The sequence below is a fragment of the Thiomicrospira cyclica ALM1 genome (assembly GCF_000214825.1).
Taxonomy (GTDB): domain Bacteria; phylum Pseudomonadota; class Gammaproteobacteria; order Thiomicrospirales; family Thiomicrospiraceae; genus Thiomicrospira; species Thiomicrospira cyclica.
In genome coordinates this window covers 1,842,639-1,900,309 of sequence record NC_015581.1, presented here as the reverse complement: position 1 = coordinate 1,900,309, position 57,671 = coordinate 1,842,639, and the positions used below count along the sequence as shown (strand labels likewise).

Below are 57,671 nucleotides of genomic sequence, written 5' to 3'. Positions count from 1 at the left end.
GACGATGAATAGAATAAATACTTCATATAATGAGCTGACAGGGATATGACCATAGTCGATATTGATTAGGTAAGATTCATACCAGCGAACCATCAGGCCTACAAAGCCCATAGTAGCAGCAGTCCAGGCTAGAAAAGTTGACAAACGATAAATGAAGTCAGAATTCCTGAAGAAAGCCACAAAATAAGTAACTGTAGATACAAGCACTAAAAAGCTCATCCACATAATTGCAGCTTGGCTAGAGATTAAATATTTTAAAAAGAAATTAGTCTCTTGTGCGGCATATTCGTTTCCATTGAGTTGGTACATCCACAAAGCCATCAAGGTAATAGCAGTTACGGTGTAGAAATGTGTTTGGAAGCTACGCCAATACCACCCCATCCAAATCGTGGCAAGCGCTGTTCCGAATAGTATGGCTTCCTCATAGACATCCATAAAATCGCTGTAAACAAGCCATGATACGATGCATGCTGCAGCTATAAATGCGGCCCAGAGGTAGTCACGTGGTAAAAATAGATTCCAAAAACTCTCTTTTTTCGGCATTCTATTAGTGGGTGTTTGATTAATTGTAGTTTCCATTTGGTGTCCGTCCTATGCTTTGAACTTGTTAACCATTGCTTCAAATTCAGCGTCTGTTTCGGGTAGTTTTCGATTATCTTTGGACGCTAGTGTTACTTCAGTATGACCCTCGTGAGGTCTAATATGTACCCAAAATCGTCTTTGGCGAACATAAAACATAAAGAATATTCCAATTATAAGCAAGAAGCTGCCAATATAAACCACATTTTTTCCCGGTGATTTAGTGATTTGCAAACCACTTGACTGAATTAAAGTAAAGTCAGTTAATTGTAAAAATACTGGTGGACCAAAGCGATGTAATGCTCCAACGGCTGTGAGTGCATCTTCAAACCAAACTTGATGGGCATCGCTAATATCTTGATTAGCGTTCATTGTCACACCTTCTTGTTCTAATAGGTGAATGTAGAGGCTTTGTAACGCATTAGCCAGTTGACCAAAGTAAAAAGAGGCTACCGCTTCTTGATCATCGAATGGTACATTTTCTTCTATAAATCGGCTAATACCGTCAAATCCTCCTCGACGATAAAGCTGGGTTAACTGCTGCATAAGTTGAATATGCATGCTGTAATCACGTTCATCCATTTCCAAAGGTTTTGGGAAGGCTTCCCGCCAAATAACAGCGGCATTGTTTGGGTTATTAATGAGCGCAAGCATGTTAAAGAAACGTTCCATTGAACGTTTGTCATCTGCAGGAACGAATAGGTATCTAAAATCATCACGCACGTCGCTTCTAACACCTGTCATGTAGAACCAGCGACCTTCTTGTTCGTTCGGAATCATATAGTGCTCGTATTCCATCGCAATACCCTGTTCATTTCGAACTCGGTAAAGAACAGTAGGACCATTATTTTTCATCTTCCGGCCTGTAATAGCAGCTTCTTCTTCATCACGAGGTACGATGTTATAAAGCTGGAAGTCATCAAACTCGATTCGGAAGCGTCCCTCGGGAGTGTTAATGTATTCCTGACGGTTTATAGCTGACTCTAGTACTGTTTTAGATGGAATCGGCGCATTTAAGGCATGAATGTTGAAGTTTACCAGTGAACCGCCATCACCATATGAGGCTTGATAAATTGCAAAGTTTTTATAATAAAGTGGATAATTAACGGCAATCGTTTCACGAATTGGTTCTTCGTGATCCTGTGAATAGAGAACGATGTCACTTTCATAGGATTTTGGCATGCCATTATCGTAATAATCAACCCTAAAGGCTTCTACTTCAATTCTGAAGGGCAACTGTTGAACAAGATAGCCTTGACGGTGGGGTAGAAATAACACATCAGCACTCCGCCCTTCACGAATATTCACATTACCACGATAAGAAAAGTTAACCGGTGTGAGCCAGGCATTAGTTTTTACTTCATCTAAGGGCACACTTCGCGTTTCAGCTTCAAGGTCACCAAATATTTCATTGAACCGCAAATAGGCGTTACTGTCCATGAGTGCGCCAATGACAATAATAATGATTGATACGTGTGAGAAAAAATAGCCAACTCTATTCCAGTGACCTTTTAAACCCGCGACGGTTACACTGCCGTCACTACGTTGATTAATACGGGTTTTATAACCCTCTGCTTTAAGCATGGCTTCGGCAAAAGATTGTTGTTCTGCAATAGAATATGCCGCTGTATAAGTTGTGTTGTTAGGTTGATGTTTCAAAGCGGTGAGTGATAATTTTTCACTATATTGCTTCATTTCTTTAACAAAAACCGGTGTGTTTCGTGTAACACAAACGCTTGTAGATACTAATAAAAATAATAAAACCAACATGAACCATCCAGCTAGATAAACTTCATATAGGTTAAGGCTCAAATAGACTTCATACCAAAAAGGACCAAATTTCAAAATATAGTCTTGAACGACTTGATCTTGTTGTAACACTGTACCTATGACGGATGCAATAGCAAGCATAACCAAAAGTGTAATGGCAAGGTTCATTGAACCTAAAAATTCAACCCACAAGCCGGGCTTTTTGACCAGTTTCTGGTTGGACTTCGGTTGAGCAGTGGCATTTACATTTGACATATCAAAACCCTAGCTTATTAGTTGGTTTTTATTTCGGAGATTGAGTATATACTTCTACGCAACAATATAAAAGGTAAAAAATTAACAAATGAATCAACACCCGCTCTATCAAAAAGCACAATACTTAAAAAGTGCTCCGAACTTATCACATTGTCCTGAAGATCAGGGTTATGAAGTAGCTTTTGCCGGTCGCTCTAATGCTGGAAAATCAAGCGCTTTAAATGTTATTTGCAGTCAAAAAAGTTTGGCGCGCACCAGCAAAACGCCCGGTCGCACCCAAATGATTAACTATTTTCAGTTAGACGAACAACGTTCTCTGATTGACTTACCGGGTTATGGTTTTGCGAAGGTTAATGTCAAAGTGAAGCGTGTTTGGGAGGCGGGCCTTAGTGATTATATTGAGCAACGTCAGGCGTTGAAGGGATTGATTTTGATGATGGATGTGCGCCATCCACTACAACCATTAGATGTGTTGATGCTCGATTGGTGTGCTGAGTTAAAACTGCCTATTCATATTTTGCTAACCAAAGCAGACAAGTTAAGTCGCAATCAGGCTAACCAGGCCTGGTTACAACTTAATAAACATTTACAAGATAAGTACCCCTTAGCCAGTGTCCAACTTTTTTCGTCGCTTAATAAGCAAGGATTGGAGCAGGCCTGGCAACAGCTCGATAGTTGGTTTGACTACTCTCTGGAAGATAGGCCTTGATATTTAATTTGCCTTACGTTCAGCCAACGCTTGCTGATAAATCGGTTGTAAACGAGCCGAATAGCGGGTTAAGTCCGATATACGTGAATCATACGAAGGATGGGTACTTAAAAACTCTGGTGGCGCACCACCTTGTGACAATTTTGCCATCCTTTCCCAAATCCCAATAGCCGCCGCAGGATCGTAACCACTGCGGGCGGCCAATTCGATCCCAATGCGATCCGCTTCTACTTCATGAACCCGACTAAAGGGTAACAAAATCCCAACATTCATGACGGCGTCGGCTAAATCCAGTACCCCACCTTGAACACCGGTGAGTTGACCCACTACACTTAAGCCCACTGAGCCAACTTGCGCTTGTGAAATACGTTCACGAGCATGTTCACGTAATTCATGCGCCATTTCATGGCCCATAATCGCTGCGATTTCATCATCATTAAGCGATAGTTGCTCAATCAAGCCGCTATAAAACATAATTTTGCCGCCTGGCATCACCCAAGCGTTGATAGTGTCATCTTGAATGAGGTTAACTTCCCAATTCCAGTTAACCGCATCAGGACGAAAGTGAGCCGTGTAGGGAATCATTTCATCAAGAATACGGGTTAATCGCGCTAGCATCACGGGGTCTTGATTTAGCGTACCGGCCTCACGTGCTTCATTTTTTACTGTTTGATAGGCTTCTCTGCCGGCTTTGACTAATTCGGCTTGTGAAATTAAAAAGAACTGGGAACGATTGATATCAACCAGGCCTGGTGACGTTGAGGTTGTAGTACAACCCATTAACAATAAGCCAATGAGCAGTGGTGTAAGTGTCGAAGTTTGGAATCGAATTTTCATGCCAGGTCTCGTTTAATAAAAGTATGCAGTAAGTTTAAACGTTTTTGTTTAATTTTAAACAACTCCATCACTGGTTATAATGACGAGTAAAAGTAAACCCAATATTAAATCTTATGATAGTTAAGGAAGCCTTATGTCCGATCACCGCCAAATTGATGTTGCTGCCGTAAAAGCCTATTTATTAAATTTGCAAGATGATATTTGCCAACAATTGGGTGCGGAAGAAACCGCACCGGTTGAATTTATAACCGATAGTTGGGAGCGAGATGGAGAAGAAGGTCACATGGGTTTAACTGGTGGTGGTCGTTCGCGGGTACTGGAACAGGGTGAGGTGATTGAGAAAGGTGGCGTAAACTTTTCGCACGTGCGTGGCAAAACCCTGCCTGTATCGGCTACCGCGCATAGACCTGAGTTAGCCGGGCGTTCTTTTCAAGCGCTTGGGGTGTCCTTAGTGATTCATCCGCGCAATCCTTATGCCCCAACCTCCCATGCCAATGTGCGGATGTTTCTTGCTGAAAAAGAGGGTGAGGCACCAGTTTGGTGGTTTGGTGGTGGTTTTGATTTAACGCCGTTTTATCCGTTTGATGACGATGTGGTGCATTGGCATCAGCAAGCTAAGGCAGCTTGTGATCCGTTTGGTGACCAGGTGTATGCCGACTATAAAAAATGGTGTGATGAGTATTTTTATTTAAAGCACCGCCAAGAAACCCGCGGCGTTGGCGGTTTGTTTTTTGATGACTTAAATGCGTCAGGATTTGAACAAAGTTTTGCGTTCATGCGCTCAATTGGGGATCATTATATTAAAGCCTATCGACCGATTTTAGCACGTCGTAAGGATACAGCTTATGGTGAGCGGGAGCGCGACTTCCAGCTTTATCGCCGTGGCCGTTATGCGGAATTTAACTTGGTGTTTGATCGTGGCACCTTATTCGGTTTACAAACCGGTGGACGCACCGAATCAATCTTAATGTCGATGCCACCGTTGGTAACTTGGAAATACAATTATCAGCCCGAGCCAGGCAGTGCCGAAGCGAAGTTGTTTGGTTATTTAACCCCGCGTGATTGGTTAGGTGTTGCCGGTTAAAACTATGACTGAACTCGACAAGGTCGATAAGATTAGACTAGATAAGTGGCTTTGGTCTGCGCGTTTTTTTAAAACCCGTGGGCTGGCATCTGAAGCGCTAAAAGGCGGTAAAGTGACTTTAAATGACACTAAGCCTAAGTCAAGTAAAACGGTGAATCTGGGTGATAGATTGGCGATTACTCAGGCGCATCGCAAAGTTCTTATAACAGTTATTGCTTTGAGTGATAAACGGGGCAATGCTGAGCAAGCACAAGCCCTCTATCACTTAGAGTCAGAAACCTTGATTCAAAATAAAAATCCACAAGACCAAGCTTTAGCTGGCTATAGAGAGAAGGGAGCGGGTCGTCCTACGAAGCGTGAGCGTCGTCAGTTATCCGATTGGTTGGACAATTAAAGCGCAAAATAAAACAAGACCCTTTGCCAAGCTCTGAAATTATCGCCAGCTCAGCGTCATATAAATCAACAATATTTTTGACAATCGCCAACCCAATGCCAACACCTTCGGCTTCGGATTTGGTCGTATAAAAAGGCGTTAGGCATTGCGACTGCTGTTCCTTTGTCATGCCCATACCATTATCAGCCACGGTCAAAACCATTTGATTTGATTCCATATACGAGTGGATTTTGATCCAGGGCTGGTAATCAGTCACTGGGATGGTGGTGATTTTTTCTTCAATAGTATCTTTTGCGTTTGCAATTAAGTTAACTATGATTTGTTCTAATTTGTGGTACTCGATAAAAAGTAACGGTGCGGCGTAATCGAGATTTTCAATGAGCTTAATATTGTCTAATCGATACGCTTGTTTAACAAACCTGACCGCAGAACCAATAACATCTGGCACTTTTACCCATTGTGCTGGTGCTTGCTCTAAACGAGCAAATGATCGAATATTACGAATGATGCGATCAGCTCGATCAACTTGTTCAATAATCGTTTGGTCTAGCTCCTCTACAAATTGATGATTGTCATATGAGCTGTCACGCTGATGAAAATGATTTAAGCTTTCCGCAGCCAATCGAATGACTGCTAGGGGTTGTTTAACTTCATGGGCGATACCCGAAGCCATTTCACCAAGGGTACGTAAACGACTTAAATGAGCCAGCTCCGTTTGGTGTTTTAACTCCGCTTGAGCTGAACGCAATGCCTGAATATTTTTTATTAATACTATGAATTGATCGTGTTTATCTAAGCTAACTTGTTGCATTTTGCTGATAGTCATTAAGCCGATTTCATCGCGTTGAGCACCCTGTTTGAAACGCACCTCAATCGGATGATTAAGCTTACCTGCAAGAATATGTTCGATAGACTCATTGTGAAGGGTTTCAATAAAGTCACATAGAAAGTTATTTCTTGTATTATCTGATGCATTAATAATCGAGCTCTGCTTCACAATTTGACCAGCCGCGTTGACCATTAATAAGCTATCTTCTAGGCTGTTTAGGATGGCTTGATTATGTTGCTGGGTATTTATAAGTTGCTGCAATAAGCGTTTTAAAAGGATCCAAAAACCACTGAGTAGCACTAGCATTAAAGCTAAGGTTATGAACAGTTTTTCCTTCAAGTCATTAATGAGTCGTTGATGATTATAGGGGTTAACCCAAAACTCCCCATCAGCCAAAAGTTCAGCGCTTTTGGAGTCAAAAATAGCTAGTGAAACGCGAAAACAGTCATCACATATTTGGCCTTCAAGCAGCGGTGGACGTTTAATTACCGCGGGATTAAATCTTAGCGAAATAGCATTAATAAATGGTTGTTGATTGTCATCGTTATAAAGCAGTAATAGGCTCGTTGCCAATTTAGTCTGATGTTCATCAGCTAATACCCTATAATGTGCTAGCGGTTGCGAAAGCGTGTTAACTAATAACGTTGCTTGATCTTGTGCTTCTTGTTCAAGGCGTGGCTGCAACATATGAAAGAAGTAAATGAAGGACGCAGTGACAATTAATAGGATGATGGCGCCAAACCCTAGTCCCAGTTTTGCCTGTGTCAGTGATTTGGTATTTTTTAGCCAGGTTTTCATGGCTGTTCCTGTGGTGGGTATTGGTCGGCAATCGTATTAAAAAAGGGCCTAAATGCCCAGTTTTTATTGGTTATTTGATTGCGATTGAGTTGAGGTCTAATAGTGGCTTTAACCACTAAACCAACATCTAAACCTAAGGGTACGCTACCAATAAAAGGTGAAAAGCTTAAGGTGCTAGGTTGGTTAATTATTTCAATTAGCGCCGAGTTTATTAGCGCTGGATCGGTAATAAAAATTAAATGTAGTTGACTTGCATCAAATATAAGTTGATAAGGTTCAAGGCCTGACACGAGGGTGTAAGGTAAATTTAATTGGGCACTTAGGTTTTTAGCAATGGGTTTGGCTAGTTGTTTATTGTTTTGGGTAGAATAAAGCACAATCAATTGATAGGTTGCTTTCTCATTCGGTGCAATCGCTTGAACAATGCGAGGGAAAAACTCACCACCAACCAATAAAAGTCTTGAATCGCGTGCATCTAGTGCCAACACGGGCGAACAGATACTCAAGAGCAGTGTGAGCACTATTAATTGTAACCAATTGTGACAACATGCCTTATTTACAATCCACACGAAGGTCTCGAGTTCTAACTTTTCTTAAATAATTAATCATTGTAACAATATAATCAGCAAAACATCGCATGGCTGATGTGGGATAAAAAAACCCGCTCATAAAGCGGGTTTTAGTAATGGCCTTTTAACCAAGCTCGGTTTATGCTATTTTGCCAAAGCTGCACGTTTACGTTCAACCAAGTTATGGATGATGGGTGACATGAGTAAATCCATTGCTAGCACCATATGTTCGGAGTTATAAACCAAGGTTTCAGTTGTTTGTAACCAAGCGCCTGGGATTTTGTCCGCGATAGCTTGTAAATCAATATCTTGATGTCGAACGTGCGTTACCATTAATGAGTTTTTAGGCTCAGGGACTAGCGCCGCTTCATCTTTTAGAGTTGAAAACGGATCTGAGGTGTCGACTAACGGCACGCGGTGGAAGTTAATATGTGTACGATGGAATTGTGGCACGATATATTCTATATAATCTTCCATACGTTCTAAAATCACATCACGAACCTGACCAACTGAATAAGGACGCTCGGAGGTATCACGGTAGATTTTTTGCATCCATTCGATGTTTACGACAGGACAAACACCGATCCCTAAATCGACATACTGTGAAACATCATGCATGCCTTCTGCTGGACCATGGTCTTTACGTTTAACCATGCCATGTAAACCTTCATAGAACAGCACATCAGTGCCTTCTGGAATATCTTCCCAAGGTGTGAATTCACCCGGTTTTAAATTAGTACCTAAACGAGCATTGTGTTCGGCCGCTTCTTCGTCGCTATGAATATAGTAACGGCGCTTACCAGTGCCCGTTTCGCGGTATTGGGCAAACAATTCTTCCAGCTTTTCAAATTCGTTGGCATGCTCAGAGAAATGGGTTAATGGACGGCCACCATTTTCTTTACTATCAGCAACTTTAGCACGCATGCTCATACGGTCATATTTATGAAAACTGTCGCCTTCGATAATCGCGGCATTCAGGTTTTCACGTGCAAAAATTTGCTCAACAGCGCGTTTCACAAATGAGGTCCCGGCTCCAGAGGAACCAGTAACCGTTACGATAGGGTGAATTGCAGACATAAAAAGCCTCCTTCTAAACAATGAACAGAGTCATTGCGACCAAGATGGTCTGTTAATCAAAAAAATTAAACATCAATATTTTCCGCTTTAAGCGCGTTACTTTCGATAAAGTCGCGTCGCGGTTCAACGTGGTCGCCCATTAGCGTTGTAAAGACCTGATCGGCTTCTATAGCGTCTCGTACTTTGACTTGCAGCAAGCGGCGAGTTTCGGGATTCATGGTCGTTTCCCAAAGCTGTTCGGGGTTCATCTCCCCCAGACCTTTATAGCGTTGAACACTTTGACCACGTTTAGCTTCATTGAGCAACCAGTCTAGAGCATCGGTAAATGATTCCACGGGTTGTTGTTTTTCACCCCGTTGGACGTAAGCTGACTCAGTTAGTAAACCCTGAAGTGTTTCACTAAGTTTAGCCATGGCTGTATATTCTGGAGACATAAAGAACTCTTCACCGAAGACTTGGCTTGTTAAAGTGCCATGTTCACGTTGCGCTAGGCGAATTTGGAACTTTGCCTCACCATCGAGAGCCGGTTCAATATGAAGGTTATACGTCACTTTTTGAAGCTCACCGATTGCTTGTAAACGCGGTCCGAGTGTTTTAACCCATTCATCTAATGCATCATAGTCGTTGAGCAGCGCTAGGTCCAATGCCGGTGTGTCAGTTAATAATTGCAATAAGGTTTGACTATATCGACGCGATAAACGACCAATAATCCGTTTAACTTGTAGATATTGTTTAGCGAGCTGTTCTAATGCGACTTCTTTAATGCTGGGACCTTGCTCGTTGACCCAAAGTGCCGCTGTATCTAAGGCACTATTAAGAAGGTAGCCTTCTAGCTCGGCATCGTCTTTTAAATAGGTTTCTTGTTTGCCTTTTTTTACTTTGTAGAGTGGTGGCTGAGCAATATACACATAGCCATTTTCAATTAAATCGGGTAGTTGACGATAGAAAAAGGTTAATAGAAGCGTACGAATATGCGAACCGTCTACGTCAGCATCGGTCATAATAATGATGCGATGATAGCGTAGTTTTTCGAGATTATATTCGTCAGGCCCAATACCGCAACCTAGTGCGGTTATGAGCGTGCCTACTTCCGCTGATGAGATCATCTTGTCAAAACGAGCGCGTTCGACGTTAAGGATTTTACCTTTTAGTGGCAAAATAGCTTGGCGACGACGATCACGTCCTTGCTTAGCTGAACCTCCTGCGGAATCACCCTCCACTAGATAAAGTTCACTCAACGCGGGATCTTTTTCTTGGCAATCCGCCAATTTACCTGGCAGGCCTGCGATATCCAAAGCCCCTTTGCGGCGAGTCATTTCGCGCGCTTTTCGTGCCGCTTCACGCGCACGTGCCGCATCAACAATCTTGGCAAAAACCGCTTTGGCTTCGTTGGGGTTTTCTAACAAGTATTCAGCCAGTTTTTCATTCATCGCGGTTTCAACTGCTGACTTTACTTCAGAAGACACTAACTTGTCTTTGGTCTGTGAAGAGAATTTTGGATCTGGTACTTTCACCGAAATAACCGCAGCAAGTCCTTCACGCGCATCGTCGCCAGACACGTTGATTTTAAACTTTTTATTTAAGCCTTCTTTCTCAATATAACTGTTTAGCGTTCGAGTCAGTGCGGCGCGGAAGCCAGATAAATGAGTTCCGCCATCGTGCTGAGGAATATTATTGGTAAAGCAAACAATCGACTCTTGATAAGACTCAGACCATTGCATGGCAACTTCAACGGTAATGTCATCCTTTACCGTTGAGAAATGGAAGGCTTTTGCATTGATTGGGGTTTTATTGTGATTAATAAAATCGACAAACGCCAAAATACCGCCTTCATATTGGAAGACTTGTTTTCGATCGTCTCGTTTATCAATCAGCTCAATATGAACGCCTGAGTTTAGAAAAGACAACTCACGTAGTCTCTTTAGTAGGTAATCAAAATTGTATTCGGTGATGGTAAAAATTTCACTACTGGGTTTAAAGCGAATTTCAGTACCGGTTTTGTCGGAATCACCCATAGCCGCTAGAGGGGCTTGTGGCACACCTAAGTGGTAGGTTTGTTTCCATATTTTACCGTGGCGATGGATGGTTAGGTTCAGTTCTTCAGAAAGGGCGTTTACAACAGAAACACCAACTCCGTGCAAGCCACCAGACACTTTATAGGAGTTATCATCGAACTTACCACCGGCATGGAGTACAGTCATAATGACCTCGGCGGCTGAAACACCTTCTCCTTCATGTATATCGACAGGAATGCCTCGACCGTTATCGGTAACTGAGACGGATCCATCCGTGTGGATGGTAACTTTAATCGTGTCACAATGGCCAGCAAGCGCTTCGTCAATCGCGTTATCAACGACCTCAAACACCATATGATGTAGACCTGAGCCATCATCGGTGTCTCCAATATACATGCCTGGACGCTTACGAACAGCGTCAAGACCTTTTAAAACTTTAATCGAGGAAGAATCGTATTGCTTAGGTTCTATAGGCGTTGTAGACATAGGTTTCAGTACTTTTTAACAGGCTAAATAATCTTTTGATTCTACCACAAATTTAGAATAAATTGTGATGACTAGGTGGATGGTCGAAGTTGGCTGTTGTGTAAATAGAAAACATGCCGAGAATCCTTATGAGTAGCGGGGATGAGTTCGAGGGACGTTGTAGTCACAAGGTGTTGAATATGCATTTCTTGCAGTAAGTTCAGCAGTTTAAAGCGATGTGTCTCATCCAGTTCGGCAGGCAAGTCATCAATTAGCATGATAACGGATTCTCCGGATTGTTCGGCTAAATATTGCGCCTGAGCAAGTAGTAAAGAACAAACTAACAACTTTTGCTGACCACGAGATAGGCGCATTAGAGCATCCTGTTGGTCGACTTTAATGCGAATATCCATGCGATGAGGCCCATATTGAGTAAATCCCAATTGGCGATCTTTTGAAAGGTACTGCTGCAAGCTGTCCCCGAAATTTTGATAATGACTACTCCAGCCAGGATAAAAACTAAGGGTAAGGTTATGTTGTTCGTTAAAGCGCGGCATCAGGTATTCGGCAAAATCAAGCAGGATAGGTTCGAGTTTTTGAAGGTAGTCGCTACGGATGGCATTAACCGCTAAGCCAGCCCCAATAAGGTTTTTATCCCATAATGCGATCTCATCTAAAGGGCGTTGTTGCTTGAGTGCCATATTACGTTGTTTTAGAGCGCGCTGAAATTGGCGCCAGTGACCTATAAACTCAGCATAGTGAAAAAAACAACCCCAGTCTAAAAACCGGCGCCGAGCTTTTGGGCCCTCGGTTAACAGCTGGTGACTCTCTGGAGTTAATAGCTGTAAAGGTAAGCATTGACTGAGGTCAGATTGGGTGGCATTTTTTTGACCATCTAAATGGATAATGGTTTGAATGGCATCTCGACATAAGCCGAGTCTGTGAGTTCTATGTTGATGGGCAACCTCACAATATAATGTAAATTGGTTGTGGTCCTGTTGAATGAGTTGTTTGGGCTGATTGGCTCGAAATGAGCGACCGCTCGCTAAAAACCATAAAGCTTCAATTATGGCAGTTTTACCTGCTGCATTATCACCGACAATAATATTTTGTCCACTACCAAGAGTCCACTCAATCTGTGAGAGGTTGCGAAAATGCTGTAGCTTAAGGCAATCAATTTGAGCCATAGGGAAACTAATTTTGTTTAGGAAATAAAGATAACGCATTTTAGCATGCCTATTTAAAGCGAAATTTCAATTGTTTAGTTGATTTTGCTTGCATTTCCTGAGCGGCTTAACTAGAATTCACTGTTCAAATTTTTTGATCAAATTATTGCAATAGGATTTAGACATGAAACGTACTTTTCAACCTAGCGTTATCAAGCGCAAGCGCAACCACGGTTTCCGTGCTCGCATGGCAACTAAAAATGGCCGTAAAGTGCTTGCAGCACGTCGTGCCAAAGGCCGCGCGCGTTTGACTGTGTAAACAGCACAATGACCGTCCTTAGCGATAGTCAACCAGTCGCTGTGGCGGCAGCGCGCTTCGATGCGCTAGCCCGCCAAACACTTCCCAAAACTGTTCGTTTGCTCACCCCTAAAGATTACCAAGCTGCTTTCCAACAAGCTGAAAAGTTTGCTAATCGCCATTGGACGCTGATCGTTAAAGCCAATCAACAACCTTTACCTCGGTTAGGCCTCGCTGTATCAAAAAAACAATTATCCCGGGCTGTGTGGCGTAATCGTATAAAACGTATTGCTCGTGAGGCATTTCGTCAACATAAAATAGACTTATGCGGTTATGATATTGTGGTTTTAGGGCGCAAAGGAACCGAGTGTGTGACTTCAGCGCAATTGCACGCCAGTTTTGAGCATCTTATTAAAAAAATTAAACTCAGTGAGTTAAATAAGCTAAGCGTTAAGGAACAAGCATGAATATGAAAGCGTTTTGGTGGATTGCGTTAGCTTTCACCGCTATGTGGATTTGGTTTGAATGGATGAAGTTCAATGCACAGCCCTCAACGACGACCGCCACCGCCATCGAACAACAGACTGCTCGGGACTTTGATGTACCTGCGCCAAATATTAATCGTACCGCTGAGCAGCAGGCTGATGTTCCACGTGCTGCTGGTTCCAATATCATCCCTCAACAACAACGGATTCGCATAGAGACGGATGTACTGCAACTAGAAGTTGATACCTTGGGTGCAGATATTCGCGATGCGCGGATTATTCCGCATGGTATGCCTCGCGATCCAAATACGCCGTTCCACTTGATGAGCGATCAAGGGCCATTAATGTACTTTGCGCAAAATGGTTTAGTGGCGAATGCTGAAACCGGGTTGCCAGCACCGACGCATCGAGCCATTTTTGAAACACCAAAAACTGAATATATTATGACTGAAGATACCTTACGGGTGCCATTTACCTGGCGTGAAGGGGGTGTTGAGGTAACCAAGTATTATGTGTTTACCCGGGGTTCATATTTAATTGGTTTGGAGTTCGAAGTCACCAACTTAACAGAGCAGTCTTGGTCGGGTAGCTTATATTCGCAATTTGTTCGTACCGCGTTTGATCCCTATTCACAGGCATTGATGTATACTTATACCGGTCCGGTGTTTTATGATCATTTTAGTGATGATAAAAAATACAACAAAATTTCATTTAGCGATTTAAACACCCAGCCACTAGAAAACAAGCTTATTCAAGGTGGCTGGGCCGCGATGATTCAGCATTATTTTGTGACCGCCGTGGTGCCCGATCAAAATGTAACCAATGTGTTTTATGCTAACCAAGTTGAACCAGGACGCTACCGAATTGGTGTCGTTGAGCCCGAGGTGCAAATTGCGCCTGGCGCAACAGCGACCATTCAATCACAAATTTACATTGGTCCTACAGAACAAAATGTCTTGCGTCAAATCGCACCAGGCCTGGAGCGCACCATTGACTATGGTATGTTTACGATTTTAGCTGAACCTTTGTTTTGGTTGCTGAACCATATCAACAATATCGTTGGAAACTGGGGTTGGTCGATTATCGTATTGACGATTTTGATTAAGTTGGCTTTCTATTGGTTATCGGCTAAGAGCTACTATTCAATGGCGCGGTTACGTAAGTTCCAGCCCAAGCTTAAGCAGTTGAAAGAAAACTATGGCGATGACAAGGTAATCTTCCAGCAAAAAATGATGAAGCTGTACAAAGAAGAGAAGATTAACCCCTTAGGCGGCTGTTTACCGATACTGGTGCAAATGCCGGTATTTATTGCGCTTTATTGGGTGCTCATCTACTCGGTGGAAATGCGTCAGGCGGAATGGATTTTGTGGATTAATGACTTGTCGGTAAAAGACCCTTATTTTGTCTTGCCGGTCTTGATGGGCTTGACCATGTGGGTTCAACAAAAGCTTAATCCAACCGCAATGATGGATGAGATGCAGCAAAAGGTGATGAAGTTTTTACCATTTATCTTTACCATCTTCTTTATGTGGTTCCCAGCAGGCCTGGTACTGTACTGGTTGATGAATAACATCCTATCGGTTTCGCAGCAGTGGTATATTACCCGCAAAATTGAACGCGGTGAGGCGGCAGAAGCCAACGCAAAAAAACGGTAGCTATTAACGTTTGAAAGGCTTTGTAAGGACCATGGCAATCCCATGGTCTTTTTGTTTAAAGGACTAAACCTTGATAATAGAATTAGCAATCTACTTGGCGGCAGGGGCGTTAGCAGGTTTATTAGCAGGCCTGCTAGGTATCGGTGGCGGACTGGTGTTGGTGCCGATTTTAAGTTCGGTATTTTTAATTTATCTTGATACACCTTATATTGTGCATATTGCGATAGCCACCTCGCTTGCGACTATCTTGGTAACCTCAATAGGCTCTGTTTGGAGTCATCACCGCCATGACGCTGTGAATTGGCGCTTAATAAGCGTTATGTTGCTAGGCGTTAGCGTTGGTGGCTTTTTGGGCGGCTGGATTGGCCAATTTTTTGCGACGGCCGTTTTGGCAATTATGTTTGGGCTGCTAGAGATTTTAGTGGCCTTGCAGTTGTTAATGGGCAAGCAACCGCCGCCACAACGCAATCTACCTGGCAAGTTAGGTTTGAATGGTTGGGGGGGAGGCATAGGTTGCTTATCCTCACTGCTTGGAGTGGGTGGTGGTTCCATGCTCACGCCTTATTTTGTGTTTCACAATATGACGATGCGCCAAGCAATTGCAACCTCGTCAGCATTAGCTTGGCCAATTGCCTTGATGGGTACGATAGCTTATATGATCTCTGGCTGGTGGGTGCCCGACTTACCAGACTATACGCTGGGCTTTATTTATTGGCCGGCATTATTGGCCATCGTTTCAGCCAGTACAGTGATGGCATTTTTTGGTGCCAAGCTGACCCACAATATGCCGATTAAGTTTTTGAAACAGGCGTTTGCTATTATGTTGTTGTTGTTAGGGATTAAAATGCTGTTTTTTTAGCAGCGCAGAGTTAATTAATCAAGCCATGCCCGCGATAAAACAGGGATCAATCGCTGTATTGGATGATGGAGCGAACACCATGTCCATTGTAATTAAAATTATTTAAATGAGTCAGATCAATCACGCAGGCAAGCCCTGCAATGTTATAGCCCACCTCTTCGCATAGCTTGCAGGTTGCTTGTAATGAACCACCCGTTGCAATAAGATCATCTAATATTAATATCCTAGAGCCATCTCCCTTTTGCATGTGGAGCGAATCTTTGCCATACTCTAGTCCGTATTCAATGGATGCATGTACATTCGGTAATTTACCGGGTTTGCGAACTTTTACAAAGCCCTTTTGATGCTTGTAAGCGAGTGCTGCGGCAAAGATAAAACCGCGTGATTCAATACCCGCCAAGGTATCAATATTTTTCCAATCTTCATCCGTGTAAAGAGCACTAAGCGCATCAATTGTGGCATTAAAGTGATTGCGCAATAAGGGAGAAATGTCGCGAAATAAAATACCGGGTTTCGGGAAGTTGGGCACCTCGTCAATAAATTGAGCCAGTTGAGAAGAGCTATTCGAAGCCATGCGAGTTCCTTATTATTGCGAATTGTGAGTACGTGACATTGTGGTCTTCTGTGTAGATTTAATCTTGCAGCAAACCACTCTCAAGTTTATTTAGCATAATTTAATCTAATAATTTAACATAAACTATAATTTTATTTTCAAGAGGATGGTCGGATGCCGCATTTAGTTTTAAAGCAGCCCAATTTTAGCGAGATGTCCTTTGATAAGATTGAATCCGATATCGATCAGTTATTAATTAGTAGCAGAAAAACGCTGGCCGAGTTGAGCAATGCCAGTGAAGCCCCTACCTGGGAAAACTTTGTTGCACCTTTAGAGCAGATTGATCATGATTTTGAAGCTACTTGGGGCCCAGTAGGGCATTTGGATGCCGTGTGTTATTCAGATGAATGGCACCAAGCCTATGAGACTGTCTTGGCGAAGATTACGCAATATTATTCAGAACTAGGCCAAAATAAAGCCTTGTTTACTCGGTTTGAAGCTTTGGCAGCAAGCGATGAATATCATCATCTTACGCTTGCGCAAAAAAAAGTTATCGATAACTCACTACGTGATTTCAGATTAGCGGGTGTAGACTTGAACGAGCAGGATCAAAATCGTTTTAAATCGATATTACAACGCTTATCACAGTTATCAAGTCAATTTAGTAGCCATGTTTTAAAGGCGACCCAGGCCTGGTCCTTGCATATCACTGATGAAAGTCAACTTGTTGGTTTGCCCGAATCCGCTAAAAACCTGCTAGCACAGTATGCCCAGCTAAAAGAGGCAACAGGCTGGCGAATTACCCTTGATTTTCCCAGTTATCATGCTGTTATGACCTATGCTGATGACGCTTCCTTACGTGAAAAAGTTTACAAGGCATACGCTACACGTGCGTCCGATCAAAGTGACTATCCAGCTTTTGATAATACGGACCTGATTCAAGAAATTGGCGAGTTACGCTATGAAAAGGCCAAGATATTAGGGTTTAGCAGTTATGCAGACTACTCAATCGCAACCAAAATGGTTAATTCAACAGAGCAAGTGTTGCAGTTTTTACGAGATCTTGCCCAGCGTGCCAAGCCACAAGCTCGCCAGGAGTTAGCAGAGCTACAAACATTCGCAACGCAATACCTAGGTATGGGCGAATTGAATCCGTGGGATATTGGCTATGTTAGCGAAAAGTTCAAAGAACAGCGTTTTGCGCTATCGCAAGAAATCCTAAAACCTTATTTTCCTGTAGAGCACACTCTGTTAGGTATGTTTAGCTTGGTCACGCGTTTGTTTAATGTTCATATAGAACAACAGCAGGATGTAGATGTGTGGCATTCTGATGTTCGTTTTTATGTCATCAAAAATTCAGCTGGCCAAGTTATTGCCGGCTTTTATTTAGATTTGTATGCACGTGAAAATAAACGCGGTGGCGCTTGGATGGACGTGGTGCATAGTCGCTGGCGTCAATCGTCTGGTGATACCATTGCGCCTATCGCTTACTTAGTTTGCAATTTTACGCCGCCGGTAGCCGGCCAGCAGGCCTGCTTAACTCATAATGAAGTGACCACGTTATTTCATGAGTTCGGTCACGGTCTTCATCATATGTTAACTGAAATGGAACATATCAATATTTCCGGTATTAGCGGCGTTCCTTGGGATGCCGTTGAGCTACCTTCTCAGTTTATGGAAAACTTCTGCTGGGAGCGCGAAAGTTTAGATCTGATATCAAGGCATATTGACACGAATCAACCGCTTCCAGATGAGTTGCTAACCGCATTGAAAAAGTCGCGGCATTTTCAATCGGCGATGATGCTACTCAGACAGCTAGAATTTTCGTTGTTTGATTTTATTTTGCACCTAGATTATGACCCATCTAAGCCAAATAACGTCATTGAATTAATCCAGCGTATTCGGGATGAAGTCGCCGTTATTCATCCACCGAGTTATCATCGCTTTCCTCAAAGCTTTAGTCATATTTTTGCGGGTGGCTACGCGGCAGGTTATTTTAGTTATAAGTGGGCAGAAGTGTTATCGGCAGATGCATTTAGCCTATTTGAAGAATCCGGGATTTTAAATACAGAAACTGGTTTAAAGTTTAAAAACACGATATTAGCGGCGGGCGGTTCAATAGATCCAATGTCACTATTTAAAGCATTCCGAGGGCGTTTACCGACCATTGATGCATTATTACGTCATTCTGGTATAAATTCTTCGGCTGCTTAGGTTTATTTATTTGATTCGCCACATTTTTAGCTGTTATTGCTAGGATAATAAGTTATGGCGGTTATTTCCCAGTCTAAGGGCAGTTCTCCGCTTACAATAACCTGTACGCTCTCGCCTACGGATTTTTGTAAGCATGCGCGCGCCATGGGCGCGTCTATCGAAATGTAATCGGAGTTATGAAAAATCTCATCAGGTCCCACAATTCGAAATGCTAAGCTTTGCCCGTTAAAGTTCTTTAAGTAGACTCGGGCGCCAAAATAAATTTTTCCTTCTTGAGAAGGATGATAATCGACAATTCTAAGTTGTTCTAATTGGCTTCTTAAGTAGCGTAAGCGCCGGTCAATTTCGCGTAATCTCTTCTTGTTATACTGATAATCGGCGTTTTCCGAACGATCACCTAAGCTCGCCGCCCAGGCAACAATTTTTGTGACTTTGGGACGTTCATTGCTCCAAAGCTCATTAAATTCATGCTGCAGCTTTGTATAGCCAGCGCGGGTAATTAAAAGTGTTGGCATTAATGTTTGTTAACAGTTTATATAAAGTTCTTGATACATAATAGTGAGTATTATAGTTTAATGGTATTAATTAACCAGCTATATGAGTCGTTATTAGCATTCAAAAAGGGTCCTAAAAAACCAGTTTGACCAGCTTGTTCAATCTTAAAATATAGTATAAGGTTTTTATAAAGGTGTAGCATGATCTATCACTATAGTTCTTCAGGCAAATGTGTTGATTTTGTAGCGGTCTGTGAAGACGTAATGCGTCATGAGGACGTGCAAGGCATATTAGCCTTAACCGCAGAAGCGAACCGCTATGACGTTAAAGAACTCAGTCAATCATTATCGAGACTGCAAAAACCTATCATGGGCGGCATTTTTCCTCAAATCGTCTATGACTCAAATGCAATAGAGCAGGGGTTTGTTTTGATAGCGTTAAAGACACCGATTGATATTAAGCGGTTTGAAGGACTTAGCAACCTTGAGCAGGATTTTGTGGCCGATATTGACCGCGCCTTTTGCGATCAGCCCCCTCCTAAGTCCTGTATTAGTTTGGTGGATGGTTTGGCAACGTGTATTTCAAGCTGGGTTGACGGGTTATTTGAAGTCTTAGGCTCGGATGTTAAGTTTGTGGGCGGTGGAGCTGGTTCTTTGAGCTTTGAGCAACGGCCCTGTTTGTTTTGTAATGATGGTGTTTTTAAAGATGCTGCTCTTATCGGTGTACTTGATAAAAGCTTTAATGTTGGTGTTGGTCATGGATGGCATACCATGCATAGTGGCCTGCAAGTAACCCAAGTAAAAAAAAATATTATCTACGAAATAGATAATCAAAATGCCTTTGAAGTTTATCAGCGATTAGTGGCCCCTCACCATAATATTGGTATTACTGCGGAAAACTTTTTTTCCGTTGCCCAAGCCTATCCATTTGGTATTCACCGACTCAATGATGAAAAAATTGTTCGTGACCCGATTGCAGTAACCCCAGAGGGGGGATTGATTTGTGTTGGTGAGCTGTCACAAGGTGACTTTGTGGACTTGTTGACAGCGGAGCCGGCACAATTAATTAATGCCGCAGCGGTTACATCGGCTTGTGCCAGTTCGAGTCAGCAAGCTAGCTTGCAACACCCCATCTTATTTGATTGTATTTCTAGGGCTTTGTACCTTAAAGAGCAGTTTTCTGACGAATTAGCGGCGATTAAAAGTGAACTGACAAGCCCAGATCCGCTTGTCGGGGCGTTGGTTTTAGGAGAAATTGCCAATTCTGGCAATGGTTACCTTGAGTTTTACAATAAAACTACTGTTGTGGCTTGCTTCGATGACTAGTTCGTTGCCAAGCCAAGACCTGCAAAACAATCGCCTCGCTATTTTGTATGAGATGGCGATGGCGATAGGTAATACGCTGGATGAGCAGCAACTAATAACGTCTGTTGCGAAGGTCATGTTAAGAAAACTAAATGGCATTCAAATAGCTTTTTTTATTAACAACCTAGATGCAATTGATGAAGTACAACAGCCTAGTTATTGCCTGCCGAGGCAATCTTTATCCGATGAGCACCTATTCCTCTGTCAGCAATGGTGGAGCCAGCAGAAGTCTCTAGAGAGTAACGGACTGAGTGGGGTTATATCGAGCAGCCAAACTGGTGATCACAAGCATATTTACGGCATTAACCTTGCAGGCGTCGGTATCGTCACGATTACAACGGTTCAACCGATAGATTCGGCTATGTTGCCAGCATTATCACCGGTCTGTGACAAACTTAGTAATGCCATAAAATCTTGCCGATCGAATCAACAGTTGGTGAGTCAGGAGCAAGCCTTGCAGACGATGTTATTTGAGCTTCGGCAAGCTCAAGCATCACGCGATGCATTTTTAGCCAATATGTCTCATGAAATACGTACGCCACTCCATGGCATTACGGGATTTATTGAGCAACTCGCTGCTACGCCTCTTAACCCCCAACAGCAACATTTTGTCGAAATGACCCGACAAAGCTCCGATATGTTGCTGGGCATTATCAATGATATTCTAGACTTTTCAAAAATTGATGCGGGTAAATTGGTCTTAGAGCGTCACCCATTTAATTTGCAACAGGCACTTGAACCGATTATTGAAATGTTCCAGCTTCGTGCTAAAGCTAAGTCTATTCGGTTTGAGGTATGTTATGACTTTGATGCCGCTGTGACCTATTTATCAGACCCATTACGTATCAAGCAAATTTTGACTAACTTAATTAGCAATGCTATCAAGTTTACTCATCAGGGCCAGGTTCGATTGCTTGTTAAAACAGTTGCAGAAAAAGACGATAAAGTTCGGTTAAAGTTTCGTGTAAGTGATACGGGTATCGGTATGAATGCCAAGCATATCGCGCGTATTGGAGAACCATTTTTACAGGGCGATGAATCCACGACACGATTGTATGGTGGTACAGGTTTGGGTTTAGTTATTTGTTCTCGGCTCTTAGCGTTTTTTGATAGCTGTCTTCGAGTGGAGTCTGTTTTGCAAAAAGGTAGTGTATTTGAGTTCGATTTAATCTTAGATAAAGTTGAGAAGGCGCAAGAACCTGTATCAGATTTCGTTTTTGATACGTCTCAGTGGATTGGAAGATCGGTACTAGTCGTAGAAGATAATCCGGTCAACCAGTTACTTATGGAAACCATCTTAAAGAAAATATCGATAGATGCTATCTTGGCTGAAAACGGCTTAGAAGCGCTTGAAATGTTTCGCTATCAAACCTTTGATCTTATCTTAATGGATATTAATATGCCGGTCATGGATGGGCTTGAGGCCATGCAGGAAATCCGTGACTGGGAAGCAGAAAAATCCTTATCCAGAACGCCTATCATCGCCTTAACAGCTAACGTACTGCAAGGTGATAAGGTCAAGTATTTAGATCAGGGCGCTGATGCGATTCTAGCCAAACCCCTTCAACTCAATCAACTTTATGAACAGTTGCATCATGTGTTTAAATAATCGATAGATTTATTAAACTAGAGCGACAAGCAATGCTTAATCGTGACTTTCGAGCCTTATTTGCTGTGCAGTTTTTGGGCGCTTTTAATGATAATTTAGTTAAAAATGCCGTTGCCATTTTGATTGGTTATCGTTTGGTTAGCGATGCGGAGGCCGGGTTTTGGCTCAGTGTCGCCGCGGGCTTATTTATTTTGCCGTTTATGTTGATTTCACCTTGGGCTGGCCGCCTTGCCGATCAGTTTGATAAGCTGCGGTTGATTCAACTTATCAAACTGGCAGAAGTGTTTTTGGCGATATTGGCGGCTTGGGCGTTGATCAGCCAAAGTCTGTTTTGGTTGTTAGTTGCCATAACTGCGCTGGGGATTCAATCGGCGTTTTTTGGACCGATCAAATATGCCATTATTCCAGAGCGGGTCGCTTCTACTGAGTGGATGTCGGCCAATGCCTGGTTTAGTGGCTCAACCTTTATTGCGATATTGTTAGGCACCTTGTTGGGTGGCTGGGGCGCTATCTCTGAAAGTCATTTATGGGTTTTAGCAACCGGCGTATTCCTCGTTGCGCTCTTAGGTGCCTGGGCGAGTTTTCAAGTGACCCCCGTTTGTGTACCGAAGCCAAAATTAGGCAAGGGTTCATTAGCTTATGGCGCGAGTTTTATGGCGGTATGGCAAAACTGGCATGATGGACGTGGTCGTTTGGTTATCGCTATTTCACTATTTTGGTTTATTGGCGCGACCTTATTAAGTCAGTTGCCGCACTGGGTACAAAGCTTGGGTGGCAATGAGCAGGTGGCTATTGTCTGGCTGGCTGGTTTTGCGGTCAGTTTTGGTTTGGGTGCGGCCTTGCGAACGCTGCTAAACACTTGGCTCAACTGGCATCACCAGGCCTGGTGGCTGGGTTTAATGGCGCTTGTATTAGGTGATGCGGCTTGGCTGAGCCAGCAAGTCTGGGCTGAGGCGTCAGTGCTGGTTGCGCCAGGCCTGTTTTTTAGTGATCCAACGGCTGTGCGGATTAGCTTGGATTTAGCACTGATTGCGATCTTGGGTGGGCTCTATACGGTGCCACTCTATACCCAATTACAACGGCAAGTTGCGGCCTCAGCCAGAGCACGGGCGTTTGCTCTTAATAATGTCATGAATGCACTTTGGATGGTGTTATCGGCACTGGCTTTGATGGCGGGTTACAGTTTGGGGTTAAGCTGGCCGCAATTAGCAGGCCTGCTGGTGATGGGGATAGGGATGATGGCGGTTTGGGTGGCTTGGCGCTTTAAACAAACTACTTGGTTAGTTGCGGCACAGGCGGCAAAGGAGAAGGCATGAGTCAGCAGAAGCAACAGCAGGCCTGGTGGGTCACTTTTGTGCGTGGTCTGATTAAATTTTGGGCAAAACGTTGGTATCGTATTGAGGTTCGAGGCTTGGAGCATTACCACCAGCGACCTCAAGACCGTCCGTTATTAATTGTTGCCAACCATGTCTCCTTATTGGATGGCCCCTTGATTGATGGTTTTATTCCGGGATCCACCACCTTTATGATTGATGCGGCTCATACCCAGGGCTGGTTCCGCTCAATTTTATTGCGACTAGGTCGGTACATTACCACCGATTTACATAGTCCGATGGCCGCGAAACATTTAATCAAAGCACTGGAGGCGGGTGAGCAGGTGATGATTTTCCCCGAAGGTCGAATTAGTACCCAAGGCGGATTAATGAAGATCTATTCGGGCGCAGGCCTGGTGGCCGATAAAACCGGCGCGGCGGTGCTTGCCGTGCATATTGAGGGCGCGCAATGGAGCCACGCATCCTATTTAGACGGACGGGTGCGTTGGTTACGCCGTTCGCGCCGTCCTAAGATAACCTTGACTTTAAGCCCCGCCGAGCCTTTAGCGATTGACCCGCAGCTGCGAGGACGAGCCCGTCACCAAGCCTATCAAAAAGCGATGTTGCAAAGATTGCAAGCGAGTCATTTTCAAGCGAGCTGGCAGCCAGGTAGTTTGTGGCAAGCCTTTGACCAAGCGGTGACCAACCAATGGTCAACCGGGCGCTGGCAAGGAGTTGATGATGCGTTAGGCACCAAACTTAGTTATAAAAAAGCCCGTTTAGGCGCTCGCGTGCTAGGTAGCAAGCTAGCCCAACTCTGTCCGGAATCGAATATTGGCGTGATGTTGCCCAACTCCGCAGGCGTTCTGGTGACTTTTTGGGCGTTGCAAAGTCAGGCCAAGTTACCAGCGATGTTGAACTTTACCGCGGGGGAGGCTGCGTTGATCTCGGCCTGTAAAACCGCCCAGTTGCAACGGGTTCTGACCTCTCGGCGTTTTATTAAATTAGCAGGCCTGCAAGCCATTGAACAGGCACTTGCTGCACATATTGAATGGATTTATTTAGAAGACGTGCGTGAAACGATTAGCCTAGTCGATAAGTTATCAGCACTGGCGCGACCCAGTCGGAGCTTGCCAGGTTATCAACAAGCCGCTGATCACCCGGCGGTTATTTTGTTTACTTCTGGATCCGAGGCTGCGCCAAAAGCCGTGCTGTTGTCGCACCAAAATCTGTTGGCGAATATTGCCCAAGTCGGCAGCCAATTTGCCTTATTGCCTGGCGATGGCGTATTTAATGCTTTGCCGACCTTCCATAGTTTTGGCTTAACAGCAGGCCTGCTGTGGCCCGTGTTGGCAGGAGCAAAACTGACGCTCTATCCTAGTCCGTTGCACTATCATCAAATCCCCGAAGCGGTATATCAGTCCAATGCGCGGGTGTTTTTTGCTACAGATACTTTTTATAAAGGCTATGCACGCAGAGCCGATCCTTATGATTTTAATCAAGTTGAAGTTCTGGTGGCGGGTGCGGAACCCCTAAGTGCACAAACCCGTGAACTCTATGCGCAAAAGTTTGGCAAAACGATTTTGGAAGGCTATGGGGTGACAGAGGCCTCTCCCGTGGTGGCGGTTAATACGCCGCAAGCGCGACAGGATGGCAGCGTGGGGCGTTTATTACCAGGTCTGGTTTATCGTCTTGAGCCGGTGGAAGGTTTGAGCGAGGGTGGACGTTTATGGATTAAAGGGCCGAACGTGATGCTCGGCTATTGGTTTGAGACCGCAGCGGGTGAGTTAGTGGCACCACCGGATGGTTGGTATGATACCGGCGATTTGGCGAGGATTGATGCGCAAGGGTTTATTTGGTTATTAGGTCGAGCCAAGCGTTTTGCCAAGATTGCCGGTGAAATGGTGTCGCTGGTGGCGATTGAGCAAGCCATAGCGCCTATTTTAGCGCCCGACAAACTGGGGGTCGCGGTGCGAGTCAGTGATAGTAAAAAAGGCGAAAAAATTGTGCTGGTATCGAATGATGCGCACTTAAGTTTAGGCCAGGTGCAACAGGTTTTAGCGCAAGCCGGAATGAACGAATTGGCTTGGCCAAAACTTATTTATTGGCGCGAACAGATTCCGCTATTAGGCTCAGGCAAAATTGCTTATCAACAACTTGATCAATGGGTAGCAGAGCAATGAAGCTTAGTGCGCTAATAGCCTTGTTTGCCGACTGGGGCTGGCGTCAGCTATTACTGGTAACGGTCATGTTCTTGTTATTTGCGATGATGCTATTTAGCCAGGATTTCACCCAAGTTGCTGCTGGTGTGGCGCTGTTTTTATTTGGGATGACGCTATTAGAAACCGGTTTTAAAGCGCTCAGTGGCGGCATCTTAGAGCGAATCTTAAGAGCATCTACGGCTCGTCAAAGTCACAGTGTGGCTTTCGGTTTGGCCAGCACCGCATTAATGCAATCCAGTAGCCTAGTCTCTTTAATTACGGTGTCATTTGTGGGCGCGCAAATGATTACTCTAGCGGCTGGGATTGGCATCATTATTGGCGCCAACCTAGGTACCACTACCGGGGCTTGGTTAATGGCCGGTTTTGGCTTAAAGGTTGATATTGCGGCCTATGCCTTGCCATTGCTGGTGCTGGGCGTCTTGTTACAACTGCAAAAGGGTCAAAAGATTCGTGGCCTCGGAGCGATCTTGCTCGGTATCGCATTTTTATTTTTGGGCATTCATTACATGAAGCTCGGATTTGAAAGTCTGCAAGGCACCTTTGATTTAACCGCCTATGCGATGACCGGCTTATTGGGCGTGTTGGTTTTTACCTTGATTGGCATGGTTATCACCACGATTATGCAGTCCAGCCATGCCAGTTTATTAATTATTATTTCTGCACTGGCAACCGGCCAAGTCAGCTATGAAAACGCCTTAGCTCTGGCGATTGGCGCCAATCTAGGTAGCACCATTACCATTGTGATTGGTGCGATGGCGGCTAATGCGTGGGGTAAACGGCTGGCGTGGTCGCACGTTATTTTTAATGTTGGCACCGCGCTGATTGCGATTGTGATGATTGATGGGTTCGTATGGCTGGTTGATGGCTTAGCAGGCCTGCTAGGTATAGCGGCTGATAATTATTTATTAAAGTTGGCTTTATTTCATACCCTTTTTAACCTTACTGGCGTTTTGCTGCTTTGGCCCTTTGTCACTAAAATGGCCGACCTACTCACAACTAGGGTGGCCGATAAGCCAGTAACCCGCGAACAACCCTTATATGTTATACCGGCGGCTTTAAGCAGTGGCGATACGGTGCGGCAAGCGGTGACGCTTGAAGTAGGCCATTTGTTTGATAACAGCTATGGCTTAATCGCACAGGGGATTGGTTTGCGTCGCTCGGTCATTGAGTCTGAGGAATCCCTAGCCCATGCGGTGCAAAATACCCGCCGGTTTATGCCGCTGGATTTAGAAGGTGATTATGAGCAAAAGGTGAAGAACCTGCATAATGCGATTGTGGAGTTTATTGGTCAAGCTCAGCAACGGGACTTGCCGCAAGCGGTTATCGAGCCGATGTATCAATTACGCCGCGCCAGTTTAAATGCGGTGCAAGCTGTGAAAGCGATCAAGCATATGCATAAAAATTTAGCGCGCTATGGTGTGAGTGAGCAAGCCGCCGTGCGGCAAAAATATGACATGATGCGGATCAGTTTAGCTAAATTGCTACGTGCTTTGCGTCGACAGATGCAAGCTGAAAAACCCTTACCGAGTGAACAGATGGACGCGTTTTTTAGTCATTGGCAACAACAAATTGACGAAACGAGTCGCCAACTCCAAGCCAGTTTAGATCAGGATATTCGTCAGCGTGCGATGAGTGCCCATATTGCGACATCGATTATGAATGATGAAGTTTATTGGCGCAGTCTTGCTAACCATTTGTTATTGGCGATGCAGCTGTTCAATCAGGCTCAAAATCTGCCGGATAAACAGACTGGTTCGGGCGAACTGGATGCGATCGCCCCGACCTTTTAACCGCGACGAGTTAGAAGTTTAAACGAGTTTTGGCTTGTGCCACTTGATGACGAACTTGCGCAGGTGCTGTGCCACCGAGATGGTTGCGGGCATTGACAGAACCTTCCAGAGTTAATACCTCAAAGACATCTTGATCAATGACATCACAAAAGCCTTGTAAGGTCGCCAAAGACATATCGGCTAAGTCCTGTTGCGTTTTTACCCCGTGAGCGACCGCTAAACCCACCGCTTCATGGGCGTCACGGAAGGCTAAGCCTTTACGCACCAAATAATCCGCTAGGTCAGTGGCCGTGGCAAAGCCATTGCGCGCCGCACGATAGGTATTATCACGCTTCACCTCTAATGCCGGCATCATGTCACCAAATGCGCGTAAACAGCCGCGAACGGTATCAATCGTGTCGAAAAGTGGTTCCTTATCTTCTTGGTTGTCTTTATTGTAAGCCAGCGGTTGAGATTTCATTAGCGTCAACAGACTCACCAGGTGACCATAAACTCGCCCTGATTTACCGCGTACCAGCTCGGGCACATCGGGGTTTTTCTTTTGCGGCATAATGGATGAGCCGGTACAAAAACGATCCGGCAAATCAATAAACTGAAATTGCGCCGAGGACCATAAAATCAGCTCCTCAGAAAAACGGGTTAAGTGCATCATAAAAATGGCCGCCCAACTGGTGAACTCAATCGCAAAATCGCGATCAGAAACGCCATCGAGGGAATTTTGACAAATTCGCTCAAAACCAAGCAATTGCGCGGTATATTCTCGGTCAATCGGATAGGTGGTACCCGCAAGCGCTGCCGAGCCTAATGGCAAACTATTGACCCGTTTACGACAATCTAGCAAGCGCTCTTCATCCCGTACCAGCATTTCATACCAAGCTAACATATGATGACCAAAAGTCACCGGTTGTGCTGTTTGTAAATGGGTAAAGCCCGGCATAATGGTATCCGCTTCGCGCTCGGCCAGTTCGACCAGTCCTTGTTGCAGTCGGTGCAAGTCTTGCTGAATAAGGTCAATTTGATCACGGACATATAACCGAATATCGGTCGCAACTTGGTCATTACGTGAACGGCCAGTGTGTAGTTTTTTGCCCGTCACGCCAATCATTTGAGTTAAGCGCGATTCGATATTCATGTGAATATCTTCTTGCTTAATCGACCAATGCATTTGCTCGTTTTCAATTTCACTAAGAATATGCTCAAGACCTTTAATAATGGCATCTTCTTCTTTGGCATTGAGTACACCAATCTTGTAAAGCATTCGCGCATGAGCAATCGAACCTTGGATATCTTGTTTGTACATCCGTTGGTCAAATTGGATCGAGGCGGTAAATTCTTCGACAAACGCATCGGTCGCTTCCGTGAAACGACCGCTCGATAGTTTTTCTTGGTTTATGTTTTGACTCATGACATCTCGTTTATAGATTTAAGGTAAAGGGCGACGCATTTGATCCGGGTTTACGGGTAGACGCATTGGATTGCCAATGCGTTCGTAGGCCACATTAAGGCGTTGATGAATCATGGCCGCATAGAGTTGCACATCCATACTGCCCACCAAAGGTTCAGCAACCGGAAGTCCGCGCCAATCGACAAAAATCACCGTAGGGGTAATGTCGGCGCGATACATACGAGCAAAATCGAATTTTGATAAGGTTTCGCTGGGTGAAAACACCAGTTGACGACTGTTGTCGGTACTTACTTTACGCATATACATGGCGTAACCATCATAAAGGCCGCCACGCATCATCGGGGTGAGTACAGCGGCATCAACCTGACTGCAAAACTCACAGTGATACGCGGTAAACATAATCATAATAGGGATATTTTTTTCCCGTGCTTGCTGTGCCACAAAATGAAAGTTATCCATTTCAGGTAATAAGCTGGCTTGAGCCTTTTGATCACAGCCAGCTAAAAAGCCCACTGCAAGCAGCATTGCGATCCATTTTTTAAACATGTTCTTGTCCTCCTCTTATTGTGATTTTTATTTTAACGAAATTTGCGGACACTATTTGAGTAAAATGTAAGGCGCGATTAAACAAAAGGATAACCCATGAAAAATCATTTGCGTATTGCGACCCGAAAGAGTCCCCTTGCTCTCTGGCAAGCTGAGTTTGTTAAAGCCGAGCTAGAAAAAGCCCATGCCGGTTTAAAAGTGACGTTAGTGCCAATGAGTACGCGCGGTGATAAGATTTTGGATGTGCCGTTGGCCAAAGTGGGTGGTAAGGGTTTATTTACCAAGGAATTAGAAGAACAAATGCTCGCTGGTCAGGCCGATTTAGCGGTGCATTCAATGAAAGACGTGCCGATGGTATTACCGGAAGGTTTTGCACTGAGTGCGATTATGGCACGCCATGATCCATCCGATGCGTTTGTATCTAATAACTACGCGAACCTAGACGAGTTGCCGCAGGGTGCGATTTTAGGGACTTCTAGTTTACGCCGTCAGGCACAGTTCCAAGCCTTGCGCCCAGATCTTGAGATTCGTTTTTTGCGCGGTAACGTCGGTACCCGCTTAGGCAAATTGGATGCGGGTGAGTATGACGCGATTGTGTTAGCAACGTCCGGCTTAGAGCGCTTGGGATTAGATGAGCGGATTCGCTGTAAAATGCAACCTGAACAAATCTTGCCGGCGGTGGCGCAAGGGGCATTGGGCATTGAAACCCTAGCTAATGACACAGAAACCCAAGCATTAATTGCTGTGCTTAATGACCCTTTAACCGCAACGGTGGTCAAAGCCGAACGTGCGATGAACCGTTGCTTAGATGGTGGCTGTCAAGTGCCGATAGGGGGATTTGCGCTGTTAGAAAATGACCAGGTCTGGTTGCGCGGTTTGGTGGCCGAACCGGATGGCTCCAAAATGATTAAGATGGAAGGACGTGCGCCCGCTTCGCAAGCGGAAGGTTTAGGTCGATTAATTGGCCAAGCTTTATTAGATGCCGGTGCTAAAGAGATTCTAGCCAAGTTGTATCAACCCGAATCAGCCTAAGCAGGGGCTTCAGTTGATTTCACTGCTTAATACCCGCCCTCAGCCGCAGGCGTTAACTCAGGCGATTGAGCAGGCCTGGCCAGCGCAAGTTCGGGTCATTGAGGCGCCGTTGCAAAAACTGGTGTCCTTGCCATTACTGCCCGAGCCGCACCAACAATTTAGTTGGCAAACGGCCGATATTTGGGTATTTGTCAGTGCGAATGCGGTGGCGTTTTTTCATCACGCGTTACAAGCGCAAGACTTGTCCGGTCCTCCGCCCTCGGTAGCCTTGGTCGCAGTAGGTCAAGCAACCTGGCAGGCTTTGGCCGATTTGAATTGGTCGGGCTTGCAACCCTTGCCAGCCAGCTTTGATAGCGAAGGGATGTTGGCCTTACCCGTCTTTAATCAGGTGGCGAATAAAGCGATTGGTATAGTTAGAGGTGAGGTAGGGCGCGATTGGTTAGCAGAACAGTTGAACCTGCGTGGTGCCAGAGTTAGTTTTTATCCGGTTTATCGGCGCGAGGCTTTGCCGCTAGATGTTTCTGCCTGGCAGACCTGGTTAGCACCGATTGCGTCTAACCAGGCCTGCGTATCTTGCAATTCTTGCTGTTACTGGGTGCTATTGACCAGTCAGGAAAATGCGCTGATTTGGTGGCAGCACTACCAGGCCTGGTGCCAGTCGCATCCACAAACTAGGGAGCTAGGTGTGCTGTCACTGACGGCTAATGTTGCTCAATGTTTAAGCGACTGCGGTTTTAAGGGTCAACAGCGAGTCTGTGAAAATGCGTCGCAATCGAGTATGCTCAAACAATTATCCCAAATATTGGGCGATTCCCTTGTTGAGGAGAGAAAATCATGAGTGAACCCATAACCCCAAAAGCAGAACATCATGTTGTCGAAGGGGAATTTGTTGAAGCCGAGGCCAAGACACAGACTTCGAGTACAAAGCAGGCCGACAAAACCAAAGCTGGCCAGCCTAAGTCTTTATTACGTAACGCCAAACAACCCTGGTTGGCGATGTTAGCTATGACGGGGATTTTGTTGGGTGCGACCAGTTGGATTGCCCTAGAACAGCGCACCGCAACACTCTATGAAATGGCGCACGCAGGTCTGGCATCCGATGCGCTGGTTGAGCAGCAGTTAGAACAAAAAATTGCGCCGTTATTACAAAAAATTGCTTATCAACAACAAAAAATCACCGCGCTGGAAAATTGGCAACAGTCCTTTCAAGGCGGCGCCCGTTCGTTTTTGCGTGACTATGAAACGCTAGAAGCACAGCTTGTTGAAATGCAAGCCATGTTGGCACAGCACGCGCAACAGCTGGCTACTGTTAGTAACCAGCAACGCTCGGCACCTACGCCGGAACCTTCATTAGCCCCAAATTCTGCTGATGAAATGAATCAACAGGCAGTTACATCTGAAATGCAAGCCGCACTGAGCCACTTAAGCCAAGAGTTACAGCAAGCGCAGGGGCAGTTAGAGCAAGGCTTAACTCAAATGCGTGCTGAAATCGCTCGGTTGCAACAACAAGCCGACCAGGCGTTAGCAGGTCTGCAAACTTTAACTGAAGACCCGGAGTGGCAATTAGGACAGACTGAACTGGCCGAGCAATTGGTAACATTTCAACAGCGTTTAACAGAGCTTGCTAATGATCAGGCGGCGTTACAAGCCGATTGGCTCTCGAAAATGGCACCAGAAGTTGAGGCCATTATGACGGAAGTGACACCTACTTTTGAGGGGTTATTAAGTCGGTTCAATAACTTATTCACATTGAAAAAAATTGAAGAAGATGCACCTAGTAGGGCAGAAGAGCAGGGAGCCACACCATGAAGCTATTAATAGCATGGGGTTTGTTTCTGATTTTGGGTGTTGCCTTAGCAAGCCTGGCGGTACTCAATTTAGGTGAAGTGGTATTACGTTGGGAGCAATGGGAGCTCATCACGAGCTTAGGCTTGCTTTTAGCCCTGTTAATTGTTGGCATGATTGTGTTTTACTTGCTAATCAGGTTTTGGGTGGCTGTGTGGAACTTACCTCGCGCCTGGCAAAAGCGCCGTCAATTAAAGCGATATCAGCAGGCACAAGCGAGTTTATCAAAAGGACTTATTGCGCAAGAGTTGGCCGATTGGGCAAAGGCTGAAAAGCAACTAATTGCCACAGCCAAACTATCAGAAAATGGTGTGATGCATTACTTGGCAGCGGCGAAAATGGCTGATGCCCAACAAGCAACAGCACGTCGTGATCAATATTTGCAACAGGCGCGCCAGCGTTATCCAGAAGAAGACATCACCATCGGCTTAGTTGAAGCGCGATTATTAACCGCGCAGCAACCGGATACCGCCCTAGTGATTTTGGCTGAACTCCAGCGTATTCATCCAAAACACCCGGTGGTGTTACAGGATTATTGGCGATTATTGACCCAGCAACAGCGCTTGGGTTTATTGATTAAGCTCTGGCCCGGTTTAAAAAAATACAGTGGTTTATCGCGTGAGCAGTTGGCCCGTCATGAACAAGCCTTATTGATCATGCAATTGCAGCAGGCGAACACACTAGAACAACTGAATCACTTATGGACCGGTTTGGCTGGGCGCACACAGATACAACCAAGTATTCTTACCGAATATGTTAAACAGGCGTTACGCTTTGATGACGCGAATAACTTAGCGGGATTGATTGAAAAAGCGCTAAAAAAACAATGGGATGAGTCTCTGGTTTATTGGTATGGACGCATTGAGTTTGGCCCCGCTTTTGATCGTTTTAAGCGTGCGCAGGGCTGGTTAGGCGATCACCCTGATAGTGCGGTGTTATTACTAACATTGGGACGTTTGGCTTGCCAAAGCCAGCTTTGGGGGCAAGCGCACCATTATTTCAACCAAAGTTTGGCGTTACAGCCGGAATTAGAAACTTATCATGCGCTGGCGCACTGTTATGAAGCAGAAGGCGAGGACACCCAAGCCGCACTCACCTATAAGAAAGCTTTGGCACAACTGCCTTACGCCACCAATCATTAAGCCGAGTTTATTTTCTCGCGTTCTAACGAAACCCGCTATGCGGGTTTTTTTTGTATTTAATGCAGCATAAAACCCCATAAATACTGCGGTAATGATTTTTTATGCTAAATAGCATTAATTTTTATTTGACATCTTGAAAGTCATTCATTAACATAGCAAAACAATATTGAGATTTATTACTATTCGCATTTTATTAATTGATTAACTTGGATTTATCCGTGAGCACTATGCAGAACCACAGCACCGAAAAACCTTTGCGCAGTATTGATAGCCAAGCGTTATTAGCGGGTCAAAAGCTGATTACTATTCAGCATGGTGCGCAGCAATATGTGTTGCGTTTAACCAAAGAAAACAAACTGATCTTAACTAAATAGGGACTAGCCATGAAACAGCCAATCCATAACCCCCTGATTCACCTTGCCCTCTCCGAAGCAAAATTGGCCGAATTATTTCGGCTTGGGGTGTTGTGTGCCGCTGATGTCGATTGCCTAGATGTCACCAGTCGCGATCAGGTGCAAAGGCTATGCCTGCAAACCTGTGCTCAACAACTTTGTGCGGTATGCCCGTCCCGTTCGACCTGCTCAAAAGGTCAGAGTTCATCGTCAAAGCATGTTGTTCATTGGCCTAACCTGCCCACCATCAAATCCTTAATTAATTAACGACTAACTAACCACTACTAAGCCAGCTAAACCTTAGGTTATCGCCAGCCAAGTACATATAAAACAAGGAAAGTATATGTCAGCTCAGAAAATGGCGCTTAAAACCCTGGTAATTAGTATAGCCGTGGCTATGGCTACTTCCGTGTTAGCGGACACCAAACAGCTCCCACGTATTGATGTTATTGGGCAGGGGGACGATGCGGTTACAAAACAACCGGGCGCAGTATCGATTGTCACAGAGGAAAACATTCAGCGTGCACAACCACGTTCAACTGAAGATGTCCTTCGTCGTGTGCCTGGCGTACATGTGAAAGGTGAAGAAGAAACCGCCGTCGTTGTTAACGTCGGTATTCGTGGTTTACCCGCATCGGATTATAAAACTTTGGTTTTAGAGGATGGTGTGCCCATTCAACCAGGTATTTTTGTGGGGAACAGTCGCTATTACAACCCGCGTATTCAGCGTGTGGAGCGAGTTGAGGTACATAAAGGTGCCACCCACCGCTATGGCCCCAACACGATTGGTGGTGTTATAAATTACATTACTAAAACGCCTGAGGATGGTTTCGCTATTTCCGGCAAGGTTGGTAGCTGGAATACACGAGAAGGTACATTAGAAATTGGTGGTAGCAATTATTCTGGTGATTCATTCTTTGGATTGATCTATACCAAAGCAGATAGCGATGGTTTCCAAAGTAAAGGATATGCCATGGAAGACTTGATGATCAAGTCGGGTACCGCGATTGGTGATGATCAATTGATCAGTGTCAAGTTTAGTCAATATAGTAATGATGCCAAGATTTCTTACCGTGGGCTGTTTCCAAATGCCTATAAAGCACGAGCGACATTTAATCCGGCACCGGATGATTATTTTTTAACAGAACGCACCGCTTTTGATATTAACCATGAATGGGATATTAGCAATGACATGAAGCTTCAAACTTTGGTTTATTGGAGTGAAATGAACCGTGATTATTGGCGTTTTAGATTAGGAAACCAAGACGGATTCGGTCAGCAAGCAACAACAACAAATAGCGCTGGTCAAAGGATTTGGAATTACAACGATACTGTTCAAGGCAACAATCGCTCGTTTGAACGCAAAGGTTTTGATACTAGATTGTCGTTTAATCACGATAGTTTAGGGATTAAAAATCAGGCTGAGTTGGGTTTGACCTTAATGAATGAAGAAATGAAGGATGTCACGGTTCAAGCAACTAGAGCGACACCACGTAATTCGGGGGCGCCCTCAAGAAACCGAGTTGATTCAGCCGATAGTCTTGCTATCTATGGTCAAAATCGATTTGAAGTAACGGACCGTTTAGCGATCACAGCTGGTTTAAGGATGGAAACCTATGAGCAGCGTCGTAACGATTTACGCAATGCAGGCCCAGCAGATAAGTTTTCTAATACCGAGTTTATGCCTGGGCTGGGTGCAACCTATCAATTAATTCCTGAAGTGCAGTTGTATGGCAGTGTATATCGGGCATTTTCTCCACCCCTTGTTGGCAGTGTAATCGGTTCTGGTGATACGCCAACAGAAGCTGAAAAATCGGTCAATATTGAGCTTGGCGCTCGTGGTAGTGCCAATAGCTTTACTTATGAAGTGACCGCCTTCCAAATGGATTTTTCAAACCAAGTAGATCCCGGTATTTCAGGTATTAAAGCACCGAATGAGGGCAGTGCTCTAGTTCAAGGCATTGAAGCGGCACTTGGATATGACTTCAGAAACGGATTTACTATTGATACCAACGTAACCTGGGTTCCAACAGCTAAATATCGCGAAGATCGTGGTTCTGGCGGCGCTGAAAAAGGCAATCGTTTTGAAAACTCGCCAGAAATTACAGCTAACCTAGCATTTGGCTATGGAAATGACACGGTACAATCCGCTTTGCTTATTAACTACACCGGTGAATTTTTTAGTAATGCAGCAAATGATAAAGAGTTAACGGTTACTGAAACAGGTAATTGGGGCGGTAAAGTGGCTGCGCATACAACGGCTGACTTAACCGCTAACTTCAATGTAAACAAACAGTTGAATGTGTTCGGTGCGGTTAAAAACCTAACCGACGAGCGTTATATTGCTGGCTTACGCCAGGGGATTTATGCCGGTCCATCACGATCGTTTGAGCTAGGCGCGCGCTATAAGTTCTAAAGTTAAGTTAGTTTTTTTCATTGTTGTTATCCTCCCTCTTTAGTTATGACCGCTAAAGATCTTTGACCGAGCCAAGTGCTCGGTTTTTTTATGTTGGCTTAACGCAACATTAACCAAATCGTAAATACTAAACCCAAGGCATAAAACAACATGGTTAATTGCACCATGCGTTGATTGGCTTTGCGGCTGTTAAGTTTGTCAAAGCGAGGGTATTTACGCGCCAGCATAAATCAAAGCCAAAGTGCCGCTAGGATGCCAAAAGTAACTAAAATCCCTAAAAATAATGTGGTTAACATTTACATGCCTTTGTACTTAAAGCGCATTATGATACGCAATCTGCAATGTTAAAATAATGACAGTTTTATTATGGAGCGCAAGCTATGAGTGATGCAAAGGTATTAGTAGGCGATGTGGCTGCTAGTCAATTGGGCAAGACTACGGTTTACCCACAGCAATACGATGCCGGTTTATTATTCCCTATTCCGCGCCAAACCAAGCGCGATGAATTAGCTATTGATGCACAAAAACTCCCTTTTACCGGGGTGGATGTCTGGAATGCCTATGAAATTTCTTGGTTGAACCTGAAAGGCAAGCCAATGGTCGCGATGGGACAGTTCACTCTGCGTGCCGATACACCAAATATTATTGAATCCAAATCGTTTAAATTGTATCTCAACTCGTTCAACGCCAGTCGTTTTGAAAGCCAAGCGGCGGTAGCACACACTATGGAGCGAGATTTGTCTGCGGTGGCAGGCGGCAAGGTTAAAGTACAGCTATCGAGTTTGAATCAAGAGCCTTGTTTGGTGTCGGATATTGACCGTGCGGAGTGTCTCGATTTCCAGGATTTAGAGATTGACACTTACCAGGTCAATCCGGACTTTTTACGTGCTGGGAATCAATATGCCGAAGAGGCGTTTTACAGTCATTTGCTTAAATCTAACTGCTTGGTCACCGGACAACCGGACTGGGGTACGGTGGTGATTCGTTACCGCGGGCCTAAAATCGATCGGGCGGGTTTGTTACGCTATATTATTTCGTTTCGCGATCATAATGAATTTCATGAACAGTGTGTTGAACGGATGTTTTGTGACATTCAACGTCAATGCCAGCCTGATGCCTTGACGGTGTATGCCCGTTATGTGCGTCGCGGTGGGCTAGATATTAATCCGTTCCGCAGTAACTTCCAAAGTGAAGCGGTGATGCCGCGTTTGGTGCGGCAATAGTCGTACAGAGTGTGCGGGGAGTTACCTTAAGGTCGCGCCATCGCAAAGATATCTCGCGTATAGCTGTAATCATCACCGCCTAATTTACCGATGGCATCGATTCGGGTGCCATCAATCTTGCCATCTCGGTTAATCACATCGTCACCTAAATAAATACCGACGACATCCAACAAAATTAAGCTTCCACCTGCGGGTGCGGCTGAGAGTTGTTGAATCTCACGCAGCCGGCATTCATAACGGACTTTAGCGGCGGCCACGGAGGGTGGTTTAACGAGGTTGCTGGGGGTGCGCGCAATCTGGGCTAACTCAAACTCATCAATGTCATTCGCTACCGCCGCACAGCTGGCGTTCATTTGTTCCGCCAGTTCGGCGCTGACAATATTCACCACGCATTCTGGCTGTTCGTGCAGATTCGCCAAGGTGTCTTTAGCATGGTTTTGGCGTGGCGCAATGTGGCTGACCGCTAAAATCGGTGGATTCACACTGGCGACGGTAAAAAATGAATAGGGCGCCAGGTTGGCAACCCCCTGTGCATTGATTGTACTAATCCACGCAATCGGGCGGGGCACAATGGCGCCAACGAGATGTTGATAAATCTGGCCGGCTTCAAGTTGGGTGGTGGTGTAAAACATAAGGGTATTCCTATGGGTAGGGGTTCAATTTAAATAGCATTTGGCCGTCTTTTATGGCTATCTTTTTGCGCAGCAAATTCTAATAATAATAGAATATATAAAAAATAAGGATGGATTATGTCGCAATTAAAAGTACCGGTGTTAGTTGGGCTAGGTTTGGTGGTCGCAACTACTGCCAGTTTTTTTGCCGCTAGCTGGTGGATTGGGCAGGGTGTGCAACAACAGGTACTGGCTTACGAGGCGCAGTTGATTGCCCGTGATGATGTGCGCGTTAATCGTTTCGAGTATCAACGAGGCCTGATAAGTGGCCAGTTACACTATGATTTGGTGTGGCAGCCAACGCTGGATTCGCCCGCTTATAGTTTCTTTACCGAGCTACGCCCTGATGGTCAGGGCGTTGTTTTGCAGGGCGAGTTGCCGGTTAAGCAGGGGCCTTGGTTGGGTCTGTCGGTGACACCCACCGGTTTCGGTTTGGCCAGTGCCGATTATGCCATTGGTTTGCCGGCGACGGCACGTGCCTATTTACCTCAATACCCAGGTCAGCGGCCATTGATTGCTATCCAAGCCTACGCCGCGTTAAATGGTGACTTAGCGGTTCGGGCGAATTTAGTGGATTACCGCGGGCGACTCATTGATCCAGATACGCAAGAGTCTGCCAATTTGGCATGGGAAGGCGGTCAACTACATCTCCGCTTTCGGGACGATTTAGCCCAAATGAGTGCCGAGGCTAGTTTAGCCTCGTTTGATATTAACCTTGTACAGGATGGGTTGAGTTTCCGTTTGGACAACTTAAGTTATGAACATGACTTAAGCCGTGCGGCTCCCTATTTGTGGTTGGGCGATATTGCCGCAAAAGTCGGCGAAGTGCGCTTTATGGAAGCTGATGAACAAGTCACTATTCAGAATCTCGTTGTGGCGGGTGACTCGCAAGTTGTTAGTGATAAATTAGATACCCAGGTGCGTTATGAAATAGGCCAAACCGATGTTGTTTTTGATGATGTCGAGTTTGCATTCGCCGGTGCGACTGTTGATATGGCGCTACGTAATTTAGACTGGCAGGCCTATCAAGATTTGGTTTTGACCGTGCAAGATTTGGACAAAATGGATGAGCAGGTGGTGTTGGATGCCTTTCAGCGCTTGCTGGCCGGTGGTCCTAGTTTGCATCTAGATGACATACGTGTCCGAGTAACAGATACCGAGCATATAACGGCTAGCATGGTGTTGGGTTATCAGCCCAGGGTCGCGTTGGATTGGAACGGATTTAGTAATTTGAGTGAGGCGTTAGAGCAAAATACGCTGTTCTCATTGCAAGCAGGCATTACTCGGCCACTAGTGGATCGTATCGTACTCGAGTTTTGGCCGTTTGATTTAGATGAAGCCGACCTTAAAGCGCAACTGGACATCAGCATTGCCGAAATGGTGGCGCAAAATTATTTGCTTCAACAGGGCGCTGATTTAAGCTTGGCTATGGGTATAGAAGCCGGTCAGGTCAAACTCAATGATGCCGATTTTTTACCGGTCGCGGATGCGCTTGCTTTAGTCGATTTAGCCGCTAATTTGTTAGGTTGGGCCATAGCGGAAGAGGAACAGGCGACGAACCAAGCAACACCGGATGCTACCGGGTTAGCAGGCCTGCTGAACTATGCCGCGTCACCACTTTACGAGTATTTGGAATTGTCCGCCGACTTTACTCCCGATCCCATCATTGTGCCGCTTCAAGCGGGTGGTGACCAAGATGTGAGTCTACTAACCCAGTGGCAATGTTTGGGCTATGTAAATGCCAGTCTTCCAGATGTCACGCTAAATTATCGTGCCGGTCAATTTGATTTATCAATTTATGTGCAAGGTGGGTTAACCGATACCACCCTGATTATTCGTGATCCGAACGGGCAATGGCATTGTAATGATGATTACCCTGGATTGGCATTGGATCCGGCGGTGGTGTTTAATCAGCCGTTAACGGGAAATTATGCCATTTGGGTGGGCTTGCATTCCGATTCGACCGCTGATGTAGAACTGCGTTTTTCTGAGATAGGCGTAGGGGAATAAGCTGTTACCGATAACCCCGCTATTACCTGACATTATTGCAACGCTGGCACAGTCACCAGGCCTGGTGCTGCAGGCCGAACCAGGTGCTGGCAAATCGACCGCCGTGCCGCTGGCTTTGCTAAAGGCCGACTGGTTGGCGGGTAAAAAAATCATTATGCTCGAACCGCGTCGGTTAGCGGTGCGTTCGATTGCCCAGTATCTAGCCCGTCAGTTGGGTGAACAAGTTGGCCAAACCATTGGCTATCAAATCCGGCATGAGCGTAAGGTGTCGGCGTCAACGCGGTTGGAAATTGTTACCGAGGGCATTGTAACCCGGCGTTTGCAAGCGGATCCGTCCTTGTCTGATGTGGCGTTGGTGATATTTGATGAGTTTCACGAACGTTCCATTCACGCCGATTTAGCCTTAACCTTGTGCTTAGAAGTGCAGTCGTCTTTGCGTGAGGATTTAAAGTTGCTGGTCATGTCCGCGACCATGGATACGCAAGCGGTGAGTGGGTTTTTACATCATGCGCCGGTGATTCGCTCTGAAGGCCGCTGTTTTCCAGTCGATACTCATTATTTACCCCAGCCTTTAACCTCGACCCATCCAAATGATTGGTTGCCGTTATTAAAGCAATCGATTAGCCAAGCCTTAAAAACTGCCAAGCAAGATGTGTTGGTGTTTTTGCCAGGACAGGCGGAAATCAAACGTGCTCAAAATCTTTTACAAGAAACCCTAGCACCAGGCCTGGTGGTGTGTCCGTTATACGGTCAATTATCTCCAGAGCAACAAGACATCGCTTTGCTGCCCGACTCGCAAGGACGGCGCAAAATTATTTTAGCCACCAATATTGCCGAAACCAGTGTAACCATTGAGGGCGTTGACGCCGTGGTGGATTCGGGTTGGGCGCGTAAAGCTGTGTATGATGTGTCCAGCGGTATGACGCGTTTAGTGACGCAGCGCATTTCGCAAGCTGCTGCCGAACAACGTAAAGGCCGTTCCGGACGATTGATGGCCGGGGTGTGTTATCGGCTATGGTCGCAATGTCAGCACCAGCAAATGGCCGCGTTTGATGCCGAAGAAATCACCCAAACTGATTTGACTGATCTGTGTTTAGAATTGGCGCAATGGGGCGTGAGTTCGTTGGATGAATTATCTTGGCTGACCGCGCCACCGTTGGCACATTATCAGGCGGCAAAAAGTCTATTGCAGCAACTGGGGCTGTTGAGTGCAAATGGCGGTTTGACCGAAACAGGCAAGGCCGCTCAAGGCTTGGGTTTAAATGCGCGCTTAGCGCGGATGTTATTAAGTGTGCAACACCAATCGGCTGTCCAGCAAACGTTGGCGTTAGATTTAGCCGCCTTATTGGCCGAAGGCGATATTTTACCCAACGAGCCGTCGGCAGATTTGGTCAAACGCCTAATCGCGTTGCAGGCGTATCGCAACAATCCTCAACAGGCCAAGCAGGATTTCGATATTCAGCGCCAAGCCATCGAACAAGCATTAAAAAATGCCGACAATTGGCGGCGTCAATTGGGTTTTTCCCAGCCGATAGCGTTCAGTTTGGCGCAGATGCAAACCGAAAGTGGCGTGTTGGTTGCATTAGCCTTCCCGGATCGCATTGCGCAGCGGCGCAAAGGCGATGAGCCGCGTTATCTATTGAGCAATGGCAAAGGTGCGCTGTTAAAAAATGATGACTCGTTGCGTAACCAGGCCTGGTTAGCGATTGCGAATTTAGACGGTCAGCGTCAAGAAGGGCGCATTTATCTGGCGGCGCCTGTGGATGTTGCAAGTTTAGAGCAGACGTTTAGCGAGCAGATAGAAACTCGCATCGGGTTAGATTTTGATACTAAAAAACGCGAATTGGTCGCCAGTGAACGACGCCGGTTGGGCAAGTTAGTGTTAGGCGAAAAATCGACCGACGCGATTTCGCCTGCGCAATTTCAAGCTGCGTTGTTGGAGGTGCTGGCAAACAATTTGGATTTATTGCCTTGGAATGATGCCGCAGAGGCTTATTTGCAACGTCTGCGTTGGTTAGCCGAGTTTAATGCCGATTGGCCAAGTTATAACCAGGCCTGGTTGTCGGATAATATCGAAACCTGGTTGGCACCCTATTTATCGGGTATCACGCGCATTAAAGACCTGCAAAAACTCGATATGTTAGCGATGCTGCAAAGTTTGTTGGATTATGACCAGCAACAGATTTTGAATCGTGAAGCGCCCGCCTATTATCATGCCCCTAGCGATCGAAGGGTGAAAATCGACTATAGCCAGCCAGGTGTCGCCAAGGTCTCCTTGCCGTTGCAGGAGGTGTTTGGCGAATTGCATTCACCACAGCTCGCCTGGGGGCAGGTCAGCCTGACGTTTGAATTGTTGTCACCGGCGCGCCGTCCCATTCAAACCACCGCCGATTTAGCTCACTTTTGGCGCAGTTCCTATTTTGAGGTGATCAAAGAGATGAAAGGTCGCTACCCCAAACACCGCTGGCCGGATAAACCACTCGATGAAAAGCCGGGGCGTTCAATCAAGTCGCGCCCAATCACCTAAAATTTCGGCAATCCGTGCCGGACTTGGGCGCATAAAGTAGGGATAGTCGGCGGTACCGCCATCACTAGGGGCACTGGCGCAGGTTAGGCGATAAAAAGCATCAGGGGCTGCGCTATAAAAATGCACCAACTCCATGATCGGGGCGGCATAATCGGCGTCACCATCACTGGTTTTTAACCAGTTAACCAGGCCTGGTTGCGGGGTTTGTGCAATCAACTCAGTGCCAAATTGAATTCGGTCGATGCTGTAGCGCCCCGCCGGTAAGGTTTGTGGTGCATCTGCCAAATAACGCAATTCAATTCGGCAGTGTTCTCGCCACTGATTTATGGCGCTACCCTTATAACCTTCACCCTCTTGAAAGACAAACCGAAGCGTCCCGGGGGCAAAGGTTAGATCGTGATGCAGGGTGAATTGTAATGGGGCTTGCGCTGGATAGTTTTTCGGCGTGTCTACCAGCTGGCAGCCGGTTAGTGTTGCGATAGCAAACCCAAGCGCGAAGGTAATTTTTGCATGAGGCATAGCGACTCCGAGTATTTCCAACATAGTCTAAATATGATTTGTTAATCCTAAGATTAGCATGGTTTAAGTTATTAAAAATTAACAAACTTTGACAGTGACATCCAAAACTTGGGTCTCGCCTCCTTTGTGATAAAATATCGGTTTTAATCGAATACTAGCGTGATGCTATAAGTGAGTGGGTAAATGGACAAGGCAATGACGCACTTTGATGTAATTGTAGTTGGCGGCGGGCATGCCGGTACGGAAGCCGCCCTTGCCGCGGCACGTATGGGCGTTAAAACCCTGTTGCTCACTCACAATATCGACACCCTCGGCGCCATGTCCTGTAACCCGGCGATAGGTGGCATTGGCAAGGGGCATTTAGTTAAAGAAATTGATGCGCTGGGCGGTGCGATGGCGTTGGCGATTGACGAAGGCGGTATTCAATTTCGCACCTTAAACTCTTCAAAAGGCCCTGCGGTGCGTGCAACTCGCGCACAAGCAGACCGCTTACTCTATAAGCAGGCCATTTTGACCCGACTTCAGCAGCAACCCAATTTGACCTTGTTTCAGCAGCCAGTGGAGGATTTATTGCTCGAAGGCGAGCAGGTGGTCGGTGTTGTCACCAAAATGAATCTGAATTTTTACGCCCGTCAGGTGGTCTTAACGGCTGGAACCTTTTTAGCCGGTCGCATTCATATTGGTTTACAAAATTACGAAGGCGGTCGCGCTGGCGATGCGCCGGCGAATCGTTTGGCGGCTAAGTTGCGTGAACTGAACTTGCCGGTTGGGCGCTTGAAAACCGGCACACCACCACGTATTGATGCACGAACGGTTGATTTTAGTCAGTTACAGGTGCAGGCTGGTGATGACCCAGCCCCGGTGTTTTCCTATTTGGGATCGCGGGCGATGCATCCCAAACAAATTCCTTGCTACATTACCCATACCAACGAACGCACCCATGATGTGATTCGCGGCTCCTTAGACCAATCGCCGATGTACGCTGGGGTGATTGAGGGGGTGGGACCACGTTATTGCCCGTCGATTGAAGATAAGGTGATGCGTTTTGCAGACAAATCATCACACCAGGTGTTTATTGAGCCAGAAGGCCTAACCACCACTGAGTTGTATCCGAATGGCATTTCGACCAGTTTACCCTATGAAACCCAGGTGAAAATCGTCCGTTCGATGGTTGGTTTGGAAAATGCGCTGATTATGCGTCCCGGCTATGCCATTGAATACGATTATTTTGATCCACGTGGCTTAAAACCGACCCTCGAAACTCAAGCGATTAAAGGCTTGTTTTTTGCCGGACAAATTAATGGCACCACCGGTTACGAAGAAGCTGCGGCGCAGGGTTTATTAGCAGGCCTCAATGCTGGCTTAGGGGCTCAGGGTAAAGCCCTGTGGTATCCGCGTCGTGATCAGGCGTATTTAGGGGTGTTAGTCGATGATTTAATTACCCTGGGTACGCAAGAACCTTATCGGATGTTTACGTCGCGCGCCGAATATCGCCTGTTATTACGAGAAGACAATGCGGACCAGCGTTTAACTGAAATTGGTCGCGCGTTTGGTCTGGTGGATGATGTGCGTTGGGCGGCTTATGAGCAAAAGTTGAACGCATTAGAACTGGAAACCCAGCGGTTAAAAGAGGTTTGGATTCATCCCGCACATCCAGAAGCGAAACAAGCCGAAGCCCTTATGAATTTACCCTTGAGTAAAGAGCATACGCTGTTTGATTTATTGCGTCGCCCTGGAGTGACCTATCAAGCGCTGGCCGAGTTAGCAGTGTTTGGTGCTCAGCCTGTCGCGGCGGACGTGGTCGAGCAGATTGAAATCGAAGCCAAATATGCCGGTTATATCGACCGCCAATTACAAGAAATTGAAAAAACCAGTCGCGAGCAAAATACGCCCATTCCGGAAGACCTCGACCTAGATCGCATTTCGGGCTTGTCAAATGAGGTGAAACAAAAACTGCGCTTGCATAAGCCGGCCACTATTGGCATGGCCTCACGGATTTCAGGGATTACCCCAGCCGCGATTTCACTGCTGTTGATTTTTATGAAAAAACACCGTGCCGAAGCGGCGGCTAACTCGGCTTCTAAATCGGCGGCATTGGCGGAGATGGAATGAGCGCTGAGCAACGTTTGGCTCAGGCAGCTGTCGCACTGGATTTGTCGCTGACACCTCAGATGCAGCAACAGCTGTTGGCCTATGTGGCGCTGATGGATAAGTGGAATCGGGTTTATAATCTCAGCGCCATTCGCGACCCCGATGATATGCTGGTGAAGCATGTATTTGATAGTCTGGCAGTGGCTCCGATTTTATTGACCCAGGGGTTAACGGATTTATTGGACGTTGGCACGGGGGCTGGCTTGCCAGGAATTCCTTTGGCGATTGTGATGCCCGATTTACCGATTACCCTGTTAGATAGCAATCATAAAAAAACCCGTTTTTTGGTTCAGGCCATGGGGCATTTGGGCTTAAAAAATGTGACGGTATCTAATCAGCGCATTGAAAATCATCAGCAGCACTATTCCGCCATTATCTCCAGAGCTTTTACGGCCTTGGGTAATTTTACAGAACTTACCCATTCGTTGCTGGCGCCAAAGGGTCATCTGTGGGCGATGAAGTCGCAAGCCTTACAAGATGAATTGCAGGAGGTGCCGGCAGGTTACGCACACCGGGCCTGGTCTCTATTGGTACCTGAATTAGACGCTGCGCGATATCTCGTTCGATTAACCAAGCAGGAAGCACATTAATGACAAGAGTCATCGCAGTAGTTAATCAAAAAGGCGGGGTGGGCAAAACCACTACCAGCGTCAATTTAGCCGCAGGCCTGGCAAAATTAAAAAAACGTGTGTTGATGATTGATTTAGATCCGCAAGGCAATGCAACGGTAGCACTCGGTATTGAACGAAATGAGACCGAGTATACCGCTTATGACCTATTGATGGGTGAGGTGTCTTGTATTGACGTACGCGTTCGAGCTGAGCAGGCCCGTTTAGATGTGATTCCGGCCAATGGCGATTTAACGGCGGCAGAGATTGAATTAATCAACCAAGACCAAGGGGCCTTGGCTTTAAAAAACGCACTAACGCCCTGTTTAGGCGATTATGATGTTGTGTTGATTGATTGCCCACCAAGCTTGAATATGTTAACCCTAAGCGGTTTGGCGGCGGCAAATGGCTTATTGGTGCCTGTTCAGTGCGAATATTTTGCACTAGAGGGTTTGAGCGCTCTGATGAATACCGTTCAGCGAGTTCAGGCCGACTTGAACCCCGATCTGGTCATTGATGGCTTATTGCGAACCATGCATGACCGGCGCAATAACCTAGCTAATGATGTGTCAAATCAACTGGTCGCGCATTTTGGTTTAAAAGTTTTGCAAACCATTATTCCACGCAATATTCGACTGGCAGAGGCGCCAAGTTATGGCGAGTCCATTTTAGACTATGATGTTAATTCAACAGGTGCCATGGCTTATTTAGCCTTGGCTAATGAGCTGGTTAGGAAACTGAAGTTTTAGAGGAACAGATGTATGGCGGCGAAGCGACATTCTGGATTAGGTAAAGGCTTAGATGTGTTGATGGCGACTAAGCCACTCGGACCTAAGAAAACAAAAGATTGGGATATGGCGCTACTCGATGTGACGAGTATTGCAGCAGGGCGCTACCAACCGCGCCAAGACTTTGCCGAAGATGCATTGCAAGAACTGGCAGACTCTATTAAAGCGCAAGGCCTCGTACAACCGGTGATTGTGCGAATGATTGGTGAACAGCAATATGAGCTGATTGCCGGAGAGCGTCGTTGGCGTGCGGCTCAAATGGCCGGCTTAACTCAGGTTCCGGCAGTTATTCGTGAGCTGGAAGACCAGCAAGCTCTTGCAATGGCGTTGATTGAAAACATTCAGCGCAAAGATTTAAATCCACTAGAGGAGGCAAAGGCCTTGGCACGGCTTTTAACTGAGTTTGAGCTGACGCATCAAGAGGTGGCCGAAGCCATCGGGCGCTCACGCAGTGCCGTAACAAATTTGCTGCGTTTATTGAAACTTCCCGAGTTGTTGCAGGACTGGTTGCAAGATGGCTTGTTAAGTATGGGACATGTGCGTGCCTTGTTGACAGCTGAGGACTCTGTGCAGATTCAATTAGCCCAGCAAGCGATTGATGAAGCATGGTCGGTACGGCAGATCGAGCAAGCTATTCAACTGCAACAATCGCAAACATCAGATTCATTAACAACCGCCAATCCAGCTGCTGACAAAGATCCTAATATCCGTGCTTTGGAGCAACAGCTTGCTGAGCAGCTGGGTGCCAAGGTTAAAATTAAACACCATGCGACAGGACGAGGCAAGATCGAAGTTAATTATAGTGACCTAGAGGAGTTGCAGCAGTTACTTTCCCGAATAAAATAAAATTTTCCCCCTGTTAAAAACGCTCGTTTCTACTACAAGTAGTAGTCACCGTGAAATAAAACGCATAATATTGAAAAGCCAGCAAAATAGCGCCACTTTACAGTGATGAAATACTAGCAATTAGAGCCTGAAAGGTTTAATATGTGCAGGCTTTGCCAATAACCAGTGAAAATAAAGTGCATGAATGATCAAGAGCAAAACGCGGTATCTAATAGAGCACAGGTAAACAAAGAAAAGACCAAGCAGGGTTTCAATTTTTTGATGATTGGCTCGGGCCAAATGTTTACTGCAATGATTATTTCTGGTTTTATTGTTGGCTACTTTATTGATTACCTGCTAAGCACAACACCGATTTTTATGCTCATTTGTGGTGTGCTTGGGATGATCGGTGGGGCACAAAAAGTGCAGCACATGGTCAGCAGAATGGATAAACAATCCACCAAAGATGTTAATAATGGCTAATGGATCACAAAAAAGCCTGTTAATTCAATTGGGTATTGGGGTTGTTGTCGTATTGATTTTCGCTTTTTGGGATCAAGCGGGTTCAGCGATTTATGGCATGTTGATTGGGTTAGCAAATGTATTAATGTTAACAACGACTTTTAGAATTGCCAATAAACGCTCAGAGACAGATCCCAAAATCGGTATGTTAGTTTTATATATGAGTGCAGTTATCCGGTTTGTACTGTTAGCTGCGTTGTTTATTATTGGGCTGGCGCTCTTCAAGTTTGAGGCTTTACCCGTTGTCATTACATTTATTGCGATGACAATAGGGCAAATTTTCAATCTTGCGGGTAAGCGTCGTTTGACTGACTAAGGAGAAGACTCTTGAGTGCTGAAAAACCGAGCAGTGTTGAGTATATACAACACCACTTGCAAAACAACTATGTCGGAAGTGGATTTTGGACCTTCCATTTAGATACGATTATCGTAAGTGCCATGCTGGGCATGCTAATTATCGGGGTTGCGGCTTATGTGGGTCGTCGTCTTGAAACAGGCGTACCTGGTGGACTACAAAATTTTATCGAATCTATTCTTGATTTTGTTGATAAAACGGTTAGAGAGTCATTTCCTTATCGAAATCCGCTAATTGTTCCTTTAGCACTGACCATTTTCTTATGGGTCTGGTTAATGAACTTTATGGATTTAATTCCAATTGATTTGTTCCCTTATCTGTTCCAGATTGTTACTAACAATCCTGACGCCTATCTGAAAATTGTACCTACAACTGACCTAAATACTACGCTAGCTCTTGCACTTGTAGTGTTCGCACTTGTTATTTACTACAATGTGAAGTTCAAAGGTTTTTTTGGTTACATGAAAGTGTTTTTATTCCACCCATTCGGCAAGTTCTTGATTCCTGTCAATATCGTTATGACTTTCATTGAAGAAATTGCTAAGCCAATATCATTGGCTCTGCGTTTGTTCGGTAACATCTTCGCGGGTGAGCTCGTATTTATGTTGATCGCCTTGATCGGTGGCACTATGGCAGTTGGCGCAGCCGCGCTATTTTGGGCGCCGTTACAAGCTATCCTTGATTTAGGTTGGGCGATTTTCCATATTTTAATTATTACCTTGCAAGCATTTATCTTCATGGTACTAACGATTGTTTATCTCTCTATGGCGCACGACGAAGCGCACTAAGGGCGATAGGTAAAGAAGTCGGGGTCTATGACTCCTCAAGGTTTAAGCGCACCTACCAACTGGTAAAAAGCTTTTTTAACTTTAACTGTAAAAAACTTAGGAGAAAGTCAATGGAAGTAACAGCAATGATGATTGCCGACATTTACGCCGCCACTGCAATTGGTGTTGGGGTTATTTTGGCAGCAGCAGGTCTGGGTTCAGCAATCGGTTGGGGTCTTATTTGTTCTAAAACCCTAGAAGGCATTGCACGTCAACCAGAAATGCGTCCAGCATTAATGACGAACATGTTTATTTTCGCTGGTTTGATGGAGTCATTCCCATTCATCATCCTAGCATTCGCGATGTGGTTCTTATTCGCTAACCCATTCGTTGGTGCAATGCAAGCAGCAATCGGCGCTTAATGTACCGAGCTTAATTGTAATTATTATCAACGAATGACGAGGTAACCACTGTGAATATTAATGCAACCGTAATCATTCAAATCATTTCCTTCGTGTTATTGATTTGGTTTGTGAATAAGGTGCTGTGGGGGCCAATGTCTAAGCTACTAGAAGATCGTCAAAAGCGTATTGCAGACGGTCTTTCAGCGGCAGAAAAAGGCAAGCATGAACTTGAACTAGCTGAAAAACGCGCTAAAGACGTGTTAAAAGATGCTAAGTTACAAGCTCAAAATGTGTTAAGTCAAGCTGAAAAGCGCAGCACCGAAATCGTCGAAGACGCTAAGGTGAAGGCAGCAGAAGAAGCCGAACGCATTAAAGCGGCCGCCCAAGCCGATATCGAGCAAGAAATTAGCCGTGCCAGAGAGCAACTCCGTAAAGAAGTTGCGGCCTTAGTAGTTACAGGTGCAGAGAAAATCTTGCACAAGGAAGTCGATGCAAAAGCTCACAATGAGATGCTTGACGCCTTAGTAAAGCAAATCTAAGGGAAATTTGATATGGCAGAATTAATCACCATCGCTCGTCCCTATGCAGAAGCCGCCTTTAGTTATGCTAAAGAGCAAAATGCATTGCAAAGCTGGTCTGACGTATTGGCAGATTTAGCTGCAATCTCCGAAAATGAAGATATGACTAAATTTTTAGCCAATCCTTCACACTCTAAAGAGCAAAAACTGGATATGTTTTTGAGTCTATTGGGTGCGGCGAGTGTAACAGATGCGGTTAAGAACTTTCTTATCGCGCTAGCTGAGCAGGGGCGCTTAAGTGCACTTTCATTTGTTTCTAAGCTTTTTGAAGAGTTAAAAGCAGCAGAAGAAAAGCGTATCAAAGCGTCCATTGCGTCTGCAATGGAATTAAACGACGAACAAAAAAGTAAATTAAGTGCTGCTCTAAATTCTAAATTTGGCGTTGATGTTGATGTGGAATATACCACTGACAGTGCATTAATTGCCGGCGTACGAATTAAAGTGGGTGACTGGGTGGTAGAAAACACCGCAGTCACACAGATCCAGAAACTTGGCGCAGCAATCGCCCATTAATTGAGAGGAAGACACATGCAATTGAATCCCTCTGAAATCAGTGACTTAATTAAAGACCGCATCGCAGGCTTTAAAGTGACTGCAGAGTCTGGCAGTGAAGGCACAGTCGTCAGTATTGCTGACGGTATTGCGCTTATTCATGGCGTGTCAGATGTAATGTATGGTGAGATGGTTCAGTTTGATGAACAAACCTTTGGTATGGCACTTAACCTTGAGCGTGACTCAGTTGGTGTTGTAATCCTAGGTGAGTATGAACATATCTCTGAAGGTGACAAGGTGACCTGTACAGGTCGTATCCTTGAAGTACCAGTTGGTCCAGAAATGCTAGGTCGCGTTGTTGACGGTTTAGGTCGTCCAATCGATGGCAAAGGTCCAATTAACACGAAATTATCTTCACCTATCGAGCGTATTGCTCCTGGTGTAATCGATCGTAAATCTGTTGATCAGCCAATGATGACGGGCATCAAGTCTATTGACTCGATGATTCCAGTTGGTCGTGGTCAGCGTGAGTTGATAATCGGTGACCGCCAAACAGGTAAGACAGCTATCGCTATTGACGCGGTAATCAGCCAAAAAGACACTGGTATTAAGTGTGTTTACGTTGCAATGGGCCAGAAGGCTTCAACAGTAAACAACATTGTTCGTAAGCTTGAGCAGTATGGCGCAATGGAAAACACTGTTGTTGTTGCTGCAAATGCTTCTGACCCTGCGTCATTAGTGTTCCTTGCTGCTTATGCGGGTTGTGCGATGGGTGAATATTTCCGTGATCGTGGTGAAGATGCGTTAATAATTTATGATGATTTGACCAAGCAAGCGCAAGCTTACCGTCAAATTTCATTGTTATTACGTCGCCCACCAGGTCGTGAAGCCTTCCCAGGTGATGTATTCTATCTACATTCACGTCTACTTGAGCGTGCTGCTCGTGTAAGCGAAGAGTATGTTGAAAAGTTCACGAATGGCGAAGTTAAAGGTAAAACCGGTTCATTAACGGCGCTACCAATTATTGAGACTCAGGCGGGTGACGTATCGGCATTTGTTCCGACGAACGTTATCTCAATTACTGATGGTCAGATCTTCCTTGAAACAGGTTTATTTGCTAAAGGTATTCGCCCAGCTATTAACGCAGGTTTATCTGTATCACGTGTTGGTGGTGCGGCACAGACTAAAGCGATTAAGAAGCTAGGTGGTGGTATTCGTCTTGATTTGGCACAGTACCGTGAATTGGCGGCATTTGCTCAGTTTGCATCTGATCTTGATGCGGCAACTAAAGCACAGCTAGAACGCGGTAAGCGCGTAACTGAGCTGATGAAGCAAAAGCAGTATTCACCGTTATCTATTGCTGAAATGGCAACTTCTCTTTATGCTGCTAACGAAGGCTTCTTAGATGATGTTGATGTAGAGAAAATCGGTTCATTTGAAGCCGCTCTTCATGCCTACATTAACTCTGATTGTGCTGACCTTGTAGCAAAAATCAACGCTAAGGGTGATTGGAATGACGAAATTATTGCTGGTGTTAAAGCCGCAATTGAGTCTTTCAAAACAACCGGCGTTTACTAAGGGGGTTTGACCATGGCAGGCGGTAGTAAAGAAATACGGACGCAAATTGCGTCGGTAAAGAATACCCAAAAAATCACCAAAGCCATGGAAATGGTGGCGGCGTCTAAAATGCGTAAAGCGCAAGCTCGCATGACGGCGACTCGTCCCTATGTAGAAAAGGTGAAACGCGTAATCGAGCACGTTTCAAAGGCGCATCATGAGTATAAGCATCCTTATACCCTTGATCGCCCAATTAAGCGTATTGGTTTGATGGTTGTTTCATCTGATCGTGGTCTATGTGGTGGTTTAAATACCAACCTATTCCGTAGAACGTTAAAGAAAATTCAGGCTTGGCAACAGGATAATGTGGCTATTGAATTAGCCATTATTGGTAAAAAAGCGCAAACCTTTTTCCGTCATTATGGTGGTAACGTTGTTGCTAGCAAGGTGGATCTGGGTGATACGCCGCATATTAATGATCTTGTTGGAACGGTTAAGGTTATGCTTGATCGCTTTGAAAATGGTGAAATTGATGCTGTTTATGTGGCATCAAATCAATTTGAATCAGCGATGACGCAGGTCCCAACCATCCAGCAGCTTATTCCTCTTCAAGCCGTTGCAAGTGATGATTCTGAGCCTGCGTATTGGGATTATCTTTATGAGCCCGATGCTAAAGAAGCATTAGATACCTTAATGGTCCGTTATATTGAAAGTACGGTTTACGGTGCTGTCGTAGAAAATGTTGCTTGTGAGCAGTCTGCGCGCATGGTTGCCATGAAGAGTGCATCTGATAACGCTGGCAAAATGATTAAAGAATTGCAGCTTGCATATAATAAGGCGCGTCAAGCGGCTATTACGCAAGAACTTTCTGAAATTGTATCGGGCGCTTCTGCGGTTTAAGTTCGTATTAGGAAAAAAAGGTTTAATTATCATGAGTGGAAAAATAGTACAAATTATCGGCCCGGTCATCGACGTCGAATTTAGTGGTGCTGCATTACCAAAAGTTCATGATGCGCTTATTGTTGGCGACAAGGGTTTAACTCTTGAAGTTCAGCAGCAAATCGGCGATGGTGTTGTTCGTGCAATTGCCATGGGTTCATCAGACGGTTTGAAGCGCGGCATGATTGTTACCAATACGGGTTCTGCAATTACAGTCCCAGTTGGTAAAGCGACACTGGGTCGTATATTCGACGTATTGGGTAATGCAATTGACAACGCAGGTCCAGTAGAAACTGAAGACCGTGCACCGATTCACCGTAAGGCACCTAAGTTTGAAGATCTTGCGGCATCGCAAGAACTTTTAGAAACAGGTGTTAAAGTTATCGACTTGATTTGCCCATTTGCTAAGGGCGGTAAAGTGGGTCTATTCGGTGGTGCTGGTGTTGGTAAAACCGTTAACATGATGGAGTTGATCCGTAACATCGCGATCGAACACTCAGGTTACTCAGTATTTGCTGGTGTGGGTGAGCGTACTCGTGAAGGTAACGACTTCTATCACGAAATGAATGAAGGTGGCGTACTGGATAAAGTTGCCTTGGTTTACGGTCAGATGAATGAGCCACCAGGTAACCGTTTACGTGTTGCTTTAACCGGTCTAACAATGGCTGAATTCTTCCGTGACGAGGGTCGTGACGTGTTGTTCTTCGTAGACAACATCTACCGTTACACTCTGGCAGGTACTGAAGTATCAGCATTGTTAGGTCGTATGCCCTCTGCGGTAGGTTATCAGCCTACATTGGCAGAAGAAATGGGTCAGGTTCAAGAGCGTATTACCTCTACAAAAACGGGTTCTATTACGTCAATCCAAGCGGTATACGTTCCTGCGGACGACTTAACTGACCCGTCTCCAGCTACAACCTTTGCTCACTTGGATGCAACGGTAGTACTTAACCGTTCAATCGCTGAAACGGGTATTTACCCTGCGATTGATCCATTGGACTCGACTTCACGTCAGCTAGATCCATTGGTTGTTGGTGACGAGCACTACAATGTTGCTAACGGTGTACAGCAAACGCTTCAGCGTTATAAGGAATTAAAAGACATCATTGCCATTCTTGGTATGGATGAGCTTTCAGAAGAAGACCGCGCACTAGTTGCACGTGCACGTAAAATGCAGCGTTTTTTCTCACAGCCTTACTTCGTAGCGAAAGTGTTCACCGGTGAAGACGGTCGTTATGTCACACTAGCTGAAACCATTCGTGGCTTCAAAATGATCTTAAATGGTGAAATGGATGATGTGCCTGAGCAGGCATTTATGTTCTGTGGCACCATTGATGAAGTTCTTGAGAAAGCTCAGAAATATAAGGGGTAATGTGTCATGGCAGTCTCTATGCAAGTAGATATCGTTAGTGCGGAAGGTGAGATTTTCTCTGGAAAGGCTGATATGCTTTTCGCACAGGCTGCCAACGGAGAGGTGGGTATCCTACCTTTCCACACCCAGTTTTTGAGTCAGCTAAAACCTGGCGAAGTCCGCGTAAAAAGCGGTGATGAGGAAGACACTTATTACATTAATAGTGGCACCATTGAGGTTCAGCCTCATGTTGTAACTATTCTTGCTGATACGTGTATTCGTTCGCGTGACCTTGATGAAGCGCAAGCTCTTCAAGCCAAACAGCGTGCTGAGGATGCGATGGAAAACGCAAAATCAGAAGTTGACGTTGCGCGTGCTCAGGTTGAGCTTGCAGAAGCCGTTGCTCAAATTCAAACGATCACTAAATTACGTGAACGTTTGCAAAAAACTGGGATGGCTTAAGGCTGTTTCGCAAAAACGAAAAGAAGCGCCTTCGGGCGCTTTTTTTATGTCAGAATTTTAGAATATATATTTATTAATAGTGTTTTATCACAGTTGCAACACGATTAATAAATGTATCAGGAGTGTAAATCATGTCTCTTAATGTTGTTATTCTTGCCGCTGGAAAGGGTACGCGCATGCGCTCATCCTTGCCTAAGGTTTTACAGCCGTTGGCGGGTCAACCGTTGTTGCAGCATGTAATTAATCGAGCGAAGCAACTAAACGCGGCTCATATTTTTACGGTTGTAGGTCATCAGTCGCACTTGGTAGAAGACGCTATGGCAGGTCAGGATATTGACTTTGTTTTACAAGCACAACAATTAGGTACAGGCCACGCTGTGCAACAGGTGTCACCTTTTATTAAGGATGATGATACTGTGTTGGTTCTTTATGGTGATGTACCCTTGACGGCGAAATCTACCCTAGACGATTTATTAAGCCTGGTTACCGACCAGCATCCGCTCGCACTGCTCACGCTTAATTTAGCCAACCCAACCGGTTATGGTCGAATTTTGCGTGACCAACATCATCAGGTGACGGCCATCGTTGAACAGAAAGATGCCACAGCCCAACAATTGACAGTTACAGAGGTAAATACCGGTATCTTGGCAACTCAGGGCAAGCAACTGAAACAGTGGCTAGCAAGGTTGCAGTCAAATAATGCTCAGGGCGAGTTTTATTTAACCGATATCATTGCGATGGCGGTAGCCGACGGTTTTGCCGTCCAAACCACTCAGCCAGCCAGCGAAATGGAAGTGCTAGGTGTTAATGATAAATTACAACTTGCCGCTCTAGAGCGCCAGTATCAGCAGAGCCTGGCGAATTCACTGATGCACCGGGGTGTCACTTTGCTAGATCCATCTCGTATTGATATCCGTGGCGAATTACTGGTAGGCCAGGATGTTGAGATTGATGCTAATGTTATTTTTGAAGGTCAGGTTCAATTAGGTAATCATGTAAAGATTGGCGCAAACTGTGTGTTAAAAAAAGTGGTGATTGCGGATCATACGGTGATTCATCCGTTTAGTCATCTGGACGGCTGTCAGATTGGTAGTGAGGTGTCGATTGGACCCTATGCGCGATTACGTCCGGGTACCGAGTTAGCGGACAAGGTTCGGATTGGTAATTTTGTGGAAACCAAGCAGGCAAAAATCGCACAGGGTTCGAAGGTGAATCACCTGAGCTATATTGGTGATACGGTAATGGGCGAGCAGTGTAATATTGGTGCTGGCACGATTACCTGTAATTACGATGGCGTAAATAAACATCAAACCCTGATTGGTGATCGGGTGTTTGTGGGTTCTGATACTCAGTTAATTGCTCCGGTTAGAGTTGAAAGTGATGCGACTATCGGTGCCGGATCTACCATCACTAAGACGGCACCGGCTGGACAGCTGACCTTGAGCCGTGCCAAACAACTGACCCTAGCAGGCTGGCAAAAACCGACTAGGCTTCAAAAAAACGAGCAGGTGAAATAAGGAGGCTTTCGCATGACGCAACAAGACTATGATCAACTTAGCAGTTTATTACCTAGCCAGGGCTGGGAGCGTGTCGAATTTGATGGTGGTCAAAGCCATCTTATGGGCTGGACAGTGCGTTCGGTTTGGGTGCAGGATGCGGCCAAAATTACCTTGCATCATAGTGAACGTTATAATGAAGTCACCTTTGAAGCCGAGGCGAATCCCCTTGGGCTAAAATGGTTGCGCGAACAGGGTTGGGGGCATATTTTTGAGTAAGCCTTTGATGCAAACCAAGTTCTGGTCCTATATTCAGTTAATGCGTTTAGACAAGCCCGTTGGGATTTATCTGGTGCTTTGGCCGGCATTATGGGCATTATGGCTTGCAGCGGAAGGTACGCCACCAGGCCTGGTGCTGGTCGTGTTTATTTTGGGTGCGATTGTGATGCGCTCGGCCGGCTGCGTAATTAATGACTATGCTGATCGTCATTGGGACGGTGACGTTGCGCGAACCGCTTCACGCCCATTGGCAACAGGGGCGATTACGCCTAGAGACGCACTGCTACTATTTGCCGGCTTGTGCTTGGTAGGTTTTGGACTGGTCTTGTTATTAAATCCGTTAACCATTCTCTTGTCGCTGGGTGCTTTAGTTTTGGCGACTCTCTATCCTTTCACCAAGCGTTATACCCATTGGCCACAAATGTTTTTAGGTGCGGCATTTGCATGGGCGGTGCCTATGGGTTATGCGGCTGTGTTGGGCAGTGTGCCTTACCAGGCCTGGTTGGTGTTTGCCATTACCTTGATTTGGACCTTAATCTATGACACGTTTTACGCTATTACCGATCGTGACGATGATTTAAAAGTGGGCATTAAATCGACAGCGATTCTATTTGGACGCTATGATTTGGTGATTATCGGATTGCTACAAAGTCTGATGGTGTTATTGCTGGTCGTGCTGGGCTATTGGCTTCAGCTAGGCATGGCTTTTTGGATAAGTTTGGCGGTGGTGGTGGCTTTGTTTAGCTCGCAATTATGGCAAAGCCGACACCGTGATCCGCAGGCTTGCTTTAAAGCATTCAAGCAAAATCACTGGGTCGGCTTAGTTATTTTAATTGGCCTAATAATTGATTTGGCCTAGGCCATTAATCACGTTTAATCCCTTCAACGTGTAAATCTAAATACACGGTTGAGGAGGTTGGCCCTAAATCCATCTTAAAATTAAAGTCGGCCATTTTAAATTCGGC

Annotated in this window: 56 protein-coding genes (2 of these 56 cut by a window edge); 40 read left to right on the top strand and 16 right to left on the bottom strand. The window is 45.4% G+C overall.

Features of this window, described 5'->3' with window-relative positions; translation table 11 throughout:
* Window positions 1–579: the beginning of a c-type cytochrome biogenesis protein CcsB gene (gene ccsB, locus THICY_RS08395; protein ID WP_013836182.1), read on the bottom strand. Its footprint begins 615 nt before the window's first position; 579 of the gene's 1,194 nt are visible here — the first part of the coding sequence; its start codon is at window positions 577–579; the stop codon falls past the left edge of the window.
* A gap of 12 nt (window positions 580–591) precedes the next feature.
* Window positions 592–2,604 carry a cytochrome c biogenesis protein ResB gene (locus THICY_RS08390; protein ID WP_013836181.1) on the bottom strand — a complete coding sequence of 671 codons (2,013 nt, stop codon included), beginning with the start codon at window positions 2,602–2,604 and terminating at the stop codon, window positions 592–594.
* An 88-nt stretch (window positions 2,605–2,692) separates the two neighbouring features.
* Here THICY_RS08390 and yihA point away from each other — a divergent pair, with 88 nt between their 5' ends.
* Window positions 2,693–3,313 (top strand): ribosome biogenesis GTP-binding protein YihA/YsxC, encoded by a 621-nt coding sequence (yihA, locus tag THICY_RS08385; protein ID WP_013836180.1) that lies wholly within the window; start codon window positions 2,693–2,695, stop codon window positions 3,311–3,313.
* Between the two features lie 3 nt (window positions 3,314–3,316).
* On the opposite strand, the gene THICY_RS08380 is transcribed toward yihA, so the two are convergent.
* Window positions 3,317–4,150, bottom strand: coding sequence for a M48 family metallopeptidase (locus tag THICY_RS08380; RefSeq protein ID WP_013836179.1), 834 nt, complete (start codon window positions 4,148–4,150; stop codon window positions 3,317–3,319).
* A 133-nt stretch (window positions 4,151–4,283) separates the two neighbouring features.
* On the opposite strand from THICY_RS08380, the gene hemF reads away from it, so the two are divergent.
* Both hemF and THICY_RS08370 read left to right on the top strand, forming a co-directional pair.
* Window positions 4,284–5,234 carry an oxygen-dependent coproporphyrinogen oxidase gene (hemF, locus tag THICY_RS08375; protein ID WP_013836178.1) on the top strand — a complete coding sequence of 317 codons (951 nt, stop codon included), beginning with the start codon at window positions 4,284–4,286 and terminating at the stop codon, window positions 5,232–5,234.
* Between the two features lie 4 nt (window positions 5,235–5,238).
* Entirely contained in the window at window positions 5,239–5,628 is a 390-nt protein-coding gene (locus THICY_RS08370; RefSeq protein WP_013836177.1) for an RNA-binding S4 domain-containing protein, read from the top strand.
* On the opposite strand, the gene THICY_RS08365 is transcribed toward THICY_RS08370, so the two are convergent.
* The 5 genes from THICY_RS08365 to recF all read right to left on the bottom strand — a co-directional run bounded on the left by THICY_RS08365 (window position 5,582) and on the right by recF (window position 12,568).
* Window positions 5,582–7,255 (bottom strand): sensor histidine kinase, encoded by a 1,674-nt coding sequence (locus THICY_RS08365; RefSeq protein ID WP_013836176.1) that lies wholly within the window; start codon window positions 7,253–7,255, stop codon window positions 5,582–5,584. The two genes, THICY_RS08370 and THICY_RS08365, sit on opposite strands and share 47 nt — an antisense overlap.
* Entirely contained in the window at window positions 7,252–7,776 is a 525-nt protein-coding gene (locus THICY_RS08360; RefSeq protein ID WP_245534959.1) for a hypothetical protein, read from the bottom strand. Before THICY_RS08360 ends, THICY_RS08365 begins: the two co-directional genes overlap by 4 nt.
* A 192-nt stretch (window positions 7,777–7,968) precedes the next feature.
* The gene (locus THICY_RS08355) at window positions 7,969–8,901 is read right to left on the bottom strand and encodes a phosphoribulokinase (RefSeq protein WP_013836174.1); all 933 of its coding nucleotides are present in this window, start codon (window positions 8,899–8,901) and stop codon (window positions 7,969–7,971) included.
* A gap of 65 nt (window positions 8,902–8,966) precedes the next feature.
* Complete coding sequence (gene gyrB / locus THICY_RS08350) at window positions 8,967–11,402, bottom strand: DNA topoisomerase (ATP-hydrolyzing) subunit B (protein WP_013836173.1); 2,436 nt, start codon at window positions 11,400–11,402, stop codon at window positions 8,967–8,969.
* Between the two features lie 71 nt (window positions 11,403–11,473).
* Window positions 11,474–12,568 (bottom strand): DNA replication/repair protein RecF, encoded by a 1,095-nt coding sequence (recF, locus tag THICY_RS08345; RefSeq protein WP_041435890.1) that lies wholly within the window; start codon window positions 12,566–12,568, stop codon window positions 11,474–11,476.
* Between the two features lie 163 nt (window positions 12,569–12,731).
* Here recF and rpmH point away from each other — a divergent pair, with 163 nt between their 5' ends.
* From rpmH to THICY_RS08325, 4 genes are all read left to right on the top strand, one after another.
* On the top strand, window positions 12,732–12,866 hold the full coding sequence (gene rpmH, locus THICY_RS08340; protein ID WP_006460059.1) for a 50S ribosomal protein L34: 135 nt from the start codon (window positions 12,732–12,734) through the stop codon (window positions 12,864–12,866).
* An 8-nt stretch (window positions 12,867–12,874) separates the two neighbouring features.
* Window positions 12,875–13,312 carry a ribonuclease P protein component gene (rnpA, locus tag THICY_RS08335; RefSeq protein WP_013836171.1) on the top strand — a complete coding sequence of 146 codons (438 nt, stop codon included), beginning with the start codon at window positions 12,875–12,877 and terminating at the stop codon, window positions 13,310–13,312.
* Window positions 13,309–14,985 (top strand): membrane protein insertase YidC, encoded by a 1,677-nt coding sequence (gene yidC / locus THICY_RS08330; RefSeq protein ID WP_013836170.1) that lies wholly within the window; start codon window positions 13,309–13,311, stop codon window positions 14,983–14,985. The genes rnpA and yidC overlap by 4 nt, the downstream gene beginning before the upstream one ends.
* Before the next feature lie 70 nt (window positions 14,986–15,055).
* Entirely contained in the window at window positions 15,056–15,844 is a 789-nt protein-coding gene (locus THICY_RS08325; protein ID WP_013836169.1) for a sulfite exporter TauE/SafE family protein, read from the top strand.
* A gap of 46 nt (window positions 15,845–15,890) precedes the next feature.
* Here THICY_RS08325 and THICY_RS08320 read toward each other — a convergent pair whose 3' ends face one another.
* A complete protein-coding gene (locus THICY_RS08320) occupies window positions 15,891–16,418 on the bottom strand; it encodes an adenine phosphoribosyltransferase (RefSeq protein WP_013836168.1) in 528 nt (175 codons plus the stop codon).
* 153 nt (window positions 16,419–16,571) lie between these two features.
* Here THICY_RS08320 and THICY_RS08315 point away from each other — a divergent pair, with 153 nt between their 5' ends.
* Complete coding sequence (locus THICY_RS08315; protein WP_013836167.1) at window positions 16,572–18,611, top strand: M3 family metallopeptidase; 2,040 nt, start codon at window positions 16,572–16,574, stop codon at window positions 18,609–18,611.
* A gap of 26 nt (window positions 18,612–18,637) precedes the next feature.
* On the opposite strand, the gene greB is transcribed toward THICY_RS08315, so the two are convergent.
* Window positions 18,638–19,126 carry a transcription elongation factor GreB gene (gene greB, locus THICY_RS08310; protein WP_013836166.1) on the bottom strand — a complete coding sequence of 163 codons (489 nt, stop codon included), beginning with the start codon at window positions 19,124–19,126 and terminating at the stop codon, window positions 18,638–18,640.
* A gap of 180 nt (window positions 19,127–19,306) precedes the next feature.
* Here greB and THICY_RS08305 point away from each other — a divergent pair, with 180 nt between their 5' ends.
* The 5 genes from THICY_RS08305 to THICY_RS08285 are packed head-to-tail and all read left to right on the top strand — an operon-like array spanning window position 19,307 to window position 27,404.
* Entirely contained in the window at window positions 19,307–20,431 is a 1,125-nt protein-coding gene (locus tag THICY_RS08305) for an FIST signal transduction protein (protein ID WP_013836165.1), read from the top strand.
* Entirely contained in the window at window positions 20,424–22,079 is a 1,656-nt protein-coding gene (locus tag THICY_RS08300) for a response regulator (RefSeq protein WP_013836164.1), read from the top strand. The genes THICY_RS08305 and THICY_RS08300 overlap by 8 nt, the downstream gene beginning before the upstream one ends.
* A gap of 32 nt (window positions 22,080–22,111) precedes the next feature.
* A complete protein-coding gene (locus THICY_RS08295) occupies window positions 22,112–23,395 on the top strand; it encodes an MFS transporter (RefSeq protein ID WP_013836163.1) in 1,284 nt (427 codons plus the stop codon).
* Window positions 23,392–25,575 (top strand): AMP-binding protein, encoded by a 2,184-nt coding sequence (locus tag THICY_RS08290; RefSeq protein ID WP_013836162.1) that lies wholly within the window; start codon window positions 23,392–23,394, stop codon window positions 25,573–25,575. Before THICY_RS08295 ends, THICY_RS08290 begins: the two co-directional genes overlap by 4 nt.
* Entirely contained in the window at window positions 25,572–27,404 is a 1,833-nt protein-coding gene (locus tag THICY_RS08285; RefSeq protein WP_013836161.1) for a Na/Pi cotransporter family protein, read from the top strand. The genes THICY_RS08290 and THICY_RS08285 overlap by 4 nt, the downstream gene beginning before the upstream one ends.
* Window positions 27,405–27,414: 10 nt before the next feature.
* Here THICY_RS08285 and argH read toward each other — a convergent pair whose 3' ends face one another.
* Both argH and THICY_RS08275 read right to left on the bottom strand, forming a co-directional pair.
* Complete coding sequence (argH, locus tag THICY_RS08280; protein WP_013836160.1) at window positions 27,415–28,809, bottom strand: argininosuccinate lyase; 1,395 nt, start codon at window positions 28,807–28,809, stop codon at window positions 27,415–27,417.
* An 18-nt stretch (window positions 28,810–28,827) separates the two neighbouring features.
* Window positions 28,828–29,355 carry a thioredoxin family protein gene (locus THICY_RS08275; RefSeq protein WP_013836159.1) on the bottom strand — a complete coding sequence of 176 codons (528 nt, stop codon included), beginning with the start codon at window positions 29,353–29,355 and terminating at the stop codon, window positions 28,828–28,830.
* A gap of 96 nt (window positions 29,356–29,451) precedes the next feature.
* On the opposite strand from THICY_RS08275, the gene hemC reads away from it, so the two are divergent.
* From hemC to THICY_RS08240, 7 genes are all read left to right on the top strand, one after another.
* The gene (hemC, locus tag THICY_RS08270) at window positions 29,452–30,387 is read left to right on the top strand and encodes a hydroxymethylbilane synthase (RefSeq protein WP_013836158.1); all 936 of its coding nucleotides are present in this window, start codon (window positions 29,452–29,454) and stop codon (window positions 30,385–30,387) included.
* Between the two features lie 13 nt (window positions 30,388–30,400).
* Window positions 30,401–31,225, top strand: a complete 825-nt coding sequence (locus tag THICY_RS08265) for a uroporphyrinogen-III synthase (RefSeq protein WP_013836157.1) — start codon at window positions 30,401–30,403, stop codon at window positions 31,223–31,225.
* A complete protein-coding gene (locus THICY_RS08260; protein ID WP_013836156.1) occupies window positions 31,222–32,196 on the top strand; it encodes a hypothetical protein in 975 nt (324 codons plus the stop codon). The genes THICY_RS08265 and THICY_RS08260 overlap by 4 nt, the downstream gene beginning before the upstream one ends.
* Window positions 32,193–33,374: a heme biosynthesis HemY N-terminal domain-containing protein gene (locus THICY_RS08255; RefSeq protein ID WP_013836155.1), complete on the top strand. Its 1,182-nt coding sequence runs from the start codon at window positions 32,193–32,195 to the stop codon at window positions 33,372–33,374. The genes THICY_RS08260 and THICY_RS08255 overlap by 4 nt, the downstream gene beginning before the upstream one ends.
* Before the next feature lie 227 nt (window positions 33,375–33,601).
* A complete protein-coding gene (hemP, locus tag THICY_RS08250; RefSeq protein ID WP_157862776.1) occupies window positions 33,602–33,748 on the top strand; it encodes a hemin uptake protein HemP in 147 nt (48 codons plus the stop codon).
* A gap of 9 nt (window positions 33,749–33,757) precedes the next feature.
* Window positions 33,758–34,033: a hypothetical protein gene (locus tag THICY_RS08245; RefSeq protein ID WP_013836153.1), complete on the top strand. Its 276-nt coding sequence runs from the start codon at window positions 33,758–33,760 to the stop codon at window positions 34,031–34,033.
* A 76-nt stretch (window positions 34,034–34,109) separates the two neighbouring features.
* Complete coding sequence (locus THICY_RS08240; protein ID WP_013836152.1) at window positions 34,110–36,182, top strand: TonB-dependent receptor family protein; 2,073 nt, start codon at window positions 34,110–34,112, stop codon at window positions 36,180–36,182.
* Window positions 36,183–36,280: 98 nt separating this feature from the next.
* Here the strand turns inward: THICY_RS08240 and THICY_RS08865 are convergent, their stop codons facing one another.
* A complete protein-coding gene (locus tag THICY_RS08865; protein ID WP_281054517.1) occupies window positions 36,281–36,409 on the bottom strand; it encodes a hypothetical protein in 129 nt (42 codons plus the stop codon).
* Window positions 36,410–36,562: 153 nt separating this feature from the next.
* On the opposite strand from THICY_RS08865, the gene queF reads away from it, so the two are divergent.
* The gene (queF, locus tag THICY_RS08235; protein WP_013836151.1) at window positions 36,563–37,405 is read left to right on the top strand and encodes an NADPH-dependent 7-cyano-7-deazaguanine reductase QueF; all 843 of its coding nucleotides are present in this window, start codon (window positions 36,563–36,565) and stop codon (window positions 37,403–37,405) included.
* Between the two features lie 26 nt (window positions 37,406–37,431).
* Here queF and THICY_RS08230 read toward each other — a convergent pair whose 3' ends face one another.
* Window positions 37,432–38,037: a flavin reductase family protein gene (locus THICY_RS08230; protein ID WP_013836150.1), complete on the bottom strand. Its 606-nt coding sequence runs from the start codon at window positions 38,035–38,037 to the stop codon at window positions 37,432–37,434.
* Window positions 38,038–38,154: 117 nt separating this feature from the next.
* Here THICY_RS08230 and THICY_RS08670 point away from each other — a divergent pair, with 117 nt between their 5' ends.
* Both THICY_RS08670 and hrpB read left to right on the top strand, forming a co-directional pair.
* Window positions 38,155–40,086 (top strand): YdgA family protein, encoded by a 1,932-nt coding sequence (locus tag THICY_RS08670; protein WP_013836149.1) that lies wholly within the window; start codon window positions 38,155–38,157, stop codon window positions 40,084–40,086.
* Window positions 40,087–40,150: 64 nt separating this feature from the next.
* The gene (gene hrpB, locus THICY_RS08220; RefSeq protein WP_245534958.1) at window positions 40,151–42,613 is read left to right on the top strand and encodes an ATP-dependent helicase HrpB; all 2,463 of its coding nucleotides are present in this window, start codon (window positions 40,151–40,153) and stop codon (window positions 42,611–42,613) included.
* On the opposite strand, the gene THICY_RS08215 is transcribed toward hrpB, so the two are convergent.
* On the bottom strand, window positions 42,587–43,132 hold the full coding sequence (locus THICY_RS08215; protein WP_013836147.1) for a hypothetical protein: 546 nt from the start codon (window positions 43,130–43,132) through the stop codon (window positions 42,587–42,589). The two genes, hrpB and THICY_RS08215, sit on opposite strands and share 27 nt — an antisense overlap.
* 183 nt (window positions 43,133–43,315) lie before the next feature.
* On the opposite strand from THICY_RS08215, the gene mnmG reads away from it, so the two are divergent.
* The 17 genes from mnmG to ubiA all read left to right on the top strand — a co-directional run bounded on the left by mnmG (window position 43,316) and on the right by ubiA (window position 57,565).
* Window positions 43,316–45,244: a tRNA uridine-5-carboxymethylaminomethyl(34) synthesis enzyme MnmG gene (mnmG, locus tag THICY_RS08210; RefSeq protein ID WP_013836146.1), complete on the top strand. Its 1,929-nt coding sequence runs from the start codon at window positions 43,316–43,318 to the stop codon at window positions 45,242–45,244.
* Entirely contained in the window at window positions 45,241–45,873 is a 633-nt protein-coding gene (gene rsmG / locus THICY_RS08205) for a 16S rRNA (guanine(527)-N(7))-methyltransferase RsmG (protein ID WP_013836145.1), read from the top strand. Before mnmG ends, rsmG begins: the two co-directional genes overlap by 4 nt.
* Complete coding sequence (locus THICY_RS08200) at window positions 45,873–46,640, top strand: ParA family protein (protein ID WP_013836144.1); 768 nt, start codon at window positions 45,873–45,875, stop codon at window positions 46,638–46,640. The genes rsmG and THICY_RS08200 overlap by 1 nt, the downstream gene beginning before the upstream one ends.
* 12 nt (window positions 46,641–46,652) lie before the next feature.
* On the top strand, window positions 46,653–47,525 hold the full coding sequence (locus THICY_RS08195) for a ParB/RepB/Spo0J family partition protein (RefSeq protein ID WP_013836143.1): 873 nt from the start codon (window positions 46,653–46,655) through the stop codon (window positions 47,523–47,525).
* 180 nt (window positions 47,526–47,705) lie between these two features.
* Window positions 47,706–47,987, top strand: coding sequence for an AtpZ/AtpI family protein (locus tag THICY_RS08190; RefSeq protein ID WP_013836142.1), 282 nt, complete (start codon window positions 47,706–47,708; stop codon window positions 47,985–47,987).
* Window positions 47,971–48,342: an ATP synthase subunit I gene (locus THICY_RS08185; RefSeq protein WP_245534957.1), complete on the top strand. Its 372-nt coding sequence runs from the start codon at window positions 47,971–47,973 to the stop codon at window positions 48,340–48,342. The genes THICY_RS08190 and THICY_RS08185 overlap by 17 nt, the downstream gene beginning before the upstream one ends.
* An 11-nt stretch (window positions 48,343–48,353) precedes the next feature.
* Window positions 48,354–49,169, top strand: coding sequence for a F0F1 ATP synthase subunit A (atpB, locus tag THICY_RS08180; protein WP_013836140.1), 816 nt, complete (start codon window positions 48,354–48,356; stop codon window positions 49,167–49,169).
* Window positions 49,170–49,279: 110 nt separating this feature from the next.
* Window positions 49,280–49,570 (top strand): F0F1 ATP synthase subunit C, encoded by a 291-nt coding sequence (gene atpE / locus THICY_RS08175; protein ID WP_006460105.1) that lies wholly within the window; start codon window positions 49,280–49,282, stop codon window positions 49,568–49,570.
* Window positions 49,571–49,620: 50 nt separating this feature from the next.
* On the top strand, window positions 49,621–50,091 hold the full coding sequence (locus tag THICY_RS08170) for a F0F1 ATP synthase subunit B (protein WP_013836139.1): 471 nt from the start codon (window positions 49,621–49,623) through the stop codon (window positions 50,089–50,091).
* A 12-nt stretch (window positions 50,092–50,103) separates the two neighbouring features.
* Window positions 50,104–50,643, top strand: a complete 540-nt coding sequence (locus tag THICY_RS08165) for a F0F1 ATP synthase subunit delta (protein ID WP_013836138.1) — start codon at window positions 50,104–50,106, stop codon at window positions 50,641–50,643.
* Between the two features lie 15 nt (window positions 50,644–50,658).
* On the top strand, window positions 50,659–52,200 hold the full coding sequence (gene atpA / locus THICY_RS08160; RefSeq protein WP_013836137.1) for a F0F1 ATP synthase subunit alpha: 1,542 nt from the start codon (window positions 50,659–50,661) through the stop codon (window positions 52,198–52,200).
* A 12-nt stretch (window positions 52,201–52,212) separates the two neighbouring features.
* Window positions 52,213–53,079, top strand: a complete 867-nt coding sequence (atpG, locus tag THICY_RS08155) for a F0F1 ATP synthase subunit gamma (RefSeq protein WP_013836136.1) — start codon at window positions 52,213–52,215, stop codon at window positions 53,077–53,079.
* A 28-nt stretch (window positions 53,080–53,107) separates the two neighbouring features.
* Window positions 53,108–54,490, top strand: coding sequence for a F0F1 ATP synthase subunit beta (gene atpD / locus THICY_RS08150; protein ID WP_173358421.1), 1,383 nt, complete (start codon window positions 53,108–53,110; stop codon window positions 54,488–54,490).
* Between the two features lie 6 nt (window positions 54,491–54,496).
* Complete coding sequence (locus THICY_RS08145; protein WP_013836134.1) at window positions 54,497–54,931, top strand: F0F1 ATP synthase subunit epsilon; 435 nt, start codon at window positions 54,497–54,499, stop codon at window positions 54,929–54,931.
* A gap of 131 nt (window positions 54,932–55,062) precedes the next feature.
* The gene (glmU, locus tag THICY_RS08140) at window positions 55,063–56,448 is read left to right on the top strand and encodes a bifunctional UDP-N-acetylglucosamine diphosphorylase/glucosamine-1-phosphate N-acetyltransferase GlmU (protein WP_013836133.1); all 1,386 of its coding nucleotides are present in this window, start codon (window positions 55,063–55,065) and stop codon (window positions 56,446–56,448) included.
* Window positions 56,449–56,460: 12 nt separating this feature from the next.
* Window positions 56,461–56,706, top strand: coding sequence for a hypothetical protein (locus THICY_RS08135; protein ID WP_013836132.1), 246 nt, complete (start codon window positions 56,461–56,463; stop codon window positions 56,704–56,706).
* Between the two features lie 7 nt (window positions 56,707–56,713).
* The gene (ubiA, locus tag THICY_RS08130) at window positions 56,714–57,565 is read left to right on the top strand and encodes a 4-hydroxybenzoate octaprenyltransferase (protein WP_013836131.1); all 852 of its coding nucleotides are present in this window, start codon (window positions 56,714–56,716) and stop codon (window positions 57,563–57,565) included.
* A gap of 4 nt (window positions 57,566–57,569) precedes the next feature.
* On the opposite strand, the gene THICY_RS08125 is transcribed toward ubiA, so the two are convergent.
* On the bottom strand, window positions 57,570–57,671 hold the 3' portion of the coding sequence (locus THICY_RS08125; protein WP_013836130.1) for a YceI family protein. Its footprint extends 333 nt past the window's final position; only the last 102 of its 435 coding nucleotides appear in the window; the start codon falls outside the window, past its right edge — the gene reads right to left on this strand; the stop codon is at window positions 57,570–57,572.

Bases quoted from the DNA above. Each gene is read 5' to 3' on its own strand.
- THICY_RS08390 (WP_013836181.1), bottom strand. From the start codon at position 2,604: ATGTCAAATGTAAATGCCACTGCTCAACCGAAGTCCAACCAGAAACTG.
- yihA (WP_013836180.1), top strand. From the start codon at position 2,693: ATGAATCAACACCCGCTCTATCAAAAAGCACAATACTTAAAAAGTGCT.
- THICY_RS08380 (WP_013836179.1), bottom strand. From the start codon at position 4,150: ATGAAAATTCGATTCCAAACTTCGACACTTACACCACTGCTCATTGGC.
- hemF (WP_013836178.1), top strand. From the start codon at position 4,284: ATGTCCGATCACCGCCAAATTGATGTTGCTGCCGTAAAAGCCTATTTA.
- THICY_RS08370 (WP_013836177.1), top strand. From the start codon at position 5,239: ATGACTGAACTCGACAAGGTCGATAAGATTAGACTAGATAAGTGGCTT.
- THICY_RS08365 (WP_013836176.1), bottom strand. From the start codon at position 7,255: ATGAAAACCTGGCTAAAAAATACCAAATCACTGACACAGGCAAAACTG.
- THICY_RS08355 (WP_013836174.1), bottom strand. From the start codon at position 8,901: ATGTCTGCAATTCACCCTATCGTAACGGTTACTGGTTCCTCTGGAGCC.
- gyrB (WP_013836173.1), bottom strand. From the start codon at position 11,402: ATGTCTACAACGCCTATAGAACCTAAGCAATACGATTCTTCCTCGATT.
- recF (WP_041435890.1), bottom strand. From the start codon at position 12,568: ATGGCTCAAATTGATTGCCTTAAGCTACAGCATTTTCGCAACCTCTCA.
- rpmH (WP_006460059.1), top strand. From the start codon at position 12,732: ATGAAACGTACTTTTCAACCTAGCGTTATCAAGCGCAAGCGCAACCAC.
- rnpA (WP_013836171.1), top strand. From the start codon at position 12,875: ATGACCGTCCTTAGCGATAGTCAACCAGTCGCTGTGGCGGCAGCGCGC.
- yidC (WP_013836170.1), top strand. From the start codon at position 13,309: ATGAATATGAAAGCGTTTTGGTGGATTGCGTTAGCTTTCACCGCTATG.
- THICY_RS08320 (WP_013836168.1), bottom strand. From the start codon at position 16,418: ATGGCTTCGAATAGCTCTTCTCAACTGGCTCAATTTATTGACGAGGTG.
- THICY_RS08315 (WP_013836167.1), top strand. From the start codon at position 16,572: ATGCCGCATTTAGTTTTAAAGCAGCCCAATTTTAGCGAGATGTCCTTT.
- greB (WP_013836166.1), bottom strand. From the start codon at position 19,126: ATGCCAACACTTTTAATTACCCGCGCTGGCTATACAAAGCTGCAGCAT.
- THICY_RS08305 (WP_013836165.1), top strand. From the start codon at position 19,307: ATGATCTATCACTATAGTTCTTCAGGCAAATGTGTTGATTTTGTAGCG.
- THICY_RS08300 (WP_013836164.1), top strand. From the start codon at position 20,424: ATGACTAGTTCGTTGCCAAGCCAAGACCTGCAAAACAATCGCCTCGCT.
- THICY_RS08295 (WP_013836163.1), top strand. From the start codon at position 22,112: ATGCTTAATCGTGACTTTCGAGCCTTATTTGCTGTGCAGTTTTTGGGC.
- THICY_RS08290 (WP_013836162.1), top strand. From the start codon at position 23,392: ATGAGTCAGCAGAAGCAACAGCAGGCCTGGTGGGTCACTTTTGTGCGT.
- THICY_RS08285 (WP_013836161.1), top strand. From the start codon at position 25,572: ATGAAGCTTAGTGCGCTAATAGCCTTGTTTGCCGACTGGGGCTGGCGT.
- argH (WP_013836160.1), bottom strand. From the start codon at position 28,809: ATGAGTCAAAACATAAACCAAGAAAAACTATCGAGCGGTCGTTTCACG.
- THICY_RS08275 (WP_013836159.1), bottom strand. From the start codon at position 29,355: ATGTTTAAAAAATGGATCGCAATGCTGCTTGCAGTGGGCTTTTTAGCT.
- hemC (WP_013836158.1), top strand. From the start codon at position 29,452: ATGAAAAATCATTTGCGTATTGCGACCCGAAAGAGTCCCCTTGCTCTC.
- THICY_RS08260 (WP_013836156.1), top strand. From the start codon at position 31,222: ATGAGTGAACCCATAACCCCAAAAGCAGAACATCATGTTGTCGAAGGG.
- THICY_RS08255 (WP_013836155.1), top strand. From the start codon at position 32,193: ATGAAGCTATTAATAGCATGGGGTTTGTTTCTGATTTTGGGTGTTGCC.
- hemP (WP_157862776.1), top strand. From the start codon at position 33,602: ATGCAGAACCACAGCACCGAAAAACCTTTGCGCAGTATTGATAGCCAA.
- THICY_RS08245 (WP_013836153.1), top strand. From the start codon at position 33,758: ATGAAACAGCCAATCCATAACCCCCTGATTCACCTTGCCCTCTCCGAA.
- THICY_RS08240 (WP_013836152.1), top strand. From the start codon at position 34,110: ATGTCAGCTCAGAAAATGGCGCTTAAAACCCTGGTAATTAGTATAGCC.
- THICY_RS08865 (WP_281054517.1), bottom strand. From the start codon at position 36,409: ATGCTGGCGCGTAAATACCCTCGCTTTGACAAACTTAACAGCCGCAAA.
- queF (WP_013836151.1), top strand. From the start codon at position 36,563: ATGAGTGATGCAAAGGTATTAGTAGGCGATGTGGCTGCTAGTCAATTG.
- THICY_RS08230 (WP_013836150.1), bottom strand. From the start codon at position 38,037: ATGTTTTACACCACCACCCAACTTGAAGCCGGCCAGATTTATCAACAT.
- THICY_RS08670 (WP_013836149.1), top strand. From the start codon at position 38,155: ATGTCGCAATTAAAAGTACCGGTGTTAGTTGGGCTAGGTTTGGTGGTC.
- THICY_RS08215 (WP_013836147.1), bottom strand. From the start codon at position 43,132: ATGCCTCATGCAAAAATTACCTTCGCGCTTGGGTTTGCTATCGCAACA.
- mnmG (WP_013836146.1), top strand. From the start codon at position 43,316: ATGGACAAGGCAATGACGCACTTTGATGTAATTGTAGTTGGCGGCGGG.
- rsmG (WP_013836145.1), top strand. From the start codon at position 45,241: ATGAGCGCTGAGCAACGTTTGGCTCAGGCAGCTGTCGCACTGGATTTG.
- THICY_RS08200 (WP_013836144.1), top strand. From the start codon at position 45,873: ATGACAAGAGTCATCGCAGTAGTTAATCAAAAAGGCGGGGTGGGCAAA.
- THICY_RS08195 (WP_013836143.1), top strand. From the start codon at position 46,653: ATGGCGGCGAAGCGACATTCTGGATTAGGTAAAGGCTTAGATGTGTTG.
- THICY_RS08190 (WP_013836142.1), top strand. From the start codon at position 47,706: ATGAATGATCAAGAGCAAAACGCGGTATCTAATAGAGCACAGGTAAAC.
- THICY_RS08185 (WP_245534957.1), top strand. From the start codon at position 47,971: ATGTTAATAATGGCTAATGGATCACAAAAAAGCCTGTTAATTCAATTG.
- atpE (WP_006460105.1), top strand. From the start codon at position 49,280: ATGGAAGTAACAGCAATGATGATTGCCGACATTTACGCCGCCACTGCA.
- THICY_RS08165 (WP_013836138.1), top strand. From the start codon at position 50,104: ATGGCAGAATTAATCACCATCGCTCGTCCCTATGCAGAAGCCGCCTTT.
- atpA (WP_013836137.1), top strand. From the start codon at position 50,659: ATGCAATTGAATCCCTCTGAAATCAGTGACTTAATTAAAGACCGCATC.
- atpG (WP_013836136.1), top strand. From the start codon at position 52,213: ATGGCAGGCGGTAGTAAAGAAATACGGACGCAAATTGCGTCGGTAAAG.
- THICY_RS08145 (WP_013836134.1), top strand. From the start codon at position 54,497: ATGGCAGTCTCTATGCAAGTAGATATCGTTAGTGCGGAAGGTGAGATT.
- glmU (WP_013836133.1), top strand. From the start codon at position 55,063: ATGTCTCTTAATGTTGTTATTCTTGCCGCTGGAAAGGGTACGCGCATG.
- THICY_RS08135 (WP_013836132.1), top strand. From the start codon at position 56,461: ATGACGCAACAAGACTATGATCAACTTAGCAGTTTATTACCTAGCCAG.
- ubiA (WP_013836131.1), top strand. From the start codon at position 56,714: ATGCAAACCAAGTTCTGGTCCTATATTCAGTTAATGCGTTTAGACAAG.